The organism is Clostridium sp. AM33-3 (genome assembly GCF_003480315.1).
Taxonomy (GTDB): domain Bacteria; phylum Bacillota; class Clostridia; order Lachnospirales; family Lachnospiraceae; genus Brotaphodocola.
In genome coordinates this window covers 70,343-111,914 of the sequence record NZ_QUIV01000010.1, presented here as the reverse complement: position 1 = coordinate 111,914, position 41,572 = coordinate 70,343, and the positions used below count along the sequence as shown (strand labels likewise).

Annotated in this window: 36 protein-coding genes; 31 read left to right on the top strand and 5 right to left on the bottom strand. The window is 48.4% G+C overall.

Annotated features, from left to right (window positions below; all coding sequences use genetic code 11):
• Nucleotides 1-97: 97 nt before the first annotated feature.
• The gene (locus DW819_RS07895; RefSeq protein WP_118732830.1) at nt 98-967 is read right to left on the bottom strand and encodes a phosphoribosylaminoimidazolesuccinocarboxamide synthase; all 870 of its coding nucleotides are present in this window, start codon (nt 965-967) and stop codon (nt 98-100) included.
• Nucleotides 968-1,220: 253 nt separating this feature from the next.
• Here DW819_RS07895 and DW819_RS07885 point away from each other — a divergent pair, with 253 nt between their 5' ends.
• From DW819_RS07885 to argH, 3 genes are all read left to right on the top strand, one after another.
• The gene (locus DW819_RS07885; RefSeq protein WP_347560188.1) at nt 1,221-1,643 is read left to right on the top strand and encodes a GtrA family protein; all 423 of its coding nucleotides are present in this window, start codon (nt 1,221-1,223) and stop codon (nt 1,641-1,643) included.
• A 77-nt stretch (nt 1,644-1,720) separates the two neighbouring features.
• Nucleotides 1,721-4,555, top strand: a complete 2,835-nt coding sequence (locus DW819_RS07880; RefSeq protein WP_243025689.1) for a YfhO family protein — start codon at nt 1,721-1,723, stop codon at nt 4,553-4,555.
• Between the two features lie 58 nt (nt 4,556-4,613).
• A complete protein-coding gene (gene argH / locus DW819_RS07875; protein WP_118732827.1) occupies nt 4,614-5,984 on the top strand; it encodes an argininosuccinate lyase in 1,371 nt (456 codons plus the stop codon).
• A 102-nt stretch (nt 5,985-6,086) separates the two neighbouring features.
• On the opposite strand, the gene DW819_RS07870 is transcribed toward argH, so the two are convergent.
• Entirely contained in the window at nt 6,087-7,019 is a 933-nt protein-coding gene (locus DW819_RS07870) for an AraC family transcriptional regulator (RefSeq protein ID WP_118732826.1), read from the bottom strand.
• A 410-nt stretch (nt 7,020-7,429) separates the two neighbouring features.
• Here DW819_RS07870 and DW819_RS07865 point away from each other — a divergent pair, with 410 nt between their 5' ends.
• The 3 genes from DW819_RS07865 to DW819_RS07855 are packed head-to-tail and all read left to right on the top strand — an operon-like array spanning nt 7,430 to nt 10,827.
• The gene (locus DW819_RS07865) at nt 7,430-8,725 is read left to right on the top strand and encodes an SLC13 family permease (RefSeq protein ID WP_243025687.1); all 1,296 of its coding nucleotides are present in this window, start codon (nt 7,430-7,432) and stop codon (nt 8,723-8,725) included.
• A gap of 21 nt (nt 8,726-8,746) precedes the next feature.
• A complete protein-coding gene (locus tag DW819_RS07860; RefSeq protein WP_118732825.1) occupies nt 8,747-9,646 on the top strand; it encodes an alpha/beta hydrolase in 900 nt (299 codons plus the stop codon).
• A 35-nt stretch (nt 9,647-9,681) separates the two neighbouring features.
• Complete coding sequence (locus tag DW819_RS07855) at nt 9,682-10,827, top strand: mandelate racemase/muconate lactonizing enzyme family protein (RefSeq protein WP_118541588.1); 1,146 nt, start codon at nt 9,682-9,684, stop codon at nt 10,825-10,827.
• A 91-nt stretch (nt 10,828-10,918) separates the two neighbouring features.
• Here DW819_RS07855 and DW819_RS07850 read toward each other — a convergent pair whose 3' ends face one another.
• Complete coding sequence (locus DW819_RS07850) at nt 10,919-11,665, bottom strand: 3D domain-containing protein (RefSeq protein ID WP_118732824.1); 747 nt, start codon at nt 11,663-11,665, stop codon at nt 10,919-10,921.
• A gap of 320 nt (nt 11,666-11,985) precedes the next feature.
• Here DW819_RS07850 and hrcA point away from each other — a divergent pair, with 320 nt between their 5' ends.
• From hrcA to DW819_RS07775, 14 genes are all read left to right on the top strand, one after another.
• Nucleotides 11,986-13,020: a heat-inducible transcriptional repressor HrcA gene (hrcA, locus tag DW819_RS07845; protein ID WP_118732823.1), complete on the top strand. Its 1,035-nt coding sequence runs from the start codon at nt 11,986-11,988 to the stop codon at nt 13,018-13,020.
• 39 nt (nt 13,021-13,059) lie between these two features.
• Nucleotides 13,060-13,665, top strand: a complete 606-nt coding sequence (gene grpE, locus DW819_RS07840) for a nucleotide exchange factor GrpE (RefSeq protein WP_118732822.1) — start codon at nt 13,060-13,062, stop codon at nt 13,663-13,665.
• A gap of 61 nt (nt 13,666-13,726) precedes the next feature.
• On the top strand, nt 13,727-15,607 hold the full coding sequence (gene dnaK / locus DW819_RS07835; RefSeq protein ID WP_118732821.1) for a molecular chaperone DnaK: 1,881 nt from the start codon (nt 13,727-13,729) through the stop codon (nt 15,605-15,607).
• A gap of 280 nt (nt 15,608-15,887) precedes the next feature.
• Nucleotides 15,888-17,039 (top strand): molecular chaperone DnaJ, encoded by a 1,152-nt coding sequence (gene dnaJ, locus DW819_RS07830; protein WP_118732820.1) that lies wholly within the window; start codon nt 15,888-15,890, stop codon nt 17,037-17,039.
• Nucleotides 17,040-17,115: 76 nt separating this feature from the next.
• Nucleotides 17,116-17,589 (top strand): MarR family transcriptional regulator, encoded by a 474-nt coding sequence (locus DW819_RS07825; protein WP_118732819.1) that lies wholly within the window; start codon nt 17,116-17,118, stop codon nt 17,587-17,589.
• Nucleotides 17,590-17,710: 121 nt separating this feature from the next.
• On the top strand, nt 17,711-18,889 hold the full coding sequence (locus DW819_RS07820; protein WP_118732818.1) for a MalY/PatB family protein: 1,179 nt from the start codon (nt 17,711-17,713) through the stop codon (nt 18,887-18,889).
• A gap of 33 nt (nt 18,890-18,922) precedes the next feature.
• On the top strand, nt 18,923-20,386 hold the full coding sequence (locus DW819_RS07815; RefSeq protein WP_118732817.1) for an alanine/glycine:cation symporter family protein: 1,464 nt from the start codon (nt 18,923-18,925) through the stop codon (nt 20,384-20,386).
• 741 nt (nt 20,387-21,127) lie between these two features.
• Nucleotides 21,128-22,465, top strand: coding sequence for an electron transport complex subunit RsxC (gene rsxC, locus DW819_RS07805; RefSeq protein WP_118732815.1), 1,338 nt, complete (start codon nt 21,128-21,130; stop codon nt 22,463-22,465).
• A gap of 3 nt (nt 22,466-22,468) precedes the next feature.
• Nucleotides 22,469-23,416, top strand: coding sequence for an RnfABCDGE type electron transport complex subunit D (locus DW819_RS07800; protein ID WP_118732814.1), 948 nt, complete (start codon nt 22,469-22,471; stop codon nt 23,414-23,416).
• Nucleotides 23,413-24,024: an RnfABCDGE type electron transport complex subunit G gene (locus tag DW819_RS07795; RefSeq protein ID WP_118533967.1), complete on the top strand. Its 612-nt coding sequence runs from the start codon at nt 23,413-23,415 to the stop codon at nt 24,022-24,024. The genes DW819_RS07800 and DW819_RS07795 overlap by 4 nt, the downstream gene beginning before the upstream one ends.
• 13 nt (nt 24,025-24,037) lie before the next feature.
• The gene (locus DW819_RS07790) at nt 24,038-24,853 is read left to right on the top strand and encodes an electron transport complex subunit E (protein WP_118732813.1); all 816 of its coding nucleotides are present in this window, start codon (nt 24,038-24,040) and stop codon (nt 24,851-24,853) included.
• Between the two features lie 14 nt (nt 24,854-24,867).
• Nucleotides 24,868-25,443 (top strand): electron transport complex subunit RsxA, encoded by a 576-nt coding sequence (gene rsxA / locus DW819_RS07785; protein ID WP_118533969.1) that lies wholly within the window; start codon nt 24,868-24,870, stop codon nt 25,441-25,443.
• A 16-nt stretch (nt 25,444-25,459) separates the two neighbouring features.
• Entirely contained in the window at nt 25,460-26,245 is a 786-nt protein-coding gene (locus DW819_RS07780) for an RnfABCDGE type electron transport complex subunit B (protein ID WP_118533970.1), read from the top strand.
• A 199-nt stretch (nt 26,246-26,444) separates the two neighbouring features.
• The gene (locus tag DW819_RS07775) at nt 26,445-27,818 is read left to right on the top strand and encodes an NCS2 family permease (protein ID WP_118732812.1); all 1,374 of its coding nucleotides are present in this window, start codon (nt 26,445-26,447) and stop codon (nt 27,816-27,818) included.
• Nucleotides 27,819-28,224: 406 nt separating this feature from the next.
• Here DW819_RS07775 and DW819_RS07765 read toward each other — a convergent pair whose 3' ends face one another.
• Nucleotides 28,225-29,430, bottom strand: a complete 1,206-nt coding sequence (locus DW819_RS07765) for a class I SAM-dependent rRNA methyltransferase (protein WP_118732810.1) — start codon at nt 29,428-29,430, stop codon at nt 28,225-28,227.
• 236 nt (nt 29,431-29,666) lie between these two features.
• Between DW819_RS07765 and DW819_RS07760 the strand changes: the two genes are divergently transcribed.
• The 10 genes from DW819_RS07760 to DW819_RS07720 all read left to right on the top strand — a co-directional run bounded on the left by DW819_RS07760 (nt 29,667) and on the right by DW819_RS07720 (nt 39,557).
• Nucleotides 29,667-30,245, top strand: a complete 579-nt coding sequence (locus DW819_RS07760) for a TetR/AcrR family transcriptional regulator C-terminal domain-containing protein (protein WP_347560187.1) — start codon at nt 29,667-29,669, stop codon at nt 30,243-30,245.
• 257 nt (nt 30,246-30,502) lie between these two features.
• Complete coding sequence (gene fucO / locus DW819_RS07755) at nt 30,503-31,651, top strand: lactaldehyde reductase (protein ID WP_118732809.1); 1,149 nt, start codon at nt 30,503-30,505, stop codon at nt 31,649-31,651.
• Nucleotides 31,652-31,844: 193 nt separating this feature from the next.
• A complete protein-coding gene (locus tag DW819_RS15645; RefSeq protein ID WP_182432595.1) occupies nt 31,845-31,997 on the top strand; it encodes a hypothetical protein in 153 nt (50 codons plus the stop codon).
• Nucleotides 31,998-32,545: 548 nt separating this feature from the next.
• Nucleotides 32,546-34,213 carry an ABC transporter substrate-binding protein gene (locus DW819_RS07750; protein WP_118732808.1) on the top strand — a complete coding sequence of 556 codons (1,668 nt, stop codon included), beginning with the start codon at nt 32,546-32,548 and terminating at the stop codon, nt 34,211-34,213.
• A 120-nt stretch (nt 34,214-34,333) separates the two neighbouring features.
• A complete protein-coding gene (locus DW819_RS07745) occupies nt 34,334-35,257 on the top strand; it encodes an ABC transporter permease (protein WP_118732807.1) in 924 nt (307 codons plus the stop codon).
• 1 nt (nt 35,258) lies between these two features.
• Nucleotides 35,259-36,152, top strand: a complete 894-nt coding sequence (gene nikC / locus DW819_RS07740; protein WP_118732806.1) for a nickel transporter permease — start codon at nt 35,259-35,261, stop codon at nt 36,150-36,152.
• An 18-nt stretch (nt 36,153-36,170) separates the two neighbouring features.
• A complete protein-coding gene (locus DW819_RS07735) occupies nt 36,171-37,208 on the top strand; it encodes an ABC transporter ATP-binding protein (RefSeq protein ID WP_118732836.1) in 1,038 nt (345 codons plus the stop codon).
• Entirely contained in the window at nt 37,195-38,268 is a 1,074-nt protein-coding gene (locus tag DW819_RS07730) for an oligopeptide/dipeptide ABC transporter ATP-binding protein (protein WP_243025685.1), read from the top strand. The genes DW819_RS07735 and DW819_RS07730 overlap by 14 nt, the downstream gene beginning before the upstream one ends.
• Nucleotides 38,269-38,346: 78 nt before the next feature.
• Nucleotides 38,347-38,838 (top strand): GNAT family N-acetyltransferase, encoded by a 492-nt coding sequence (locus DW819_RS07725; RefSeq protein WP_118732805.1) that lies wholly within the window; start codon nt 38,347-38,349, stop codon nt 38,836-38,838.
• A gap of 173 nt (nt 38,839-39,011) precedes the next feature.
• Nucleotides 39,012-39,557 (top strand): carbonic anhydrase, encoded by a 546-nt coding sequence (locus DW819_RS07720; protein ID WP_118732804.1) that lies wholly within the window; start codon nt 39,012-39,014, stop codon nt 39,555-39,557.
• Between the two features lies 1 nt (nt 39,558).
• Here the strand turns inward: DW819_RS07720 and DW819_RS07715 are convergent, their stop codons facing one another.
• The gene (locus DW819_RS07715; RefSeq protein WP_118732803.1) at nt 39,559-40,578 is read right to left on the bottom strand and encodes a sugar kinase; all 1,020 of its coding nucleotides are present in this window, start codon (nt 40,576-40,578) and stop codon (nt 39,559-39,561) included.
• A gap of 205 nt (nt 40,579-40,783) precedes the next feature.
• Here DW819_RS07715 and DW819_RS07710 point away from each other — a divergent pair, with 205 nt between their 5' ends.
• The gene (locus DW819_RS07710) at nt 40,784-41,368 is read left to right on the top strand and encodes an HD domain-containing protein (RefSeq protein WP_118732802.1); all 585 of its coding nucleotides are present in this window, start codon (nt 40,784-40,786) and stop codon (nt 41,366-41,368) included.
• Nucleotides 41,369-41,572: the final 204 nt, after the last annotated feature.

Below are 41,572 nucleotides of genomic sequence, written 5' to 3'. Positions count from 1 at the left end.
GCGGCGCAGTGAACAAAGCGCAAAATTCCACCGTTTCTGCGTTTCTGTACGCGGTTTCCAGAACTTCGGACCTTTTAGTGGTTCCGTCTCAATATTTTTATTTCAGCTTTTCTCCGGTGAGCATTTCATAGCTCTGAAGATATTTATCGATGGTTTTCTGAACAACGTCCTTCGGAAGAGTCCAGTCGTTGCCCGGATGGGATGTGAGCCAGTCGCGTGCGAACTGCTTGTCGAAGGATGGCTGGCTGTGACCAACTTCGTAGCCTTCTACCGGCCAGAAACGGGAGCTGTCCGGGGTAAGCATCTCATCACCGATAACGATGTTGCCGTTCTCATCGAGGCCGAACTCAAATTTGGTATCAGCAATGATGATTCCATGACTGTAAGCATAGTCTGCGCACTTTTTGTAAAGAGCGATGGTGCAGTCGCGAAGCTTTGCAGCGTACTCTGCACCCTTGCCCGGGAAGTATTTCTCCAGGTGATCAATGCTCTGTTCGTAGGTGATGTTTTCGTCGTGGTCACCGATCTCTGCTTTTGTGGAAGGAGTATAGATAGGCTCCGGCAGTTTCTGGGATTTCTGTAAGCCCTCCGGCAGTTTGACACCGTTTGCGGTACCGTTTTCCTTGTAGCTTGCCCAGCCGCTTCCGGTGATGTAGCCGCGGACGATGCACTCGAGAGGAAGCATGGTCAGCTTCCGGCACATCATGGTCTTGCCATCAAATTCCGGGGATTGGAAGTATTCCGGCATTTCCTTTACGTCGGTGGTGATCATATGGTTCGGCAGGATGTCCTGGGTGAGATTGAACCAGAATTTGGACATCTGGGTCAGAACTTTGCCTTTATTGGTTACTGTGTTGTGGAGAATCACATCAAAGCAGCTGATGCGGTCAGTGGCCACCATGATCAGGCTGTCACCGTTGTCATAGATTTCGCGTACCTTTCCTTCTTTAACAGGTTTCATCTTCATACCTCGCTGTGGATAAATTTTTTACTGTAGAGTTTTGGTTGTGGGGACTGCCTGCGGATGCAGACAGCTTCTGGTAATAGAATATACGCAAAACAAATAAATAGCAAGTCTTTTATTAAAAAAACTTATAAAATTTTTTTGACGATACGGGGACTGCTTTACAATTCCGGCTTCGTGCCCTATAATGGGGCATATGTAACTGCCGTTGGAATGCCGGTCGGAAAAGGCATCGCAGCAGCGGAAAATGGAGAACATGATGATAGATAAAATATGGAAGAAACTCGTAAATCGGGAGACGATTTCCTACCTGATTTTTGGCGTACTGACAACGCTGGTGGACTGGATCAGCTATTGGTATATGCGTCGTCTCGGGATTGACTACAGGGCAGCAACAGCGGGATCTTGGGCGGCGGCAGTATTGTTTGCCTTTGTGACAAATAAGCTGTTTGTGTTTGCCAGCTTTGATCTGCATCCGAAGAAGGTATGGGCGGAGTTTGTGCCTTTTGTAGCCTGCCGGGCCGCTACGGGTGCGTTTACCATGGTGGCTATGATTGTTATGGTAGACGGATTGGGAATCAGACAGGATTTCATCTGTAAGATTGTAGTGTCGGCAATTTCTCTGGTGCTGAACTACATCTTCAGCAAATGGTTTATTTTTAGAAAAAAAGAATCGTAAGTAAGGAGAAAATGTTGAGCTGCAGCATGCAAAGCGGGAAAGTCGCCTGTATTACGAGAGAACTAGAGGATCTGCTTATGATGGAAGAAGAAAGAGGCACATTTCCGAAGAATAGCGGAAGTGTAGCGGATTTGCTGGAAGAAATGGAAACAGCGGTGGCGAGAGTGGAGGCACAGCGGGAAAAAGAGGCTGGTCAGCAGCAGGAGCCGGAGCTGCAAAGGCGAGAGTCGAAAGGACCAGAACCGGAGGAGCCGGATTTACAAAGACGAGAGCCACAGGGACCAGAACCGGAGCTGCAAAGACGAGAACCGCAGAACTCAGAACCGGAGACGGAAACATCGGAACCGGCAAGGATGCGGAAAATAAAAACGCATTATGCTTCCCGGTCGGAAAAACGCGCAAAAAAGCGTCTGTGCAGGCAGGAGGATGAAGGCCTGCTTCACTCCGCGGATGCCCTGATCGCAGCATTCGTCATTCCGATGGTTATCATGCTGATCATCTTTGTGCAGCGGGGCATTTTCCCGTTTGGAGAGGAAACCTTTCTGCGCACGGATATGTACCATCAGTATGCACCGTTCTTTTCGGAGTTCCAGTATAAGCTGACCCACGGAGGCAGTCTGTTGTACAGCTGGGATGTTGGTATGGGCGTGAACTTTTCAGCTTTATATGCCTATTACCTGGCAAGCCCATTTAACTGGCTTCTGATTTTGTGTCCGAAAGGACTGGTCATTGAGTTTATGACCTGTCAGATCGTATTCAAAATTGGTCTTAGCGGCCTGACCATGGCGTACTATTTGAGAAAGCACTGCCGTACCCGTGATTTCGGCGTTGCCTTTTTCGGTATTTTTTATGCTTTATCCGGTTATATGGCAGCCTACAGCTGGAACATCATGTGGCTGGACTGCATCATCCTGTTCCCACTTATCGTGCTGGGACTGGAGCACTTGGTAAAAGACGGAAAGGGAATGCTGTACTGCATTACCCTTGGATTGTCGATCCTTTCCAATTATTATATCTCCATCATGACCTGCATTTTTATGGTGCTGTATTTCATAGCCCTGCTGGTGCTGGATGAGGAGATGCACTGGGAGAAATTCATTGGCCGCGGCTTTCAGTTTGCCGTGTATTCTTTGCTGGCGGGAGGCCTGGCAGCGGTGGTGCTGCTTCCGGAAATTTTTGCCCTGCAGATGACGGCATCGGGCGATGTGAGTTTTCCGAAGACCTTTTCCCAGTATTTCCCGATTTTTGACATGATTGCCCGTCACATCGGCAACGTTGAGACGGAAATAGGCCTGGATCACTGGCCGAATGTGTACTGTGGCGTGGCTGTACTGATGTTCTTTATCCTGTATTTGCTGTGCAAACGGATTCCAGCGAAGGAAAAAGCGGTTTACTGTGTGATGCTGTTATTCTTTTTTGCAAGCTTTTCCTTCAATATACTCAACTTTATCTGGCATGGCTTTCATTATCCGAACAGCCTGCCCTGCAGACAGTCCTACATCTATATTTTTCTGGTGCTGTTTGTCTGCTACCGGGCCTACATGAATCTGCGGGAAACGCCATGGAAGCATGTGACTGCGGCATTTGCCGGAGCGGTGGTCTTTGTGCTGCTGGCACAGAAGCTGGTAACGGAAGATCATTTCCATTTTATTGTGTATTATGTGGCAATTCTGTTTTTGGCACTGTATCTGGGAGCGATTGCCCTTTATCAGAAGGGAGAACGCTATTATTTTCCGGCATTGTTTTATGCGTTGGCGGTCGTTTCGATTGAGGCTGCGGTTAATACTGCGGTGACCAGCGTGCCAACGACCAGCCGTACTGCTTATACCGAGGATAATGAGGCAGTGGAACAGCTTGTGGATTCCGTTCAGCCGAACGACAGCTTCTTTCGTATGGAAAAGGTATCCAGAAAAACAAAAAATGACGGAGCGTGGATGCATTTTCCGTCAGTTTCCCTGTTTTCTTCCACGGCCAATGCCGATTTGTCGGCGCTCTTTAAAAAGCTGGGCTGTGAAAGCTCTACCAACGCCTACAGCATCACAGGCGGTACACCGCTCATCGATGCCCTGTTTTCTGTGAAGTATGGTATTTATTCGGAAAAGCCGGAGGATACCACGCTGCGGACTGCAGTGGGAGAACAGGACGGCATCTGGCTGTACCAGAACAATTACACCCTGCCTGTGGGCTTTTATGTGGATTCTGATTTTGAATCCCGCTGGAATCTGGAGACCGGCAATCCGGCCGATGTGCAGAACAGCCTGTCCGATGCCCTTGGGGCAGAGCAGGTGCTGGAGCTGGTCATGGACACCGGAACAGAAGGCAGTGATCTGACCTTTACCCCGAAAACCGGGGGTGAGTATTATGCCTATGTTGGAAATAAAAAGATTGAAAAAGTCACAGCTACAACCTGGAAGGGAACAAAGACCTTTACCAACGTGGACCGGGGATACCTGCTGGAGCTTGGTTACTGTGCGGCCGGAGAGATGGTGACACTGACGGCAGAGGACAGCAACGAAGAAATGTGGGCAGATGTGTACCGTTTCTCAGAGAATGGCCTCGGCTCTGTAGCTGCGAAATTATCCGCGCATCCATGGAAGCTGACGAGCTGGACCGACACATCCCTGGAGGGAAGTATTTCCTGCGATCAGGAGGGCTGGCTGTTTACGACTATCCCGTACGATACAGGGTGGAAGGTTCTTGTAGACGGAAAAGAACAGGAAACGGAAAAAATTCTGGATTCCTTTGTGAGTATCAGGCTTACACCGGGACCTCATACAGTGGCTATGAAATATACGCCGAACGGACTGATCCCGGGTGCTGTTGTTTCGGCGGTCAGTGCCATGTGTCTGGCTCTGATTGCGGCAGGCGGATATTTCTTCCGCCGTTACCGGGACGAGACGGATGAAAGGTAACCTGCAGCACACTGTGTTGTAAAATATGATAGAAATACAAGAAGAGGAGACTAACATTATGAAATTATGGGGCGGACGCTTCACAAAAGAGGAAAATCAGCTGGTACACAATTTTAACGAGTCATTGTCTTTTGATCAGAAGTTTTATCATCAGGATATCCAGGGCAGCATTGCCCATGTGACGATGCTGGCCAAGCAGGGCATTGTTTCTGAGAATGACCGGAAAGCCATCATTGACGGACTGAACAGCATTCTGGCTGATATTGAGTCCGGAAAACTGGTATTTACCAAAGAACACGAGGATATTCATTCCTTCGTGGAGGCAAACCTGATCGAGCGCATCGGCGATGCCGGCAAGCGTCTTCACACAGGCCGCAGCAGAAATGACCAGGTTGCTCTGGATATGAAGCTTTATTGCCGCGACGAGATCGATGAGATTGATGTTCTGGTCAAGAACCTGTTAGAAGAGCTGTTAAAGATCATGGAAGCCAATATCGACACCTATATGCCGGGCTTTACCCATCTGCAGAAGGCACAGCCGGTTACCCTGGCTCATCATATGGGCGCTTATTTTGAGATGTTCTCCCGCGACAGAAGCCGCCTGCATGACATCCGCAAGCGCATGAACTATTGCCCGCTGGGCTCCGGCGCCCTGGCTGGCACCACCTATCCGCTTGACCGCGCATATACCGCAGAGCTGCTTGGCTTTGACGGACCGACCTTAAACAGCATGGATTCCGTATCCGACCGCGATTACGTCATCGAGCTGTTATCTGCCCTGTCCACCATTGCCATGCATTTAAGCCGTTTCTCTGAGGAAATCATCATCTGGAACAGCAACGAGTACCGTTTTGTAGAGATCGATGACGCTTACAGCACCGGCAGCAGCATCATGCCGCAGAAGAAGAATCCGGATATCGCCGAGCTGGTACGCGGCAAGACCGGACGTGTCTACGGAGCTCTGGTATCGATCCTCACCACCATGAAGGGAATCCCGTTAGCATACGATAAGGACATGCAGGAAGATAAGGAGCTGACCTTTGACGCCATCGATACCGTGAAAGGCTGCCTGGCTCTGTTTACCGGCATGATCTCCACCATGACATTTAATAAAGAAGTCATGGAGGCAAGCGCAAAGAACGGATTCACTAACGCGACCGATGCTGCTGACTATCTGGTAAATCACGGTGTTCCGTTCCGCGATGCGCACGGGATTGTAGGCCAGCTGGTGCTGTTCTGCATCGATAAGGGCATTGCACTGGATGACATGACGTTAGAGGAATTCAAGGCGATCAGCCCGGTATTTGAGGAAGATGTTTACGAAGCAATCAGCATGAAGACCTGTGTCGAGAAGAGAACCACCATCGGTGCTCCTGGACAGGAAGCCATGAAGAATGTGATTGCAATTTATAAAGAGCAGTTAAAATAATGGAATAGTCCTATAACGGAAAACCCCGGAACATGTATCATTGCGAAAAGCCAGATTTCAAATTTGGCGATCGGCAACGTTACATCTTTTGGGGTTTGTTTATTACAGTCCGATTTTAGTGTATTCTTTTAATTTTTGCCGCAGCACGCTGTCTGCAGGATCCAGAAACTGACGCTGGTTTTCATAAAGCACATCTCCTGGCTTTAAGGCTGCGCGGTATTCGGCAGGCGTGCGAAGCAACGTGGAACGGAAGCGTGCCGTCAGCGTTTTTAAATCTGGAAATCCATTTCTTAATGCAATGTCGGTAAGATTATCTTTGGTGTAGGTCAGGTCATTTAGTGCATGCTGGAATCGGACACGCGTGAGATATTCATGAAAATTAATTCCCACCATCTGTTTAAATAAAGTAGAAATGTAAGTGCGGTTATACTGGGCATAGTCTGCCAGATCCTCCAGTGCCAGTTTTTCAGCATAATGTTCTTCCACATAAGTCAGCAGAAGACGCATGGTAGAACGACGCTTGTCATCTTCCGAGATGAGGTTAAGCTGCTGCGGGTCGAACCTGGTGAAAAGGCTGATCAGCAGCAGTTCCAGATTGGCTTTTGCGCTTAACTGTGCATAAGCACCACCCTGCTCGACGGCATTCCAAATCTGGGCTGCGTAAAAACGAAGCTGGCAAAATCTGGGTTCGTAACGGTTTCCTTCGTTGGAAAGACAGGATGGAAACTGGTAGATGTACCCCTTCTTGTTCAGAAACTTCAATGCATTTGCCGGAAAATGGAGAACGAGTGCCCGGGTATCCGGCTGCTGGCGCGTAGACGCATGGCCATTGCCCGGGGCAGTGAGAATCAGATCATCTTCGAGAAGCGTGTGCGTATCGGTGCCGCGGCAGTACTGCTGGTTTCCCTGAAGAACAATGCTCAGCTCATATTCGTCTGTATGCCAGTGATAGCGGTAATTCATAATGTTGTGTGCAAAACAGCGCAGATGGATATTTTCCCGGGGAAGATCCAGCTCATAGTTGGTCTGATCCATTTTTTCTCTCCTTAAAAATCCAAATATTTTCCCTATCATAAAATTCAGAAATGAAACATGGAATCTGATTAAATTGCTTTTAGGATACCTGATAAAACCAGAAAAGTCAATTATTGTTTCGGAATTTGTACAAGCCCGGGAAATGAAGAACTGGCAAAACGTACAAAGAAAAAATGCAGAAAACGACAGATTGCACAGGGAAAATATTTGGATTTCGTATTGTCAGATATGCCTGCATAAAAAGAAAATGAGGTTAAAGGAAAAGAAAAGCGTAACGGAAACCTGCGAATATTTGCAGCGACAAACGAGTTTTCCTCTGTTAGGATAAGCACAACGACAACAAGCCTGTGCCCGGGCAGCCAAGTGCTTATGGAGTTTCGAAAAATGATGTTATAATGGAAGGGGAAACTATGAATACTCAAATGATGATCTGCATGGTAATCTTTGCGGCAACGCTGGTTAGTTACATGCTGAACAAGATTCCAATGTGGCTTACGGCAATGATCTCTCTGACAGCGTTATATTTTACCGGCTGTATTGATGCGGCAGGTGCTTTGTCTGGTTTTTCAAATGTAAATACGCTTTTGATGGCAACCATGTTTATTGTGGCAGCAGGATTTCGGCGCACATCTTTGGTAGACGGTATGTGCGGAGCAATCATGAAGCTCACAAGAGGCAGTTTTGTGACCGCATATTTTGGTTATATTCTGCTGGCAGTGCTTCTGACAAACTTTATTGCGAGCCCGATGGTAGTTTATGCGATCGTAAGCCCGCTTCTGGCAGCACTCTGTGACAATACGAACCATAGCCGTTCCCAGTATATGTTCCCGGTTATGGTCGTGTGTGTGGCATGCTGCGGGATTCTGCCGCTTTCAACTGCGATCCAGCAGGCCGGACAGTTTACCGGATTTATGGAAACCTATGGATTTACCGGTATGAGCATCCGTGCGATTGACTTTACCATTGGCACCTGGCCGATTTTGATCATTGTTCCGCTTTGGGCACTGTTTATCGGACCGAAATTTACACCAAAGGCTCCGATTGTCCCGATTGAAGCACTGGAAAACCGCAATTCTGGAAAGCAGGCACAGAAACTCAGCCCGGTTGTAGATAAGATTGGAATTGCCGTATTTTTTGGAACCATTTTATGCCTGATCTTTTCCAGCCAGCTTCATCTTACCACCTGGTCTGTGGCATTGACCGGAAGCCTTCTGATGGTTTTATTTGGTGTGGTAGATCAGAAATCTGCACTGCGTGATATCCCGTGGGATATGTTAATGCTGTTTGTAGGTGCACTGGCACTTGGAACCGCCCTGACGAACACCGGAGCAGGCGATATGATTGGAAATGCTTTGGCAACAGCCGTTGGTGGTACTCACAATAACTATGTGCTCGGTGCGTTATTCTTCCTGATCCCGTTTGCACTGACTCAGTTTATGCTGAACCGTTCTGTATCTGCGGTATTTGTTCCGATTTGTCTGCTGACCTGTTCCGCACTGGGTGCAAATCCGACAGGACTGGTTCTGTTAGTCAATGCAGGTTCCCTGACGGCATTCCTCACTCCGATGGCGACACCGGCGGTTCCGATGTGCATGGCTGATGGCGGTTATGATTTGAAGGCCATCTTTAAGAGCGGCGCACTGATTACATTGATTTTGCCATTTATCTATATCGTTTATACCATGACAGTATTCCCTGCATTTTAAAAGAAAGGGAGTGACGTGGATATGACACAGGAAGAAAAAATTGCTATTGCAGAGACTGTGCGGCACAGAGATCGTTTTGGTCCTGTGAGTCAGGAAGAGTTAGCGGCACTGTCGGGAAAAGAAACAGAACTTTGGATTCAGACAAAAAACGGTTATTGTGTGCATGTCTTTGAAGAACGGCCGGAAGCTTTGCCGGATCGGGCCCCAATTTTATTAAACTTTCATGGTGGTGGATTTTTAAAAGGACGCACGGATCGTGAGCGCAGATATTGCTGTGCAGTCATGGAAGCAACGAATGCTCTGGTATGGGATGTTGATTATAGTCTTGCACCGGAAAAACCGTTCCCTTATGCTGCAGAAGAAAGCTATGGAATCATACAGTATGTGTTTGAACATGCAGAAGAACTGTGTATCGATCCGGAAAAAATCATGCTTGCCGGACATAGTGCCGGAGGCAATCTTGTGGCATCGGCTCTGGTGAAAAATGCGGAAACGAAAGCATTTCATCCATGTTGCGCCTTGATGGAGTATTTCCCAACAGACAATACCGCGAATCCGGTAGAAAGGCTGTCGGAGGAATTAAAACAGGATCCATTCTGGGTGAAACGCGCGGAAACGGAGAAACTGTATACAGATTTTTATGTGGGAGATGCAGATGCATCTGATCCATGCTGTTCCCCTGCTTTTGCAACGGAGCAGGTCCTGGCTGCATTTCCAGACTGTTTGATTTTATCTGCAGGAGAAGACAGCCTGAGAGATGATACGGAAAACTTTGGAATGCGATTGGTAAAGGCGGGAGTTTGTGTAACCATGCAGAGGATTCCAGAAGCTATGCACGGATTTACAACCAACCGGACACCTGGATGGGAACGAGCATTAGAACTGCATGATCGTTTCTTTTTGGAACATATAAACCGATAAAATGAAAGAATGTAGAACATTAAAGGAGTGAAACTATGAAGATTACAGACGTAAAGCTGCGCTTTGCCAAACATTATCTTTTCGTACAGGTTTACACCGATGCCGGCATTACCGGTCTTGGAGAAGCCGGAAACTGGGGATATCTGCAGGCAACGGCAGCAGCCATTGAAAAGTTTGCGGATTACTTAATTGGAAAAGATCCGTTCCGTATTGAAGATTTTAACCAGAACTTTCTGCGATCCGTGTATTTCCGCGGTTCTGTCATTATGAGTGCGATTTCCGCTATTGACATTGCGCTTTGGGACATTAAAGGAAAGGCACTCGGCGTTCCGGTTTATGAATTATTGGGCGGAAAAACCCGCGATAAGGTGCGCGTTTACGCTTCCGTCATGCATATAACCGATGATAAGGAAGAACTCGCAAAGCAGTATCAGGAACTACAGCAGATGGGCTTCACCGCTGCCAAGATTTTCTGCAACGGACCGAAGAGCAGTGCGGATGGAAAGGGAGAGTTCTTCGCCAGCCGTATAGAGCGGGAAGTAGAAAAAGTCCGTGTCTGCCGGGAAGCAGTCGGAAATGATTTTGATTTCGTTTTGGAAGTGCATCGCGGCATGACTTTGCCAGAGGCTGTCGCATTTGGTCGTGCAGTAGAGCCATACCGCCCGATGATCCTGGAAGATCCGGTTCCGCCGGACAATGTGGATACGATGGCAGAGGTGGCATCCAAGATCGGGGTTCCGATCGCAACCGGTGAGAGAGCCATCGATCTGCGCGAATTTGAAGTGCTGATGGCACGCCATGCATGCCAGTATATCCGTCCGGATGTCTGCGCAGTTGGCGGCATTACCACCAGCAAGAAGATCTGTGCGCTTGCAGAAGCACACGATGTACTGGTGATTCCGCATAACCCGCTTGGACCGGTATCCACGGCAGCCTGCCTGCAGATCTGCGCATCCATTCCGAACCTTGGGATCCAGGAACTCCCGGGCTTCTGCTTAAATGGAGCGGAAGACAAGATGGTGAAAGAACCATTCCATTTTGAGAATGGCTGTATGATGATTCCGGAAGCACCGGGAATCGGAATTGAACTTGCCGACGATGCAGAAGAACTGTATCCGGCAAAAGAGCGCGGCAGCAATGCAGCGCACCGGGCATTCGATGGATCTGTAAAAGACTGGTGATGTAAATAACAATATAAGTATATGACAAGGGCCGTGTGAGTTGCCGAAAGGCAACTCACACGGCCCTATTAAAGTGAATCAAATGGTTATTTTACCCCAGCACCAGGAACACTTCCTGAGTCTGCTTTCCATGCTGGCGGGTCTGTGCGTGAGTATCAAAGAAAATATCCACGTGGTTGCCCTTGACGCCGCCGCCGCGGTCCTCTGCGGTGTAGATGACACCGCCGATCATGACCTTGCTTCCGTAAGGAATGACGCGCGGGTCCACGGCAATGGTACGTCCGGAGGTTGCGATGGTGCCGGTGCTGGTGTGGCGGCCCCAGCCCTCGGAGCACTGTCTGCATGGACAGTAGCCGGTGGTGCGGAAGAAGCCGAGGGATTTTAAACCGGTATGTTCGTGGCTTTCCTCAGCAGAAGTGCTTTCAGCAGCAGTCTGGGCCGATTCTCCCTTTACATAGGTTTTCGGATTGGAAAGCGCTTTGCCGTCTACCGCGCCTTCTACAACATAAGTGCCGTCTGCCAGCGCGTCCCAGTTTATGCTGATGCGGAAACCGTGATTCCCATTGCCGATTCCGTTTTCTTTCAGATCAGAACGGTAGGTGACTGCGGTCTGGTGATAGCTTTTAACCTGCTCACCGGTTTCTTTATTGGTAATGGTTACGCTGACCGGAACGCCGGTGTTCGGCATGGAGGAATCCCACGCCCAGCCGACAATGGTATTGCCCTCGAATGCATCAAAGGAGCCATCCGGGGCTGCTGCCAGAGCAGTAAAGGCACCTCTGATCAGGAACATGGCTGAGATCAGTAAGGTGACAAACATTCTTTTGGTTTTTAACATAAAATCAGTCCTTTCTTTTCCAGAATCTGTTACAGGTTTGTGTGCCACAAAAACGAAATATTCAATTCACACAAATTAAATATATGTAACAAATTTGTAACATATGAACGATAAGTCCTTATTTTACACATTTTTTTTGATTTGTCAAGGAAAAAACGAAAAGCAGGTCTGTTTCTGCCCTGGAAAATACAAAAAGTCACAGAAAAAACACAGATTTTTCAGGCAAACCTCTTGACAAACTACATAGGGTAAAGTATATTAATCACAGAATGTTAGCACTCCTTGATGATGAGTGCTAACAAGAAGAAGGAGGCGGCAGAATGGAACTGGATGATCGTAAAGTTACTATATTAAAAGCTATCATCAAGACTTATCTGGAAACAGGTGAGCCGGTGGGTTCCAGAACCATTTCCAAATATACGGATTTAAAACTGAGTTCCGCAACCATCCGAAACGAAATGTCGGATCTGGAGGAGATGGGATATATCCAGCAGCCCCATACATCGGCGGGACGGATCCCATCCGATAAAGGCTACCGCTTCTATGTAGACCAGATTATGCAGGAAAAAGAACAGGAAGTCACGGAGGTCAAAAGCCTGATGATCAAAAGGGTTGACCGTGTGGAACTGGTCTTAAAGAAGCTGGCACAGCTTCTGGCTAACAACACCAACTATGCTGCCATGATCAGTGGTCCGCAGTATCACCAGAACAAGCTGAAATTCATCCAGCTGTCCCGGATGGAGGAAAACAAACTCCTGGTGGTCATCGTGGTAGAGGGAAACCTCATTAAGAATGCCATGGTGAATGTACCGGAGTCGGTGAGCCAGGAAGATATCCTGAACCTCAACATCCTTTTAAACAGCGCGCTTAACGGTCTCACCATTGAGCAGATCAATCTGGATGTTATCACAAAGCTCAAACAGCAGGCCGGCGTTCACAGTCAGATTGTGGATCTTGTATTAAATGAAGTAGCCGGAGCAATCCGGGCCGATGAGGAAGATCTTCAGATCTACACAAGCGGTGCTACCAATATTTTCAAATATCCGGAGCTGAGCGACGGTGAGAAAGCAAGCCAGCTAATCAGTACACTGGAACAGAAGGATAAGCTCCAGGAGCTCATTGCAGATGTAAATGAGTCGGAAGACAGCAATGGAATCCAGGTTTACATTGGAGACGAGACACCGCTTCAGACCATGAAGGACTGCAGCGTGGTCACTGCCAACTATGAGCTGGGAGAGGGTATCCGCGGTACCATTGGTATCATCGGACCAAAGCGGATGGATTACGAAAGAGTACTCAGTACGCTGAAGCATCTGATGAAGCAGCTGGATGCCACCTATAAAAATGAGAGTTAGTGTGTCAGAGATGACGCCGATAAAGAAAGGCGATAAACCATGAGTCAGAAAGAAAAAGAAGTAAAGCAGAGTGCCGCTGAGGTCGAGAACGAAAATCTTGAGACTGAGCACACTGAAGCAGATAATGGCGAAACCTCCGCAGGAACCGAAAACCAGGAGGCAGAAACCAGGGAAAACGAAGCAAAAGAAGCAAAGGACGCAAAGAAAGATCCCAAAGATGCTCAGATTGAGGAACTTCAGGATCGATTAAAACGCCAGATGGCCGAGTTTGATAATTTCCGCAAGCGTACGGAAAAAGAGAAGGCAGCCATGTACGAGATCGGAGCGAAGGATATCATCGAGAAGATCCTTCCGGTGTTAGATAACTTCGAGAGAGGCCTGGCAGCCGTGCCGGAGGATGAGAAGGGTTCTTCCTTTGCCGAAGGCATTGAAAAGATCTACAAGCAGTTCGTGAAAACTCTGGAAGATGCCGGAGTGGAATCGATCGAGGCAGTAGGCAAGCAGTTCGACCCGAACCTGCACAACGCAGTGATGCATGTGGAGGATGAGAAATACGGCGAGAATGAGATCGCCATGGAACTGCAGAAGGGTTACAAGTACCGCGGCAGCGTGGTACGCCACAGCATGGTTCAGGTTGCAAACTAAACCAGCTGCGAAACTTAGCGTATTATCAAAAATTGTTTGAATAGAGCAGGAGGAAAACATTATGAGTAAGATTATTGGTATTGATTTAGGAACCACAAACAGCTGTGTAGCAGTTATGGAGGGTGGTAAACCGGTAGTTATCCCGAACCAGGAAGGCTCCAGAACCACACCGTCTGTCGTAGCATTCACCAAGACCGGTGAGCGTCTGGTAGGTGAGCCGGCAAAGCGTCAGGCAGTTACCAACGCAGACAGAACCATTGCTTCCATTAAGAGACATATGGGTACAGACTATAAAGTAACCATCGACGGTAAAAGCTATACTCCGCAGGAAATCTCCGCTATGATCCTGCAGAAGTTAAAAGCAGATGCAGAGGCTTATCTGGGTGAGACCGTAAGCGAGGCTGTTATCACTGTTCCGGCATACTTCAACGATGCACAGCGTCAGGCAACTAAGGATGCCGGTAAGATCGCAGGTCTGGATGTAAAGCGTATCATCAACGAGCCGACCGCGGCAGCGCTGGCATACGGCCTGGACAACGAGAATGAGCAGAAGATTATGGTATACGACTTAGGCGGCGGTACCTTCGATGTATCCCTCATCGAGATTGGTGACGGCGTAATCGAGGTTCTTTCCACCAACGGTGATACTCACTTAGGCGGTGATGATTTCGATAACCGCATTACCCAGTGGCTGGTTGACGAGTTCAAGAAGGCTGAGGGCGTAGACCTGTCCGGCGATAAGATGGCAATGCAGAGACTGAAAGAGGCCGCAGAGAAGGCAAAGAAGGAGCTTTCTACCGCAACCACCACCAACATCAACCTGCCGTTCATCACTGCAACCGCTGAGGGCCCGAAGCATCTGGATATGAACCTGACCAGAGCAAAATTCGACGAGCTGACCCACGACCTCATCGAGAGAACAGCAGTTCCGGTACAGAACGCATTAAAAGACGGCGGCGTAACCACCGCTGAGCTTGGAAAGGTTCTGTTAGTCGGCGGTTCCACCCGTATGCTGGCAGCTCAGGAGAAAGTAAAACAGATGACCGGCAAGGAGCCGAATAAGTCCTTAAACCCGGATGAGTGCGTAGCCATCGGTGCTGCTATCCAGGGCGGTAAGCTTGCTGGCGATGCCGGCGCAGGTGATATCCTTCTTCTGGATGTAACTCCGCTGTCACTGTCCATTGAGACCATGGGAGGCATTGCTACCAGACTGATCGAGAGAAACACTACCATTCCGACCAAGAAGAGCCAGATCTTCTCTACCGCAGCTGATAACCAGGAGGCAGTAGATATCCACGTTGTACAGGGTGAGCGTGAGTTTGCACGTGACAACAAGACCCTTGGCCAGTTTCGCCTGGACGGTATCCTTCCGGCAAGAAGAGGTGTTCCGCAGATTGAGGTTACGTTTGATATCGATGCAAACGGTATCGTAAATGTATCCGCTAAGGATCTTGGCACCGGCAAAGAGCAGCATATCACCATTACCTCCGGCTCCAACATGTCTGAGGCTGATATCGATAAGGCAGTGAAAGAGGCTGCTGAGTTTGAAGCACAGGATAAGAAGAGAAAAGAGGCAATTGATGCCAGAAACGATGCAGATGCTATGGTATTCCAGACCGAGAAAGCATTAAGCGAGGTTGGCGATAAGATCGACGCAAACGACAAGGCTGCTGTAGAGGCTGACTTAAATGCCCTGAAGGAAGCTATCAACCGTGCTCCGATCGACAACATGACCGATGCCCAGGTTGAGGACATCAAGGCTGGCAAGGAGAAACTGATGAACAGCGCACAGGCATTGTTCAGCAAGGTTTACGAGGCAGCTCAGGGTGCCGCAAACGCACAGGGCGCAGCAGGTGCACAGGGTGCGGCAGGCGCAGCAGGCGGTAACGCAGGCGCTGGAAATAACGATGATGTCATCGACGGTGACTTCAAAGAGGTATAATCCATATAGTAAGGCATAACGGACCAACGGGGAGACCGCAAGGTCTCTCCGCCAATCCGGAGTATTGCCGGGAGAGGCTGGCGCTTTTTCCGAAAATCTCAGGAGCGTTTGCTCCGGGACTTTCGCAAGAGGCGACAGCCATTTCGGTGTCTGAAAGACATTATGGTTCATGAAAGTATGCCTGGAGACAGGGAAATTTTTGAACCCCAAAAGCTGATTGACAGTATAGAAAAAGAAGGGCGCGGATGCGTCTTAAGTGAAAGAGGAAGGAAAAAGCATCATGGCAGAGACTAAGAGAGATTATTACGAGGTCCTGGGAGTTCCGAAGAACGCCGATGAGGCTGCATTAAAGAAAGCATATCGTGTCCTTGCAAAAAAATATCATCCGGACGCTAACCCGGGCGATGCCGAGGCCGAGCGTAAGTTCAAGGAAGCATCGGAGGCATACAGCGTGTTAAGTGACCCGGAGAAGAGAAGAAAGTACGACCAGTTTGGTCATGCTGCATTCGAGGGCGGCGCAGGCGGCGGTGCCGGCGGCTTTGGCGGTTTCGATTTCAACGGAGCTGACATGGGAGACATCTTCGGAGATATCTTCGGAGATATCTTCGGTGGCGGAAGAAGCCGCGGCGGCAGCCAGTATAATGGCCCTATGCGTGGTGCCAATGTGAGAACCGCGATTCGCATTACCTTTGAGGAGGCTGTATTCGGCTGCGAAAAGGAAATTGAGATCAATTACAAAGAAGAGTGTGCGACCTGTCACGGTACCGGGGCAAAGCCAGGCACTTCACCGGAAACCTGTAAGAAGTGCGGCGGTAAGGGTAAGATCATCTACACCCAGCAGTCCTTCTTCGGTCAGGTGCAGAATGTCCAGACCTGTCCGGACTGCGGCGGCAAGGGCAAGGTGATCAAAGAAAAATGCTCTGACTGCTATGGAAGCGGTTATATTACCAGAAAGAAGAAATTTAAGGTTACCATTCCGGCTGGTATCGATAATGGCCAGAGTGTACGCTGCGCAGGCGGTGGTGAGCCTGGCGTGAACGGCGGCGAGAGAGGTGATCTCCTGGTTGAGGCAGTTGTATCCCAGCATCCGGTATTCAAGCGTCAGGATGTCAACATCTTCTCTACCGTACCGATCTCCTTCGCAACAGCAGCGCTGGGCGGTCCGATCCGCATCAAGACGGTAGACGGAGAGGTCGAGTACGAGGTCAAGGCAGGAACCCAGACCGATACGCGTGTCCGCTTAAAGGGCAAGGGTGTACCGTCCTTACGTAACCGCAATCTCCGCGGCGATCACTATGTGACTCTGGTTGTTCAGGTGCCGGAGCGTCTGACGGAGGCACAGAAGGAAGCGCTGAGGAATTTCGATGCGGTTATGCATGGAGAAGCGCCGACAGAAGGAAAACATAAGAAAAAGGGACTTTTTTCTAAATAGAGTTAACCCGTAGGCTGTAAATAGTCTACGGGTTTTCGATGCCATAAAAAGAATAAAGAAGGGATGAAAAAAGTCAATGGAGAAGGAACGGGCAAAACTATTAGATGAATTGTTGAACCAAATCGATCGGGCATATGATTTAATGGAAGAATATGATTCTATATCGAGAAAATATGGGGAAGTGATTTTATATCAGGTTGAAGCTCATTTGATAAAATATATCGGAGAGCATCCAGGAACGACGGTTTCAGATATAGCACAAGATTTGAACAAAACCAGCAGTGCAGCGAGTCAGATGGTGAAAAAACTGCAGACAAAAGGATTGATTGAACAAATAAAAAATGAAAAAAACAGGAGAAATACTTTTTTAAATTTGACGTCTGCTGGATGGAGCTTGTATGAGGCAAGAGAAAAATTTGAGCAACATTGCTATGAACGGACATTTGAATATTTAGCAGAGTTTTCAGAAAAAGAAATAGAAGTAGTATGCAGGATATTGGATAGGATGAACCAAACATTTAAATTAGATATAGAGGATAGCAAAATGTAAAACATGCACAAAAGTGCATGTTTTATTTTGTTTATTTAAGGTGTTTACATATGCAAGAAAAGATGATATTATCTTACCATAAGATTATTAAGTATCTAAATAATACAAAAGGAGAGGAAAAATGAAGTATAATTTTGATGAAATTATTGACAGAAGCAATACCTACAGCTTTAAAAGAGATTGTTTGCCTGAAGGAGCACCTAAAGACAGTCTTTCTTTTTGGGTTGCAGATATGGATTTTCCTTGTGCTGATCCTGTTATAGAAGCACTGCATCAAAGAATTGATAGAAAGATATACGGTTATACAGCATATGACAATCAAGATGTCTATGAGGCTGTATCAGGATGGTTTATGAGACAATATGGATGGAAAATAGAAAGAGAAGAACTATCATTTAGTCCTGGAGTTGTTCCTGCGCTTGCATTTCTGATTCGGGCTTTAACAGAGCCGGGAGATGGGATCATCATTCAGCGGCCAGTATATTACCCATTTACAATTAAAATTGAAAATGCAGGAAGAAGGGTTGTAAATAATCCGCTGATCCATGATGGAAATACGTATAGGATGGATTATATTGATCTTGAAGAGAAATTGAAAAATCCGCAAAATAAGGGAATTATTATTTGCAGTCCACATAATCCGGTAGGTCGCGTATGGACTGAAGATGAGTTGAGACAGTTAGTGGATCTTTGTAAGAAATACAATAAATGGATTATTTCTGATGAAATTCATTGTGATTTGACAAGAAAGGGCGTGAAGCATCATCCACTTTTAACTGTGGCACCAGATTATAAAGATCAGATTATTGCATGTACTGCACCAAGTAAAACATTTAACTTGGCAGGAATGCAGATATCTAATATTGTGATTCCGAATAAAGAATATAAAGCAAAATTTGATTTTCTGTTAGACGATTGCTTTGGTTTGATGGCTGCACCCCTGGGAATTTCTGCAATGATTGCTGCATATACACACGGGGAAGAATGGCTTGATCAGGTTCGAGAGTATATTGATGAAAATATTGCTTATGTACATGATTTCCTTCAGAAAAATATGCCTGAAGTTACGATGTCAGATACACAGGGAACGTATTTAATATGGTTGGATTTCAGAGCATATTGCAATGATGAGAAAAAGCTGGAGAAGCTTATGCACGAGAGTGCGAAGGTTGCCTTGGATGAAGGTTATATTTTTGGGGATGAGGGAAAGGGCTTTGAAAGAATTAATATGGCCAGTCCAAGAAGTATGATTGTAGAATGTATGGAACGGATTCATAAAGCATTGAAACCAGAAGTGTAATTTACTGAATACAGAGGAGAAAGGGAGATTGGTATGGAAGTGCTTACCAGCATTTTAAATTTTTTTGACACCGTTTTGTGGAGCAGCCCGTTAATTTATATTTCCATTTTTGTTGGACTTCTCTATACTGTTGGCTTAAAGGGATTTCAAGTTCGATACTTAAAACAAATGGTGAATAGCGTTTTTGAAAAGAGTGCAGATAGTGAATCCTCCACATCATTTGAAGCATTTGCTTTGACCGTTGCGGCAAGAGTTGGAACGGGAAACATCGTCGGAGTTGCAACTGCAATTGCAGCAGGTGGCCCTGGTGCAGTATTCTGGATGTGGGTTATGGCAATTCTGGGAGCGGCAACATCTTTTGCAGAAAATACGTTAGCTCAGGTGTATAAAGAAAAGGTTGACGGAATGTATCGGGGTGGTACTTCATTTTTTGTAAAAAAGGGACTTGGCCTGGGATGGTTTGGAACCGTATTTGCATTTTGCAGCCTTTTGAATTGTGGCATTTTGCATACAACACAGCCGAACTCCATTGCTGATGCAATGTATAATGCTTTTGGTGTTCCACACTGGATTGTGGGAGTTATCATGGTAATTATAGCCGCAATTATCATTTCAGGTGGCTTAAAAAGTATTATTCGATTTACATCAAAAATTGTACCGATCATGTGCCTTCTGTACCTGGGAGTTACTTTAATTGTACTTGGCGTTAATATCACTAAAATTCCGGCAGTATTTGCGCTTATTTTTAAAAGTGCATTTGGTAAAGATGCAATTTTTGGTGGTATGGTGGGATCAGCAATTGCATATGGTATCAAGAGAGGTGTCTATTCAAGTGAAGCAGGTATGGGAACTACACCTCAAGCAGCAGCAATTGCGGGAGTATCTCACCCGGCAAAGGTTGGTTTGACACAGGCTTTATCCGTATATGTTGATACATTACTGGTTTGTACCGCAACAGCCTTAATGATTTTACTTGCCGGTACATATAATGTAACAGATGCGGCGGGGAGTGTATTGTATGAAGGTATTAGCGGAGTCAATGCTGGTGTTGGTTTTACACAGGGAGCACTGGATTCTGTAATTCATGGTTTCGGTTATCCAATGATAGCGGTTATGCTGGCCTTATTTTCATTTACGACATTAGTAGGCTGCTTTAATATTTCTGAATCTGATTTGATTTATATGTTCAAGGGATATTCAAAAAGTAAGACTGCACAGATTTTGTTCAAAATATGGTTTTTGATTCCAATCTTTATTGGATGTATTTCAAGTACAGAATTTGCATGGTTGTGTGCGGATATTGGAACTGGAGCATCTTGTTGGGTTACGTTAATTGCAGTAATTTTTATGTTCCCAATTGTGAGAAAAGTTTGGAACGATTATGAAAAACAATTTAAGGATGGAAAGGATCCTATTTTCCGACCAGACAACTGCGGCATAAAAAATGCTGATCTCTGGAATGAAATAGCAAATGAATATGAAAAGAAAGTGAAATAAGAAGACTACCGCATACCAATTTGGTATGCGGTAGTTCTTTTTTTAAGGTTTTTTGAAAATGGCCATGTCCGGAAAAGAAAACGCAGCGGGTGTGATAGAGTGTAATGCATCAAAGGATTTCGTAAATAGTTTGATTTGTGATTGGTTTTGCGTTGTTTGCTTTTACGGAACAGGAATCTTTTCATCCGTTCATATGGATAATGCAGAGAACGAAGGTTTTATTGCAGAAAAGAAAAAATTACGGGATGAAAAGAATCAGTAAAGGCAGGCAGACAGAAGTATGGCATAGGAGGAAGACTGTAGGCCGGATAGGTTCATACTTATAAGTGTTGCAGATAATACTTATAAGTAAAAACTATAAATGTTGATAAGCGAAAAAAAGTACATATTCCTCGACTAAAAATTAACAAAACAAAATTCTGAAAAATACGAACAAATTCCAGTGAAATTCCGGCAGAAACCAGATTCCAAACTATCCGGGAAATGTGTCGAATACAACATGTTTTTTTACAAAAACAAGAGGCGGTTTCCTTCTGCTAACATTGTTTACGGATTAACAAAAATTCTGGTCAAAAACTGTGAATCTGCTCTGTTTTTCAGGAAAAGCCGATAGTTACATTGTATACAATATGTAATTTTTGATTGTCTGGAATCGCGAATTATGCTATACTGACCGTGATGGCAAAACGAGAGATTTTGTCGATAGCAAGTTGAAAATGTATAGAAAGAGGGTAAAGGAAAATGGGATTGGCTACATTTAAAGGCGGCGTTCACCCTTACGAGGGCAAAGAACTGTCCGAGAACAAGCCGGTACAGGTCCTGATGCCGAAGGGAGATCTGGTGTTCCCGATGTCACAGGGAATCGGCGCACCGGCGAACCCGCTGGTAAAGAAGGGCGACAGAGTCCTGGCTGGTCAGATCATCGGTGAAGCAGGCGGATTTATTTCTGCAAACGTAATCTGCTCCGTATCCGGTACTGTCAAAGCAGTAGAGCCGAGACGTGTTGCCAGCGGCGGCATGGTAAATTCCGTTGTAGTTGAAAACGATGGACAGTATGAAGCAGTAGAAGGCATGGGTGCAGACCGTGACCCGGCTACTCTGTCCAAACAGGAGATCCGCGATATCGTAAAAGCAGCTGGTATCGTAGGTATGGGCGGCGCTGGTTTCCCGACCAACGTAAAGCTCTCTCCGAAGAACGAAGATGCAATTGAATACATTCTGATTAATGGTGCAGAGTGTGAGCCGTATCTGACATCTGACTATCGCTGCATGATGGAAGATCCGGAAAAGATCATCGGCGGTCTGAAGGTTGTTCTGCAGCTCTTTGACAAGGCTAAGGGTGTGATCGGTATCGAGAACAACAAGCCGGAAGCAATCAAAAAGCTGAAAGAGTTAGTAAAAGATGAGCCGCGTATCGAGGTATGTGAGCTGCTTACCAAGTATCCGCAGGGTGGTGAGCGTTCCTTAATCTACGCTGTTACCGGCAGATCTGTAAATTCCTCCATGCTTCCAGCAGACGCAGGCTGCATCGTGGACAACATTGGTACTGTGATCGCTATTTATGATGCAGTATGCAAGACCACTCCTCTGATCGAGCGTGTATTCACCGTAACCGGTGACGCGATCGCAGATCCGAGAAACTTCCGTATTAAGATCGGAACCAACACCCAGGAACTGATCGAGGCAGCAGGCGGCTTCAAGTCCGAGCCGGAGAAGGTTATTTCCGGTGGTCCTATGATGGGCTTTGCTATGTTCGATTTAGACGTTCCGGTCATCAAGACCAACGGTTCCGTCCTGTGCATGACCAAAGACCAGGTGGCAACAAGCGTGGAGACTCCGTGTATCCGCTGCGGTAAGTGCGTAAGCGCATGCCCGAGCCACATTGTTCCGGTTATGATGATGAAAGCAGCATTAAAGGGCGACTGCGATACCTTTGAGAAACTCAATGGTATGGAGTGTATGGAGTGCGGAAGCTGTACCTTCGTATGTCCGGCTAAACGTCCTCTGACCCAGGCTTTCAAGGAAATGAGAAAAACGGTTGCAGCAAACCGCAGAAAAAAAGCACAGGGGGGAAAGTAAACCATGGCTAAATTATTTAACGTATCCTCATCCCCGCATGTGCGGAGCGAGGAAACAACCCGCAGCATCATGATGGACGTGGCAATTGCCATGCTGCCGGCCACCGCTTTCGGTGTCTTCCAGTTCGGCCTGCATGCCCTGCTCGTTATCATTGCTACCGTATTTGCCTGTGTAGTCAGCGAGTACGTATTTGAGAAAGTAACCAAGAGAACCGTAACCATCAGTGATTTCAGTGCCGTTGTAACCGGTATGATCCTGGCATTAAACTGTCCGTCTGAGATTCCGTTATGGATCCCGATGCTGGGCGGTGTGTTCGCGATCGTGATCGTAAAACAGATCTACGGCGGCCTTGGCCAGAACTTCATGAACCCGGCACTGGCAGCAAGATGCTTCCTGCTGATCTCCTTCGCAGGCAAGATGTCTTCCTTCACTCTGGATGGCGTAACCACCGCTACTCCTCTGAACGTGATGAAGACTGCATGGAAGGCCGGCGAGTCCAATCTGGGCGTAGACCTTATGGCTATGTTCATCGGTAAGATCCCTGGAACCATCGGTGAGGTTTCTGTAGTAGCCCTGTTAATCGGCGCTGCTTACCTGGTATTTAAGAAAGTCATTTCCCTGCGCATTCCGTTAACCTACATCGTAACGGTCGCAGTATTCGTATTCATCTTCGGCAGACAGGATCTGAACTTTGTTCTGGCTCATATCTGCGGCGGCGGACTGATCTTCGGTGCATTCTTCATGGCAACCGACTATGTAACCAGCCCGATCACCCCGAAGGGACAGATCGTATTTGGTATTCTGCTTGGCGTGCTGACCGGAACATTCCGTCTGTTCGGTGGTTCCGCAGAGGGTGTTTCCTACGCAATCATCATCAGCAACCTGATGGTTCCGCTGATTGAGCGCTATACCCTTCCGGTGGCATTTGGAAAGGAGGGCAAAAAGGCATGAGTAAAGGTGGATTTATGAAGGATGCCGTAATCCTGTGTGCCATTACCCTTGTGGCAGGTGCATGTCTGGGCGGCGTTTATGAAATGACGAAGGATCCGATCGCTGCAGCAAACCAGGCAGCGAAAGAAGCTGCTTACCGTACCGTATTCCCAGATGCGGCTGGTTTTGAGGCTGCAGACCTTGCAGACAAGCTTCCTGCAGCAAATGAGACTATCGCAACCCTCGGATATGGCAATGTGTCTGTGGATGAGGCTGTTGAGGCAACCGATGCTTCCGGTTCTGTTGCAGGATACGTAGTTACCGCTACTTCCAATGACGGTTACGGCGGTGCTGTTACCGTTTCTGTAGGTATCCAGTCTGACGGTACTGTAAATGGTATCGAATTCCTGACCCTGGCTGAGACTGCTGGTCTTGGTATGAATGCTCAGAAGCCTGAGTGGAAAGGTCAGTTTGCAGGCAAGAAGGCAGATGTGTTCTCCGTTACCAAAGACGGTGCATCTTCCGATGATCAGATCAACGCAATCAGTGGTGCGACCATCACTTCAAAAGCAGTCACTGGTGCGGTGAATGCGGCAGTTTATTTTGTAGATAACTGCCTGGCACAGTAGGAGGTAGGAAGTCATGAATAAATGTATCGAACGTTTATACAACGGTATTATTAAAGAAAACCCGACCTTCGTCCTGATGCTTGGTATGTGTCCGACCCTGGCAGTAACCACCACCGCGATCAATGGTATCGGTATGGGACTGTCCACCACGGCGGTTCTGGTTTTCTCTAACCTTATTATTTCCGCACTGCGGAAGATTATTCCGGATCGTGTACGTATTCCGGCATACATCGTAATCGTAGCATCCCTGGTTACCATCGTTCAGCTGCTTTTACAGGCATATGTACCGAGCCTGTACAGCGCACTGGGTATCTACATCCCGCTGATCGTTGTTAACTGTATCATCCTGGGCCGTGCAGAGGCATATGCAGCAAAGAACGGCCCGATCGAGTCCGCATTCGATGGTATCGGTATGGGCCTTGGTTTCACCGTAGGTTTAACCTGCATCGCAATCGTGCGTGAGCTCATTGGCGGTGGTTCCTTCTTCGGCATGGAGATCATTCCGGAGGACTTCCACGTAACCATCATCGGCCTGGCACCGGGTGCATTCTTTGTACTGGCTTGCCTGACCGCACTGCAGAACAAATTCAAAGCTCCGAGTGCAACCAACGGTTCCGTACCGCAGTCCACACTGGCATGCGGCGGCAACTGCGCAGCATGCAGCGGTTCTGCATGTTCCTCTAACCACTCTGTCCTGGAAGAGAAAAAGGCAGAAGAGCTGAAGAAGGCAGAAGAGGCCAAGAAGGCGGCAGCTGCAGCAGCTCTGGCTAAGAAGCAGGCAGCAGAGGCAGCTAAGGCAGCAGCCGAGGCTGAAAAGAAAGACGAATAGGAGGGACAGGTTAGATGAAAGAGTTAATTTTAATTATTGTCGGATCTGCTCTGGTTAACAACATCATCCTGAGCCAGTTCCAGGGCCTGTGTCCGTTCCTTGGTGTTTCCAAGAAGGTTGACACCTCCATTGGTATGGGTGCAGCCGTTATCTTCGTAATTACGCTGGCAAGTATTGCTACGAACCTTGTATACGCTCTGGTGCTGGTTCCGCTGCACCTGGAGTATTTACAGACGATTGCCTTCATTCTGGTAATTGCAGCACTGGTACAGTTCGTTGAGATGTTCTTAAAGAAGAGCATGCCGAGCCTGTATTCTGCGCTGGGTGTATTCCTTCCGCTGATTACGACCAACTGTGCAGTTCTGGGTTCTGCCCTGACCAACGTACAGAAGGGTTATAACTTCATTTTCAGTGTAGCAAACGGACTTGGTACTGCGGTTGGTTTTACCGTCGCAATCGTACTGCTGGCAAGCATTCGTGAGAGTATTGAAGACAATGATATCCCATATAATTTCCAGGGTTCTCCGATCGTACTGATTACCTCTGGTCTGATGGCGATTGCCTTCATGGGCTTCTCCGGACTGATTTAATGGGAGGTAACAGAATATGACAGGTTTGCTTTTAGCGGCAGTTGTCATCGGCGCCATCGGTATCATTATCGGTGTGCTGCTGGGAATTGCCAGTGAGAAGTTTAAGGTTGAGGTTGACGAAAAAGAAATTCTGGTGCGTGCAGAACTTCCGGGCAACAACTGTGGCGGTTGTGGCTTCCCGGGATGTGACGGTTTGGCTGCAGCAATCGCTGCAGGCACCGCTCCGGTTAACGGATGTCCGGTCGGCGGCGCTCCGGTAGCAGACAAGATCGCTGCGATCATGGGTGTTGAGAGCGGCAGCTCCGAAAAGAAGGTAGCTTTCGTAAAATGTAAAGGTACCTGCGACAAGACAAACGTAAAGTACAATTACTATGGAATTACCGATTGTTCCATGGTAACCGTAGCACCGGGTTCCGGCGAGAAGGCTTGTGCTTACGGCTGTATGGGCTATGGCTCCTGCGTGAAGGCATGTCAGTTTGACGCAATCCATGTAGTAGACGGTGTTGCAGTCGTTGACAAAGAGAAGTGCGTAGCCTGCGGCAAGTGCGTAGCTACCTGCCCGAAGGGCTTGATCGAGCTTGTTCCTTACAAGGCAGAGCATCTTGTACAGTGCTCTTCCCACGACAAGGGACCGGCTGTCAAGAAAGTCTGCACCGCTGGCTGTATCGGATGTACCCTGTGCACCAAGCAGTGTGAGTTCGATGCTATTCATATGGAGAATAATGTGGCAGTCATCGATTACGAGAAGTGCACCAACTGCGGCAAGTGCGCAGCAAAGTGCCCGGCAAAGGTAATCCAGTAAGCTGCGGCGAATAGGTAACATGAATTCATGGAAGCTGTTTTCATTGCATAGTATGCAGTGAAAACAGCTTCTTTTTATTAGAAAAAGTTTGATGGCTTATCAGAATTTTGCGAAAATGAATAGCAAATAATAAGAATAAGTGATAGAATATAATTATCGTTTTAAAGTTGCAAAACTTTTTATTAAAAGGAGGGATTTTATGAATTTGGAGAAGCTATTTCATCTCAAGGAGAACCACACAGATGTCAGGACGGAAGTAATGGCCGGTATAACCACATTTATGACCATGGCCTATATCCTGGCCGTTAACCCGAGCATCCTAAGCGCGTCCGGCATGGACAGTGGCGCGGTGTTCACGGCAACCGCCCTTGCGTCTGCGATCGCAACTCTGCTTATGGCAGCACTTTCCAACTATCCGTTCGTACTGGCACCCGGCATGGGACTGAATGCCTATTTTGCCTATACGGTTGTTCTTTCCATGGGATACACCTGGGAGATGGCACTGGCAGCCGTATTTGTGGAAGGTATCATCTTCCTGGCTCTGTCCCTGACCAACGTGCGTGAGCAGATCTTCAACTCTATTCCGATGAACTTAAAGTATGCGGTATCCGCAGGTATCGGCCTGTTTATCGCGTTCATTGGTCTGCAGAATGCCCACATTGTAGTGGACAGCGCGACTCTGGTTGGAATGTACTCCTTCAAGGCATCCGTTGCAAACGGTATGTTCTCCAGCGAAGGCATCACCGTGCTGCTGGCACTCATCGGTGTTCTGATCACCGGCGTACTTTTAGTAAAAGGCGTAAAGGGCAACATTCTCTGGGGCATCCTGATCACCTGGGCACTTGGTATTGTATGCCAGCTGACCGGACTGTACCAGATCAATCCTGAGGCCGGATTCTACAGCCTGCTTCCGGATTTCTCCAACGGAATTTCCATTCCGAGCCTGGCACCGACCTTCATGAAGATGGACTTCAGCCGTGTGGCTTCCCTGGATTTCCTGGTAGTCATGTTCGCGTTCCTGTTCGTAGATATGTTTGATACCCTGGGAACCCTCATCGGCGTGGCATCCAAGGCCAACATGCTGGATGCGCAGGGGCATCTGCCGCGTATCCGCGGTGCGCTGCTTTCCGACTCTGTTGGTACCGCAGTCGGCGCTGTTCTTGGTACTTCCACCACTACTACTTTCGTTGAGAGTGCGTCTGGCGTGGCAGAGGGCGGAAGAACCGGTTTAACCGCAGTGGTAGCAGCAATTCTGTTCGCTCTGTCCCTGTTCCTGTCCCCAATCTTCCTGGCTATCCCGTCCTTTGCAACGGCACCGGCCCTGATCGTGGTAGGATTTTTGATGCTGACCTCTATCCTTAAGGTAAACTTCGAGGATTATACCGAGGCAATCCCGGCTTATGTGGCAGTGATCGCAATGCCGTTTATGTACAGCATCTCTGAGGGAATCGCAATGGGAATCATCTCCTATGTCGTGATTAACCTGGTAACCGAAAAGGCAAAGGAGAAGAATATCACGCCGCTGATGTATGTGCTGGCGGTGCTGTTTGTACTCAAGTATATTCTGCTGTAAAAATTTGAGTTACAAAGCTAAATAAAGGTCCGGAAGTGAAAGAGACCGCCTTCCTCTATTTTCACATATCGTTGTTTGCTTGCTCTCTCTAACACGCGTTCGCCTGTGTCGGATTAACATCCGCCACATTCGGACGTGTGTGCTCAAGATGCAAACACCTGATATGCTGAAAATCACGGAAAGCGGTCTCATTCACTTCCTGCTGTATTGGCTCTGCTACGAAAATAAGAATGGCTGCGTTATTTATTATCCTGGCATAGTCAGTACAGCAGAAGTTCCGGGCACACCATACAGAATAAGCGGCACATTGGAATTTTCCTGCATTGCATATCAAGAACGTGCCAGTGCCGCGTTTCTTGTATGGTGTGCCCGGAACTTCGAACTTTACGGATGATGATTTATATTGTTATTTCTCATCCACGACCTGGAAAATGTAGAATTTTAAATAATACGATGCCTGCTCGCCGCCGGTCCAGAGAATCGGATGATCGGCTGCCTGGGTGCGGTATTCTACCTGGCGGAGGCGTTTGTGTACGTTTGCAGCGGCCTCGCGGATGGTCTTGGTGAATAGCTCCGGGTCCATGAAGTGGGAGCAGGAGCAGGTGGCGAGATAGCCGCCGTCCTTTACCAGCTTCATGCCGCGCAGGTTGATCTCGCGGTAGCCCTTGACAGCGTTTTTGATAGAACTGCGGGATTTGGTGAAGGCCGGCGGATCCAGAATAACCACATCAAACTTTTCGCCCTTCTGTTCCAGCTCCGGAAGCAGATCAAAGACATCTGCGCACTGGAAGGTGACACGGTCAGACAGGCCGTTTAATTCAGCGTTCTCGCGGGCCTGAGCCACGCCCAGCTCGGACGCGTCCACACCAAGAACGGAAGCAGCTCCGGAAATTCCGGCATTCAGCGCGAAGGAGCCGGTGTGGGTGAAGCAGTCCAGAACCTTCTTACCCTTGCAGAGTCTCTGAATAGCAAGGCGGTTATACTTCTGGTCCAGGAAGAAGCCGGTCTTCTGGCCATCCTGCACATCTACCATATAGCGGACACCATTTTCAACGATTTCAACCTTGGTATCAAACGGTTCGCCGATGAAGCCTTTCACGCGCTCCATGCCCTCCTGCAGGCGGACCTTGGCGTCACTGCGCTCGTAAACGCCGCGGATGGAAATGCCATCCTCAGCCAGGACTTTCTTCAGCTTGTCCAGAATGACCGGCTTGAAACGGTCAATGCCTAGAGCCAGGGATTCGACTACCAGAACATCGGAAAACTTGTCGATGACGATACCCGGCAGGAAATCTGCCTCGCCGAAGATCAGGCGGCAGCTGGAAGTGTCTACGGTTGTTTTGCGGTACTCCCAGGCGTCACGGACACGCATCTCAATGAAAGTGTCATCGACCACGGTATCTTTTTTGCGGGTCATCATACGGACGGTGATTTTGGAGCGGGTGTTAATAAAGCCCTGGCCCATCGGATAGCCGTCAAAGTCAGAAACGAAAACCATATCACCGTTTTCGAACTCTCCCTCAATTTTGTCAATCTCGTTATCATAGATCCAGGCACCGCCGGCCTTCAAGGTGCGGCCTTCGCCTTTTTTTAAAATTACATTTGCGGACATGTATGTACTCCTTATTGTGAATAGGTTATTGCTTCGTGCATTTTTATTTCCCAAATATTGTAACATAAGCCGCGGAGGCTTACAACCGGGAAAAGAAAAAGCAGGATGTCAATGCGATTTGGTATGTGTTTTCCGGACGTATACGAAACCGTAACCGAAATTCGGGTAATCTGCTTGCTGTGGGACTGCGGTAATGATACAATATTGTAAGGAAATGTAAGGAGAAAGATAGCAGCATGATGGAACAGAAGACGACACAGGAAAAGCATGACCGTGCCAAATACAAGCTGGCGGCCTCCATCAAGGAGTGCATGAAGACCACCCCGGTAGACCGCATCACGGTGAAGGATATTGTGGAGGGCAGCGGCCTGACCCGCCAGACCTTTTACCGCAATTTCAAAGATAAATACGATCTCATCAACTGGTATTTTGACAAGCTGGTGCTGCAGTCCTTCGAGCAGATCGGCATGGGGAATACAGTAGGAGAGAGCCTGACCCAGAAGTTTGAGTTTATTTTAAATGAGAAGGCATTTTTTACCGAGGCTTTCCGGTCGGATGATTACAACTCTGTGAAGGAGCACGACTTTGAACTGATTCTGCAGTTTTACAAAGATCTCATTGCCAGAAAGACCAGCCGCCCGTTGGAGGAAGAGATGGAGTTTCTTCTGGAGATGTATTGCCGCGGGTCTGTGTATATGACAGAAAAATGGGTGCTTGGCGGGATGAAAGATACTCCGCGCCGCATGTCGGACAAGCTGGTGGAGGCAATGCCGCCGAAGCTGGAGAAAGTATTTTCAGAGCTGGAGCTTTTGTGAAAAAGCCGACGATTCTGCGAAACAGAGAAATTCCTGGGAAATTGAAAGATAGATAAAAATATACAATAAAAATTGTGAAAAACCAACAAATATAAGAAGAAAGTGACATAAGTGATACTTTGTCACTTTCTTTTTCTTGTTGCAGTTGTTAAAATAATATCAGCACGAAGCGGAAATGAGCTACAGAGTGCCGCTTAGAAGAGATGCAAACAGAAATTGAAAATCAAATGAGTATAGGCTCAAGGAGGATTTTTATCATGGCAAACAGAATCGTATTAAATGAAACTTCTTATCATGGCGCAGGCGCTATCAAAGAGATTGCAAATGAAGTAAAAGTCAGAGGCTTCGCAAAAGCTTTCGTATGTTCCGACCCGGATCTGATCAAATTTGGTGTAACCAAGAAGGTAACCGACGTTCTGGATGAGGCTGGTCTTGCTTATGAGATTTACTCCAATATCAAACCGAACCCGACCATCGAGAATGTACAGACCGGTGTTGCAGCATTTAAGGCATCCGGATCTGACTATCTCATCGCCATCGGCGGCGGTTCTTCCATGGATACCGCAAAAGCCATCGGCATCATCATCAACAACCCGGAGTTTGAGGATGTAAGAAGCCTTGAGGGCGTAGCTCCGACCAAGAAACCGTGCGTACCGATCATCGCAGTTCCGACCACCGCAGGTACCGCAGCAGAGGTTACCATCAACTACGTTATCACCGATGTTGAGAAAAAACGTAAATTTGTATGTGTAGACACTCACGATATTCCGGTTGTCGCAGTCATCGACCCGGATATGATGTCCAGCATGCCGAAGGGCCTGACCGCTTCCACCGGTATGGATGCCCTGACCCATGCAATTGAGGGATATATTACCAAGGGCGCCTGGGAGATGACCGATATGTTCCACTTAAAAGCAATCGAGATCATTTCCAACTCCTTACGCGGCGCAGTTGCAAACACCCCGGAGGGCAGAGAAGGAATGGCTCTGGGCCAGTATGTAGCAGGCATGGGCTTCTCCAACGTAGGTCTTGGTATTGTTCATTCCATGGCACACTCCCTGGGCGCTGTTTATGATACTCCACACGGCGTAGCAAACGCAATCCTTCTTCCGACCATTATGGAGTACAACGCTCCGTGCACCGGTGACAAGTACAAATACATCGCAAAGGCTATGGGCGTTGAGGGTGTAGAAACCATGAGCCAGGAAGAGTACCGCAAGGCTGCTGTAGACGCTGTGAAGAAGCTGTCAGCAGATGTAGGTATCCCGGCAGACTTAAAGGCCATCGTAAAAGAAGAGGATCTGGATTTCCTGTCTGAGTCCGCATACGCAGACGCATGCCGTCCGGGTAACCCGAGAGATACTTCCGTAGAGGAGATCAAGGAGCTGTATAAGTCCTTAATGTAATAAAATCATGAGATAAAGATAGGGCCAGAGAAAATCGCTTTAGAAACGGTTTTCTCTGGCCGTTCTTATGAATCCTGCTTACCGCTGTGAATAATTCCCGGGCCGGGCGGGGCAGTACGATATTTTGTTGCAGACATACGGAAAATGTGATAACCTACATATATAGGATTCCTCTGTATTATGGAGGAAGTATATGAGTAAAAAAACACTGGAAGAACTGGTAGCATTGCTTGATTTCGTAAAGGCAGATCTGGCTGGAATCGAAGCTGATTACGAAGACCCATTTGTAGAACAGCTTCAGAATTCTGTGCGTCGGATCAAAAAAGCCGAAGAAACAATTACTTAAGGAATTTGGAATTTAGCAGCAAAACAAACCGTTTCATGCGGTTGGGTTCGTGTGTGAATTTCGAAAAAAGTCTGGCTCATATCTCGATGGGCCGCTTTGCCTGAATGGCGAAATCTATTTGTAGTACATATCTTATAATCAAGGTCATTTCGACCGAAATCAAAATAGATACAGGGGAATTCTATACCATAAAAAAGGGACAACCGGGAATTACTTGTTGCCCTGTAAAAAACATGATATAAAATGATAGATAGTTATGAAAAAGGAAACAAAGGGGATACCATGGAAGAATGGATGGAGAAGGAGCAGAGGATTCTGGATTTGTGGAAGTAGAAATGCAGGTCGCCCCTTTCAGGGCCTTTACCTCCTCTTCTCGAAATCTCTGCCTCATCCCTCGAAATGATATTGAAAATCCCCTTTCAATGTGGTATGATTTCCTCATTAGCGGACATTTTAAAACTCAGTGAACATGCAAATGCAATGGTGCATCCTTTCGGGGCAATGCACCATTTTCGGGTTTTAAATGGTTCCAGGTAAAGGAGGATATTATGAAAAAGAAGATCAGTCTTATGCTGGCGGCTGCTCTGACAGCAGGTCTGGCGCTGACCGGCTGCGGCGGCAGCAAAACTTCCGATACAACAGATAATACTGCAGGCGCTGAGAACGAGAGCACGGCCGAGGTAAAGGGTGTGGATGTGGATACCACCGGTTACCTGGTTGCGGCTCTGAACGCAGATATTCAGACTGCGGATGTGCAGAAAACTTCCAAGGACTACGAGGTGCCGTTTAATATTTTTGATCGTCTGGTAGATGTTGAGGTGGGCACGGACGGCAATTCCAAGATTGTCCCGAGTCTGGCCGAAAGCTGGGATATTTCCGATGACGGCCTGGAGTATACCTTCCATTTAAGACAGGGTGTGAAGTTCCACAATGGCAATGACTTTACAGCAGAGGATGTGGCGTACACCTTCCACCGCATGCTGACCGTAGAAGGTGGCGTGAATACCGAGTTTATTGACCAGATCAAGGGCGCGGATGAACTCCTGGCAGGCGAGACGGATACCCTGGAAGGTGTTGAGGTGGTAGATGACTACACCATCAAGGTTACCTTAAAGGAGCCGTTTGCAGGCTTCCTGGCAAGCATTTCTTCTCCGGGTGTTTCTATTTACGACAGCGAGGCCACCGAGGCAGCGGGCGATCAGTTCGGCATGGATCCGGCTGTGACGGTTGGTACCGGCCCGTTTGAGTTTTCGTCCTGGAGCTTCAACAACCAGCTGGTTCTGACACGCAATGAGGATTACTGGAAGGGAGCTTCCGGGCTTCCGGGTGTTGTCATCAAGATCATTCCGGATACCGAGACCCAGTCCATGATGTTTGAAAGCGGAGAACTTGACATTCTCGACCTGGATTATGCTGCAGATTCTGCAGACCGCTTCACCGAGACTTATCCGGATCAGATCGTACAGGGCCCGCGTGTGGGTATCGTGTACTTTACCATGAACTTTAATAAGGAGCCGTTCCAGGATGTCAGAGTCCGCAAGGCGGTTCAGATGTCGATTGACCGCCAGGCTATTCTGGATGCCCTTTACGGCGGCAGAGGCCAGGTGGAGCAGGGAATCTTCCCACACGGTCTTATCGGCTTTAATCCGGATCAGGAGGAAATCAAGTACGATCCGGAGGCTGCGAAGGCGCTGCTTGCCGAGGCCGGCTATGCAGATGGCTTTGATATGGAGATTGCGGCAGACAGTTCCGCATCCGATACCATGACCATGGCGCTGGAGATTGTCAGCGATCAGCTTGCCGAGGTTGGCATCCGCGCAGAAATCAAGAATTACGATGAATCTACCTGGTTAGAAACCAGAAAATCCGGTGAGCTTGGTTCCTTCATGTCTACCTGGTCCGCAGATTACAACGATCCGGATAACTTTATCTATATCTTCTTCGGCAATGAAGAGAAAACAAGGATCCGTTCCATTAACTATCCGGATACGGAGGTGATGGAGCGTGTAGCAAAAGCGCGTACCATTGTAAATGAGGATGAACGTCTTGCAGAGTACAAGGCGCTGGAAGAGAAGCTCATCCACGAGGACGCAGCCTGGGTGCCGATGTTCTCCAGACTCCATCTGTTTGCAGTGAGCAAGCGGGTACAGGGCTTCGCACCGTTGTGGAGCGGATTGAGCGATCAGCTTTTCTACAATATTTCTTTGAGCGAGTAAACGCATAAATGCTAAGGGAGTGTTGCACCCAGAGCTTTGGCAGTCACAGGCATATCGTGGTTTGCCGGGCCTGTCTTCGCGGCACTCTCTTTTCCTATGTAATGTAGAGGAGGATGAAGTGTGTTAAGAAAAGTACTGAAACGGATTTTGATCTCCATCCCGGTTCTGGTAGGCGTGGTGCTGCTGATCTTTATCATGCTGCGCATTGTTCCGGGTGATCCGGTTACCACCATGATGGGAGAGCATGTGAATCCGGCGGTGATCGAGAAAATCAGTAAGGAAATGGGGCTGGACAAGCCATTGTATGTGCAGTTTTTGCAGTATATTGCCCATGCGCTTCGGGGGGATTTCGGAACATCCTACCGGCTGAACCGGAATGTGACAAAGATTATTCTGGAGGCATTCCCGAACACGGTGAAATTGTCTCTGCTGGCGGCTGTAGTGACCTGGATCATTGGTATTGCGGCAGGCATCATTGCGGCAGTGCGGCAGAATAAGCTGCTGGACCGCCTGTTTATGGGCGGCGCACTGATCGGTGTTTCCATGCCGGTATTCATGACAGCGCTGGTGCTGCAGTATCTGTTTGCGTTTAAGTTCAAATGGTTTCCGGTTTCCGGCTTTGATTCCTTTCGGGCCATGATTCTTCCGGCCATCGTGCTGGGCTGGAACTCTGCGGGAAGCATTGCCCGCATGACCCGTTCTAACCTGGTGGAGATTATGCAGAATGATTTTATCCGCACGGCACGGGCCAAGGGACTGCTGGAATCCGGTGTTATTGTGAAGCACGCACTGAAAAATGCCATGCTTCCGGTTGTCACCATGATGGCACTGCAGGTATCCAGCATGCTGTCCGGCGCGGTACTGACTGAGAGTGTGTTTGGTGTTCCGGGTATTGGCCGTCTGGCGGTGAACGCCATTGAGACAAGAGATATGCCGCTTTTGCAGGGCACGGTTATTTTTACTACCATTCTGATCATTGTGGGCAATCTGGTGGCAGATCTGCTTTACAATGTACTGGATCCGAGAATCAGGGAGGGCGCGTAAGATGGAAGAAAACAAGAATATGACGGATTTCAGCGCTCAGATCGGCAATGCAGACACCTGGCTGGACAAGGCAAAAACACTGGTGCGCCAGAATAAGCTGGCGGCCTTTTCCGCACTGCTGATTATTTTCATGATTCTCATTGCAGTTTTTGCCCCTCTGGTGGCACCTTATGATCACTTACAGCAGAGTCTTTCGGACCGCCTGCAGCATCCAAGTGCGGCTCACTGGCTTGGAACCGACGAGCTGGGGCGTGATGTGCTCAGCCGTATCATTTTTGGCGCGCGCATTTCCCTGACCATCGGTCTGGTGCCGACTCTGATCTCCATGGCCATTGGTACAGTGCTTGGCATGTATGCCGGTTTTTACGGCGGCAAGGTGGATTTCATCATCATGCGCCTGGCGGATGTGATGCTGGCATTCCCATCGCTGCTGCTGGCTATGGTTGTCATGTACACCATGGGCGGCGGCCTGATCAATATTTTTATTGCGTTAAGCCTGGTAAACTGGGCGGGAACCGCCCGCATTGTCCGTTCCCAGACCCTTTCTTTAAAGGAAAAAGAGTACGTGGAGGCAGCCCGCAGCATTGGTGTGAAAAAATGGGTCATCATGTTCCGGCACATTCTGCCGAACTGCATCCCGTCCCTGATCGTGCTGTTTACCTTAAATATTCCGTCAGCAATCTTATCGGAAGCATCCTTAAGCTTCCTGGGTGTCGGCGCGCAGCCGCCGAGTGCCAGCTGGGGCCTGATGGTGGTTCGCGGCAAGAAATATCTGTTCTCGGAACCCTGGCTTTCCATCGCGCCGAGTGTGGCCATCATGATCGTGGTCATGGCATTCAACTTCCTGGGGGATGGCCTCCGGGATGTGCTGGATCCGTACTTGAAAGAGCAGTAAAGGAGAGGAGAGATGAGCATGAGTGACTCGATCGTATTGGATATCCGTGATCTGAAATCCCACTTCTTTACCGCGAAGGGGGAAATTCCGGCGGTAGACGGTGTCAGTATTGAGGTTCCGGCCGGTAAGATCATTGGCATTGTAGGAGAGAGCGGCTGCGGCAAAAGCATGACCGCCATGTCTGTGATGGGACTGCTCCGTCATCCTGGCAGGATTGTCGGCGGCAGCATCACGCTGGACGGGCGTGATATCACCCATCTTTCTGCGCGGGAACTGGCGAAGGTGCGGGGAGACGAAATCTCCATGATCTTCCAGGAACCGATGACCTCCTTAAATCCGGTATATCCGGTGGGAAAACAGGTGCAGGAGGCAATCCTGCTCCACCAGAAGGTTTCCAAAGAAGAAGCAAAGCAGAGAGTGCTTGATATTTTCCGGGCGGTTGGAATCCCGGAGCCGGAGAAGCGTTATAAGAGCTATCCGCATCAGCTGTCCGGCGGTCTGCGCCAGAGAGTTATGATCGGCATGGCTATGGTGTGCCGCCCGAAGGTGATGATCGCGGATGAACCGACAACGGCTCTGGACGTGACCATTGAAGCGCAGATCCTTCAGCTGATGAAGAAGCTCTGTGAGGAGCAGGGGACTTCTATTATCCTGATCACCCACAATATGGGTGTGGTGGCGGAAATCTGCGATTATGTGTATGTCATGTATGCGGGCAAGGTGATGGAGCAGGCTGAGACCTTTGAGTTGTTTGACCACACCGCGCACCCGTATACCAAAGGACTGTTAAGGTCTATCCCGAAGCTGGATGAGCAGCCGGAACGGCTCTATACCATCGAGGGCGTGGTGCCGAACCTCTTGCATCTGCCGAAGGGCTGCCGCTTCTGTACCCGGTGTGAATGTGCCACAGAGCGGTGCTTTGCGGAGATGCCGGAGCTCTATGAGACGGCAGAAGGGCATAGAGTACGGTGCTTTTTAAGTGAAAATGAGGGAAATCGTGAACAGAAAGCAGAGAAGCTTCAGGCAGAGGAGGTGACCGGTGATGACTGCAGATGAGAAAAACAGAGAAATGGCTGACAGTCTGCCACAGATAGCAGGAAGCAATGCAGATAGCCGGAAACTGAAATCCCAGACAGCCGGTGACCGCAAAGTTCTCCTTTGCACCGAGCATCTGGTAAAGGAATTCCCCATCGGCGGTACGAAGAAAAATCCACTGGTGGTACATGCTGTGTCCGATGTGAATCTGGAAATATACGAAGGGGAGACCCTGGCCCTGGTAGGAGAGTCCGGCTGTGGCAAGAGCACCCTGGGCCGTGTGCTGATCCGTCTTCTGGATGCTACCTCCGGCAAGGTGGAATTTGAAGGCCAGGACATCACCGCCATGAAGGAGGCAGAATTTGCGAAAATCCGCAGACAGCTCCAGATCATTTTCCAGGATCCGTATGCTTCCTTAAATCCGCGCATGAGCGTGGCAAAGATTATCGCGGAGCCTCTTACCACGTATGGTCTGAGAGATAAAAAAGAACTGGAGGCGCGGGTGAAGGAGCTGATGAAGGAGGTTGGTATTCCGGAGGAGTTTTACAACCGGTATCCGCACCAGTTTTCCGGCGGACAACGCCAGAGAATCGGCATTGCCCGGGCCATTGCGCTGAATCCGAAGCTGATCGTCTGTGATGAGCCGGTGTCAGCCCTGGACGTTTCCATTCAGTCCCAGGTGTTAAACCTGTTAAAGGATTTACAGGAAGAATACAGGCTGACGTACCTGTCCATTTCCCATGACTTAAGCGTGGTGAAATTCATTGCGGACCGGGTATGCGTGATGTTTCTGGGAAGCATCTGCGAGGTGGGAGCGACGAAAGAACTCTACGATCATCCGCTACATCCCTATACCCGTTTTCTGATGAATGCCATTCCGAAGGCAGACCCGCATCTGCGAACCAGGGAAAAAGAACTGCTGACCGGCGAAATTCCTTCTCCGGTAAACCCGCCGTCCGGCTGTAAATTCCACACCAGATGCCCTTATGCACAGGAAATTTGTGGAAAAGAGCAGCCGCCATGCAGGAGGTTTGGGGACAGAACGGTGTTTTGTCATTTCCCGTTAGAGAAAGAAGCGTAAGCTGTGTGTGAACAGCAGTAGAAAAGTACAGGCAGTCCAGAAGAAAATGGACTGTCTGTTTGCATAAGGAGGCATTTTATGGCGTTTGTGTTTGAACATGTAAAGGAAAGCGAGGCAGACGAGGTTCTGGCGCTCTACTGTTCCCTGGTGGGAACCCCGTTTTGTGCCTGGACAGCCGATTACCCGGCCCGCAGTGATGTGGAGTTTGACCTTTCCCGCAATGCACTGTTCTGTCTGCGGGATGAGGAAACCGGCGAAATAGCCGGAGCCATTTCCATCGATCAGGATCCGAAGGTGGAGAGCCTGACCTGCTGGACACCGGAATTACAGCCGGGACGGGAGCTGTCCAGACTGGGCGTAAGGGAAGCGTATCAGAATCAGGGCATTGCCAGAAAGCTGATGGCCGGGGCCATGGAGGAGCTGCGGAGACAGGGATTTAAGAGTGTGCACATTCTGGTTGCAAAAGAAAATAAAAAGGCGCTCGCATCCTATAAGGTTTTTGAATATGAAACAGTTGGAGAGTGTTTTCTGCACGAACATGATTATTGGTGTTACGAAAAGGCATTATAATGTAAAAAATACAAATTATAAAACTCACAGCGGATAAGGCCGCCAGCTGTTGGAGAAGGAATAAATAAAGTTTCCATAAACAATACACTGATCTACTGACAATAGAACAGAAATCTGGTATATTGATGGAGCAGATAAAAAATTTGAGACACGCAGAAAGTGAGTGATAACACATGATAGATGAGATTATGGAGTACAATCGGAAATTTGTAGAGAACAAGGGCTATGAGCCGTATCTGACCAGTAAATATCCGGATAAGAAACTTGCGATTTTAACCTGTATGGATACCCGTCTGTTAGAGCTTCTTCCGGCGGCTCTCGGCATTAAAAATGGAGACGCAAAGATTATCAAGAATGCCGGCGGTGTGATTGTGCATCCTTACGGCAGTGTGGTTCGAAGCCTTCTGGTTGGTATTCTGGAACTGGGGGTCGAAGAGGTTATGGTCATTGGCCATACCGACTGCGGCGTGCAGGGTATGGATGGAAGCGAGATGCTTGACATGCTGGTGGAGCGCGGCATTGACCAGCAGCACATTGATATTGTGCGCCACAGCGGTATTGATTTGGAGCGCTGGCTTGGCGGCTTTGAGTCCGTGGAATCTTCAGTGCATGAGACGGTTCGCAGACTGAAAGAGCATCCGCTGATGCCGAATGATGTGCGGATCAGCGGATTTATCATGGATTCCGCAACCGGAGAACTGACCCGAGTAGAAGCGTAGGTTACCGGATTACATTTGTTTCACCGGTTTTCATAATCCGCAGAATTTCTTCTTCGCTTACCAGATTGAAATCGTGCTGGATCATCAGCTTCATGACGCTGGCGGTGATGGAAAAGTCAATAAGCTTTTGCGGAGAAAACTGATGTACAAGACCGTGGATCAATGCTCCGGCGAATGCATCTCCGGCTCCAACGGCTTCCAGGCTGTGTACGGTGTGGATGGGGCTTTCATAGAAGTGCCCGTCTTTTAAATAAATACCCATCCATTCACCATCCTCCGCAGTTTTTAAGTTGCGCAGGACGCTGGCAACGGCGCTGCAGTTCGGGTAGAGTTCCTGGATATTCTGCATGCCCTGGCGATACGTTTCAATCTGGTCGATGCCGTGCGCCATGTCGCCGTCAAAGGCGTGTATGCCAAGGGCTGCCTCAAAGTCCTCATCGTTGGCAATGCAGAGATCGACATACTGCATCAGTTCTTTCATGACGGACTGGGCTTTCTCACGGGACCACATTTTAGCCCGGTAATTTAAGTCGCAGATAACGGTGATGCCATGGGTGTGACAGTAGTTCAGCGCATTGGAAACGGCCTGCTCCACAGACGGACTGATAGCAGGAGTAACGCCGGAAAAGAAGAAAATATCGATGCCGGAGAGCAGGGCTTCCCAGTCAAATTCAGTTGCACTAGCTTTTGCCAGGGCACTTCCGGCCCGGTCGTAGAGAACGCTTGTTGGACGGATATCATTTCCCTTTTCAAAGTAATAAATGCCAAGGCGCGGGCCGCCCCGCAGGATACGGGAGGTATCTACACCGTAGCGGCGCAGCTCGTTAAATGCGGCATTGCCAACCGGATTGTCTGGCAGCTTGGTCAGAAAAGCGGCATCATCCCCGAGGGTGGAGAGGGAAACAGCCACGTTGGATTCCGCGCCGCCATAGCTGGCTTCAAACCCGTTTGCCTGCACGATCCGCAGGTGTTCCGGGGTTTTTAAACGGAGCATGATTTCTCCAAAGGTCAGTATTTTCATGAAAAGATCATCCTTTCAGATAGAATTTCCTGTGTTTGCTGTATGGTGTTTCTTCCTTGTATTATAACATGGATTCTGGGAGAAAAAAGAAATTTTTCTATCAGATTCTGCTGAAAGAGCGGGGAAAGTATGGTATGATGGTGAGCAAAAACAGCCGGGCAGAAGGACAAAGAGTAGCGCGCCTGGTAAAATCGGAGGAAATCATATGGACGAACGATTACAGAAACAGCTGGATTTTATCCTCGAGATCGATAAAGAAAAAAACATTTTCCGTCAGACCCACCTGAGTGGTCACGGACGCAACGAGAACGACGCGGAGCATGCCTGGCATATGGCTATCATGGCATATCTGCTGCAGGAGTATTCCAATGAGAAGATTGATGTGGCGCGGGTCATGCTTATGTGTCTGATTCATGATGTGGTGGAGATTGACGCGGGAGATACCTATGCCTACGATGCGGAGGGGTTAAAAACCCAGAAAGCGCGGGAAGAAGCGGCAAAAGAGCGGCTTTATTCCATGCTTCCGGAAGACCAGAAGGCTGATCTGACTGCAATCTTTGACGAATTCGAGGAACGAAAGACTCCGGAGGCAAAATTTGCGAGAGCACTCGATAATCTGCAGCCCCTGCTTTTAAACAACAGCAATGACGGTGGAGACTGGAGAAATCATGATGTGACTGCAGAGAAGGTATACGAAAGGCAATCCCGTACGCGGGAAGGTTCGGAGAAGCTGTTTGAAGTAACAGACAAGATTCTGAAAGAGAATATCGCAAAAGGAAATCTGAAATAAAAATATTGAGACGGAACCACTAAAAGGTCCGAAGTTCCGGAAACCGCGTACAGAAACGCAGAAACGGTGGAATTTTGTGCTTTGTTCACTGCGCCGCCTATTGTCAGACCTGCGACCCAAACTCGCACGCGCTGCGTGCTCAAACAAGGGTCTCTGGTCTGACGCTATGGTCGCTCACAAAGCAAATTCCAATGTTTCTGCTTA

Bases quoted from the DNA above. Each gene is read 5' to 3' on its own strand.
- DW819_RS07780 (WP_118533970.1), top strand. From the start codon at position 25,460: ATGACAGGTTTGCTTTTAGCGGCAGTTGTCATCGGCGCCATCGGTATC.
- DW819_RS07710 (WP_118732802.1), top strand. From the start codon at position 40,784: ATGGACGAACGATTACAGAAACAGCTGGATTTTATCCTCGAGATCGAT.
- DW819_RS07870 (WP_118732826.1), bottom strand. From the start codon at position 7,019: ATGGATCAGACCAACTATGAGCTGGATCTTCCCCGGGAAAATATCCAT.
- DW819_RS07850 (WP_118732824.1), bottom strand. From the start codon at position 11,665: ATGTTAAAAACCAAAAGAATGTTTGTCACCTTACTGATCTCAGCCATG.
- fucO (WP_118732809.1), top strand. From the start codon at position 30,503: ATGGCAAACAGAATCGTATTAAATGAAACTTCTTATCATGGCGCAGGC.
- grpE (WP_118732822.1), top strand. From the start codon at position 13,060: ATGAGTCAGAAAGAAAAAGAAGTAAAGCAGAGTGCCGCTGAGGTCGAG.
- rsxA (WP_118533969.1), top strand. From the start codon at position 24,868: ATGAAAGAGTTAATTTTAATTATTGTCGGATCTGCTCTGGTTAACAAC.
- DW819_RS07880 (WP_243025689.1), top strand. From the start codon at position 1,721: ATGATGGAAGAAGAAAGAGGCACATTTCCGAAGAATAGCGGAAGTGTA.
- DW819_RS07775 (WP_118732812.1), top strand. From the start codon at position 26,445: ATGAATTTGGAGAAGCTATTTCATCTCAAGGAGAACCACACAGATGTC.
- DW819_RS07885 (WP_347560188.1), top strand. From the start codon at position 1,221: ATGATGATAGATAAAATATGGAAGAAACTCGTAAATCGGGAGACGATT.
- dnaJ (WP_118732820.1), top strand. From the start codon at position 15,888: ATGGCAGAGACTAAGAGAGATTATTACGAGGTCCTGGGAGTTCCGAAG.
- DW819_RS07895 (WP_118732830.1), bottom strand. From the start codon at position 967: ATGAAGATGAAACCTGTTAAAGAAGGAAAGGTACGCGAAATCTATGAC.
- DW819_RS07720 (WP_118732804.1), top strand. From the start codon at position 39,012: ATGATAGATGAGATTATGGAGTACAATCGGAAATTTGTAGAGAACAAG.
- DW819_RS07765 (WP_118732810.1), bottom strand. From the start codon at position 29,430: ATGTCCGCAAATGTAATTTTAAAAAAAGGCGAAGGCCGCACCTTGAAG.
- dnaK (WP_118732821.1), top strand. From the start codon at position 13,727: ATGAGTAAGATTATTGGTATTGATTTAGGAACCACAAACAGCTGTGTA.
- DW819_RS07735 (WP_118732836.1), top strand. From the start codon at position 36,171: ATGAGTGACTCGATCGTATTGGATATCCGTGATCTGAAATCCCACTTC.
- nikC (WP_118732806.1), top strand. From the start codon at position 35,259: ATGGAAGAAAACAAGAATATGACGGATTTCAGCGCTCAGATCGGCAAT.
- DW819_RS07860 (WP_118732825.1), top strand. From the start codon at position 8,747: ATGACACAGGAAGAAAAAATTGCTATTGCAGAGACTGTGCGGCACAGA.
- hrcA (WP_118732823.1), top strand. From the start codon at position 11,986: ATGGAACTGGATGATCGTAAAGTTACTATATTAAAAGCTATCATCAAG.
- DW819_RS07815 (WP_118732817.1), top strand. From the start codon at position 18,923: ATGGAAGTGCTTACCAGCATTTTAAATTTTTTTGACACCGTTTTGTGG.
- DW819_RS07760 (WP_347560187.1), top strand. From the start codon at position 29,667: ATGATGGAACAGAAGACGACACAGGAAAAGCATGACCGTGCCAAATAC.
- DW819_RS15645 (WP_182432595.1), top strand. From the start codon at position 31,845: ATGAGTAAAAAAACACTGGAAGAACTGGTAGCATTGCTTGATTTCGTA.
- DW819_RS07865 (WP_243025687.1), top strand. From the start codon at position 7,430: ATGAATACTCAAATGATGATCTGCATGGTAATCTTTGCGGCAACGCTG.
- DW819_RS07820 (WP_118732818.1), top strand. From the start codon at position 17,711: ATGAAGTATAATTTTGATGAAATTATTGACAGAAGCAATACCTACAGC.
- DW819_RS07725 (WP_118732805.1), top strand. From the start codon at position 38,347: ATGGCGTTTGTGTTTGAACATGTAAAGGAAAGCGAGGCAGACGAGGTT.
- DW819_RS07790 (WP_118732813.1), top strand. From the start codon at position 24,038: ATGAATAAATGTATCGAACGTTTATACAACGGTATTATTAAAGAAAAC.
- DW819_RS07795 (WP_118533967.1), top strand. From the start codon at position 23,413: ATGAGTAAAGGTGGATTTATGAAGGATGCCGTAATCCTGTGTGCCATT.
- DW819_RS07855 (WP_118541588.1), top strand. From the start codon at position 9,682: ATGAAGATTACAGACGTAAAGCTGCGCTTTGCCAAACATTATCTTTTC.
- rsxC (WP_118732815.1), top strand. From the start codon at position 21,128: ATGGGATTGGCTACATTTAAAGGCGGCGTTCACCCTTACGAGGGCAAA.
- DW819_RS07750 (WP_118732808.1), top strand. From the start codon at position 32,546: ATGAAAAAGAAGATCAGTCTTATGCTGGCGGCTGCTCTGACAGCAGGT.
- DW819_RS07730 (WP_243025685.1), top strand. From the start codon at position 37,195: ATGACTGCAGATGAGAAAAACAGAGAAATGGCTGACAGTCTGCCACAG.
- DW819_RS07800 (WP_118732814.1), top strand. From the start codon at position 22,469: ATGGCTAAATTATTTAACGTATCCTCATCCCCGCATGTGCGGAGCGAG.
- argH (WP_118732827.1), top strand. From the start codon at position 4,614: ATGAAATTATGGGGCGGACGCTTCACAAAAGAGGAAAATCAGCTGGTA.
- DW819_RS07715 (WP_118732803.1), bottom strand. From the start codon at position 40,578: ATGAAAATACTGACCTTTGGAGAAATCATGCTCCGTTTAAAAACCCCG.
- DW819_RS07825 (WP_118732819.1), top strand. From the start codon at position 17,116: ATGGAGAAGGAACGGGCAAAACTATTAGATGAATTGTTGAACCAAATC.